Raw genomic sequence first — 57,671 nt, 5'->3', positions numbered from 1 at the left:
TGGCCTATCACTTAGATCCTGATTGAATTCATAAGTGACAACTCTTCTTCCTCTCAAATCAAACGGTAACGCTTCTGGCTCTCCATAGAACGTGTTTTGAACCAAAATTACCCGCTCCCAACCAAGTTGGGAAACGGCATAGCCTAGTTCAATCAACACATTTGGGTTAGGAGTTTTCTTGCCTTTTCCTTCACCGTTAATTATTGACACATCTGCAACAAAGACATCTGCAACTGCAATTTTAGAAAAGATACTTTCACTAATAGAAGGGCTGCCTGAAATACCTGCTGTATCTCTATCAAGAGCTGGCTCTACTGACTCGCTATCGCTCTTCTTTATCGCATTTAATGCCCTTTTTAAAGAATCCTCGATAAGATTTCTATTACCTTTTGAAGGAAGATCTGATTGCCAAGAGTAAAAAATTGTTCTCTTCATATACTACCTAATATGTAGATGGCGCCTAAGGTTTGTAGAGTGTATATACACATCATTTCATCGTTGAGTACTTGGCAAAAAATTGCAACACACTGATTTGAAATATTTTTACACGATAACAAAAAGTATTCTGGGTAGATAGTGTGCGCGCATAATTTCTGTTCGTTTTGTCCATTGATTGAAAGATGTGATATTTACAATTTTTTTGAGATAGCTGCCGACACAAAAATCAAAATTTATCGAGACACCCATTGTTAAGTTTTGCAATACCGATGACTCTCTTGAGGTTAACGGCCAACACCGAAGTTACAGAATACACTTTCCCCTCGGAGTTGCCGCAGGGCGAATAGACAAATTGCGTGAGTCTTGCCATGGATGGCAAGCTAGCTTTCGCAGGTGCAGGGACGCATCCTTCGGAAGCGATAGCAAATTTGTCAATGAGCACAAGGGGCTTTCAACTCCGTCGGGGACGCCGAGGGATATCCAAAAGGGGAACAGGCGCTTTTCCCCTTTTGGTCGGGTGTGGGGTGAAGCCCCACGACTTTGAGTAGTGTCGTTCAATGAGCCAATCAAGATTAAGTTGAATGCCTTTAGCTCTTGGTGTACATCGCTTAATGATTGAATTAATAGAAGTAAACCCGCAATCATTCGATTGCGTTAACCAATCCCGTTTGTATCGCATAGCTTTCTAGCTTGATATCAAGATTATCCAAGTCTTTATAAAACTCATCATCGAGTTGGTCGAGTCGGGCTTCGGCTACTGGATTATCGGTTGCGGCCAGACGCAGATCTCTATCTGTGGGGACGGGATGGTCGCCAAATACCGCTTGTTTAGCCTGTTGTAATAGGGCTAATGAGTGCAAAGCGCCTATTTGCTCAAGGCCGCGCTCGGCAACAGCATAATGCTCACCCGATGAGTTATCGAAGTACTGGATAAAGCCGCCGTTGTAGACTTCGCCAGAGAGACAATTGACGGCGTAATAGTGCTGCGCTGCTTCACTTAACGTGTGAAAGCCCTGTTTATCGTCGTGCACCCGCACCACTATTTCTCGCCACAGGGCTCTAAAAGGGCAGGTTTTATCTAATTCCCGCTCCTTTTGGTAATAGGCTTTTGCCTGCTCAATATTTTCACGATTGCCATTTTTGCAGGGCATACACAAGCCTGCGTTGCGCTCGGCGGTGCTGGGCATGATTAAGGTTTTGCAGGCTGTGCAGGGGACTTTTTCCGACATTATCTTTCCTTAGATATTCAGGTCAGCAAGAGAAGTAACAGAAAGAATAAATCGAGACACCCATTGTTAAATTTTGCAATACCGATGACTCTCTTGAGGTTAACGGCCAACACCGAAGTTACAGAATACACTTTCCCCTCGGAGTTGCCGCAGTGCGAATAGACAAATTGCGTGAGTCTTGCCATGGTCGTTCCCGTGCATCCTTGCACTTCACAACATTCAGGCATCCTGCCTATCAGATGGCAAGCTAGCTTTCGCAGGTGCAGGGACGCATCCTTCGGAAGCGATAGCAAATTTGGCGATGAGCACAAGGGGCTTTCAACTCCGTTAGGGGCGTCTTGGAGCATCCAAGGGCGAAGACCAAAGGCCGTTTTGAGCGCTAGATAGGGATATCGAGCTGGCTATTTAACATGGACGTTTTTGATAGGACGAGCAGTCCTCCTTGGTCGACTCTTTATTCAAGATCAGGGGGTGAAGCCCCACGACTTTAATTCGATTAGTTGTACTTTATATTCATCGCAATCAAGGGTTCGCGTGAGGCCTTTTCGGCTCGTAGGCGTGCTAAGTACTTTTCCCATAATTCCACTTGGTGAGTGGCGAGATCGTAAAGCACTTGCCATGAGAACAGCCCCGTATCGTGGCCATCGTCGAAGACGATTTTAACTGCGTAGTTACCTACGGGTTCGATGCGGGTGATATTCACATTTTTCTTGTGGGTGACCAGCTTAGGGTTACCGTGACCATGAACTTCGGCGGAGGGGGAATAGACGCGTAACATCTCACAGGTGAGTTGATACTGCTCGCCGTTATCGAAGCTGATTTCTAAAATGCGCGATTTACGCTTGAGCTTAAGATCGGTGACATTGGGTGTGCTAGTGGTCATAGTGGGTGCCAAGAAAATACGGGGAATGGACAAGCTGTAACATAACAATTTGTGGCTAAGGTTACAAAGTGTCAGCCTTAGCCACAATCACAATTTTGCACGAATGTTCGAGATCTTGGATACCGAACATTGCCGGCTTTCGCTAATAGATCTTGTTACAGGATAAAGCGGCTTAAGTCTTCGTCTTGAACCAGATTATCTAAGTGAGCACTCACATAATCGGCATCAATCACAAATGAGCTGCCTGACTTGTCAGAAGCCTCATAGGAGATATCTTCCATCAGCTTTTCCATCACGGTATGTAGACGACGGGCACCAATGTTTTCGGTGCGCTCGTTCACCTGCCATGCCGCCTTGGCAATGCTCTCAATGCCTGACTCGGTAAACTCAATGGTCACGCCTTCGGTGGCCATCAGCGCTATATATTGCTCAGTCAGTGAAGCATGTGGCTCGGTTAAAATACGTTTAAAATCATCGGCTGTAAGCGCATCTAATTCAACGCGGATCGGCAAACGGCCTTGTAGCTCAGGAATTAAATCTGAAGGTTTTGACATCTGGAATGCGCCCGAGGCGATAAACAGAATATGGTCGGTTTTCACCATGCCGTGTTTGGTGGTTACCGTGCAGCCTTCGACTAAAGGTAATAGGTCGCGCTGTACCCCTTCGCGGGAAACGTCAGGGCCTGAGGTTTCGCCACGCTTACAGATTTTGTCGATTTCGTCGAGGAACACGATACCGTTCTGCTCAACCAATTCAATGGCTTGCTCTTTTAAATCTTCTTGATTTACCAGCTTGGCCGCTTCTTCTTCGATCAACAGCTTAAAGGCTTCTTTGATCTTCATTTTGCGGCGTTTGGCCGGTGCTTGGCCCATATTTTTAAACAGGCTTTGCAGTTGGTTGGTCATTTCTTCCATGCCCGGTGGCGACATGATTTCAATACCAATTTGCGGCTGCGCCACGTCGATATCGATTTCTTTGTCGTCTAATTGGCCTTCACGCAGCTTTTTACGGAAGATTTGACGGGTATTGGAGCTGGTATCTGTGTCGGTGTTGTCCCAGTCATTTTTAGGCTTGGGCAGCAGCGCATCGAGAATGCGCTCTTCAGCGTGTTCTTCGGCGCGTTGGCGGCATTTGCCCATTTGTTGTTCGCGGGTCAGCTTGATGGCGATGTCGGTTAAATCACGGATGATTTGCTCGACTTCTTTACCCACGTAACCCACTTCGGTGAACTTAGTGGCTTCAACCTTGATAAATGGTGCGTTGGCGAGCTTTGCCAAACGGCGGGCGATTTCGGTTTTACCCACGCCAGTTGGGCCAATCATCAGAATGTTTTTTGGGGTAACTTCTTGACGGAAATCGGCATCCAATTGCATACGACGCCAGCGGTTACGTAGGGCGACGGCGACGGAACGTTTGGCCTTTTTCTGGCCGATAATATGGGCATCCAGCTCGTGGACAATCTCACGGGGGGTCATTTCAGACATAATATTCCTCACGCCCTGTTAGTAATTAAGTTCTTCAATCGTTTTGAATTGATTGGTGAATACGCAGATATCGCCAGCAATCGTCAGTGATTTTTCAGCAATTTCCAGCGCCGATAATTCAGTATTTTGCAGCAGTGCCAGCGCCGCAGCTTGGGCATAGTTACCGCCCGAGCCAATCGCGACTAAATCATGTTCTGGCTGCACTACATCGCCATTACCTGTGATGATAAGTGAGGCTTCGGCATCGGCGACCACTAGCATGGCCTCGAGTTTGCGCAGCATACGGTCGGTACGCCAATCTTTGGCCAGTTCAACGGCCGAGCGTAATAGGTGACCTTGGTGCATTTCGAGTTTGGACTCAAAACGCTCAAATAGGGTAAAGGCGTCGGCGGTGCCGCCTGCAAAACCTGCCAATACTTTGTTGTGATACAAGCGACGCACTTTTTTGGCGTTACCTTTCATCACGGTATTGCCAAGGGAGACTTGGCCATCGCCGGCGATGACAACTTGGTTATTACGGCGTACTGATACAATCGTGGTCACTTTTGAATCCTCTTCTCTTGCCCGCAATCAAAATCCTGCGGTGGATGATGGACTAAATATGGGGATGGATAGTCAGAATTCAAGTTATGGCAGAAAAAGCCAATGGGGTTTGCGTGTTTGCGCGCCTTTTGCAACAAAATAACGGCATACGGGGAAGTGGCGGCCACCTTCAGTCTTGCCACTACTCAAGCGGCGGCGGATACGCAAAGACTGCCGTTGGGCTATTTCGGCAGTCTCGCCTAGGCGATCACGAGGTTTTTAATAGGCTGATGGCTGCGGGAATACTATCGATACCACATTCCTGTAGGGTCTGATTGATGCCCTCGGCAAATTTCGCTTTATGCTGGCGCACAACGCTATAAAGCTGAAAACAAAGCACTATGTCACTTTCTGTCAGTCCATTATTTTTAAATGCCATGGCAGATAAGTAACAGCGGATCATAAAGCAATCTATCACCAGCAGGCGAAATGCCATCCAAGGCTGCTGCGAATGACTCATGGGGAAATGCTCATGGTAAAGCGAATATAAAATATAACGGTCAAATAAATCCTGATAATTGCTCAACGCGGGTAAGGCTTTTTCTTCCCACGCTTTATTTAAATGGTCAATTTGATATTGATTACCCTCATTACATAACAAACCAATTGCGTCATTAAGCGAGGTAAAGCGAGGTTTTAAACTCCTTGAGTGGAGTTTGCATAATTGATCGTGTATCGAAACAAAAGCATGGGTTTGGGGTTGTGGTGTGTAGGGTATTTTTTGATATTGTGCAGCGATTTCCTTGGTTTGAGCCAGCAAGATTAATTGTTCAAAACGCTGATCTATCTGTGCAATAGGCAGGGCATTTTGCCTCACTTGGTCACTGACTTTTACCAATAATCCTATGGCCATGAGTGCCTGTTGCCAATCCACGCCCATATTTATTAATAGATCCAAACTGTAATCGTAGGTTTTTTCTAACCATGCAGGATTGGCCGCAGTTGGACGCTTTGCGCCACCGCTCTTTGCCTCAAATTGAAATGCATTGGCGTCAAATAGCACCAGACGAGCAGCTTCAGGGCATGATAGAGATAAACTTTCATATTTGGTGGTTGCGATAACATTGTTAATACGGGGGTAGGTTTTACAGGTGTGACTTAAAGCTGTTTCCCCCGCCGCGGCATGGATGGCACACAACTGCTGTTCGTTTACAAATGGGCAGGTGCCATTGGCGTTAAGTTTGATTTGCGCCCACTGGTTAGCATCGGTTTTGGTTTCAATAAATGCCTCTTTGGCAAGCGAGGCTAGTTTGGGATGGTTAAGGGTATTTTTATAGCTCTTTTTGTCAAAAATGATGGTCCAGTCATGGCAGCAACTGTCTTCACATGCGGCACCTATACAATTGAATTGTGAAGCGTAGCCTGGTGTAACAATGAGATTATTCATTGGCCTTTATTCATCTGAGTGTTCCATAAACAAAAAGGTAACAAATCTATAGGATTAATACCAATCACATTAAATATCTAATCAGTTCAGAGCCCCACAGGCATTTCAATCCAAGGTGGATTGACGCAGAAATGGTTATTCCCTTTTAAGTCAATGCAACACCGGAGTGGGATGCCTTTGAGGCTCCCAAAGGGCGGCTGATGTTCACTGTATGGCAACACGCTTTATACTGCGTTTAAGGCTTAGGCAGTGCACCACTATGCCTTCAAGCCTTCGCCTTGTCTAAAGCGCGTTGAATTCCCGCTGAATGAACAGATATTTAATACGATTGGTATAAGGCCAATCTTTGGTGAGTGTGACTGCCGCATCTGATAGGTGACCTTGGGTACCCGCTAGCAATCAAATGGTGCGCTATAAAACGAAGCCGCTCTCGGCATCCGTAGCCAGAATTCACATTATTGCGCAAAAAGCCACGGGGAGTTGAGGGTTGAGCTCCCAGTGGCTAATGCGGATGCGTTTTGGGTTAAGGCGCTGATAAAGTAGAGCGACCGACAACGGTGCGGCCATCGAGGGGATAGTATTTTAGCTCCCAATTCTCGCTGCCAAGGCGGCGATCATCCGACACATAGTTAAAGTAACAATAAGTGTCAGGGTCGGTTATTGCGCCACCGCTAAACCAATAGACGATATCGACATTGGGTGTGGTTTGCCAATCAAAATGGTTAGCTAGCACAGTGTCTTGATTATCTAATAAGGATTGCCACAATTCACCGCAGTAAGCACCTTGTAATTGCGTGCCTTGGTTGCTGCTTTGGGCTGTATCTTTTCCGAGGGGAAAGCCAGTCGTGGTGGAGTCGACTGTACCATCGCCATAGCAGGCGAGATCTTGGGTATAACCCGAGTGTCCGCCAGCAAGCCAACAACTGTGATACAGCTTTACGCCAGAGGTAAAAGCAGCAAAGGCGGCCTTGGCTCTGGCATCGTGGGCGTCTTGGCTGAGATTCATAAAGCGCGGCGCTGCTACTACGGCCAAAATCCCTAAGATGATAATTACCACCACCAGTTCGATTAAGGTAAATCCTTTAGATGTCTGTAAACGGCTCATATTACTGACCTGTTGCTAAGATAGTCGTATTCTAACTTAACTTTGAAGAATGATCATTGAGCTATTGATAGCGTTTAAAATTACAACTTTATTTTTACATTTGTCACCTGCTGAATGAGTTCATGTCTTAGAACATTGGGTGATAAATGCGCGGGGATGAATGGCTTAAATAAAAAATCCCCGAGAACACTGGCCGAACTCGGGGGAAGGTTCAAAGCAGTGGATCTTTAATGCCTACGGGACATAAAGGAGAGAACCTGCGCTGAGTGTGGCAGTGAATGGCGTTAGACACAAAGCTTATGATGCAAACTGCGACAGCTTGTCGCAGGTGCTCAGTTGATTGCAGTTGGTTAATCGATTGCAGGCAACAGATAAGCTGAGTGTCTATGCCTTGAATCGGTTAACTGGCTTTCAATCGTTTCATCTTTTGAGGTTTATAGGATTACTCAGGTAAGAGTGTATTTAGGTGGGCTAAGTGCTGGACTAATTCAGCCATATTGTTCACTTCGAGCTTTTTCATGATCTTAGCGCGGTGCACTTCAATGGTTCTTAAGGATAAATACATGGCTTCGGAGATCTGCTTGTTGGTCATCCCCTGAACCACATGGGCCAATACTTGCTGTTCGCGCTCGGTCAGTTGGGCAAATTTATGCTGCAGGCTCTGTTGCTCAAAGCTGGCTTGGCTTTCTTTATGCGCTTTTTCAATCGCTTGTACAAGGGCTTTGCCTGATACCGGTTTTTGAAAAAAGTCGCATGCGCCCTTACGAAAGGCGCTTAATGCCATGGGCAAATCACCGTGCCCCGTGAGAAAAATCACACCCAATGGACTTTGGGTTTCCAGCAGTTTTTGCTGCACTTCTTGGCCGGTGATCTCCGGCATTCGGCTATCCAAGATCACACATCCAGCCTGTCTTAACGGGCATTGCGCTAAGAAATCCCGTCCGCTGCTGAAGGTTTGTACTTGGTAACCAAATTGCCTGAGCATAAACCCAAGGGAGTCGAGGATCGCTTCATCATCATCGACTAAATACAATGGCAGCTTTGTAGACATGGTTTCCCTTCAGTGGTTAGTTGCTCTATTAGCTTAAGTATGCTGGGTTACAGGCTCAATTTTAAGCCTAGGTCTTGGGAGGTGTATCACTAAATTAGCCAAATCCCATAGGGCGAATGCCAGAGTTTGGCGCCATTCACAGCATCATTTTTGCCTAACGCATACAGTATGCCTAAAACAAAGGCATATAAGACAGGGCGATGGCAATGGGAACTTGGTGTAGGGCGCTGGTGGTGAGTTGCATCTTGAGTCTAATAGGGCTCAATTTGTCCTATGCCGATGAAGGACTTCCCGTCAACGAATTTAAAGTAGGGGTGCTGGCAAATCACGGGGTGTTGCAGGCAAAACAGCGCTGGCAACCTATGATGGATTACTTGAGTGAAAATGTTCCTAACAGCAACTTTGAAGTCGTGCCTGTGGATTTTAATGGCATGCGCAGCCAGTTACTCAGCAATGAGTTGCAATTTATTGTGACTAACCCCGGGCAATATCTGCATTTGAGTAATAATTTCCCCCTCTCTTGGCTTGCGACCATGAAAAGCCGTAAACATCAAGGCAGTACTTTTACCATTGGTGCCACCATTATTGTGCGCGCCGATAGTCCTATCCGCAGCTTGCAGGATTTACGCGGTAAGAATGTGGTTGCTAGCGATCCGCAGGCGCTCGGCGGCTATCAGGCTGCGATGGGATTACTGCATAAAATGGGCTATTTGCCAGAGCAATTCTTTGGCCAAGTGCGTTTTTTAGGATTCCCCCTCGCGCCGCTGATCTATCAAGTGCGAGATGGCAGTGCCGATGCTGCTATTGCGCCTTTTTGTACCCTAGAGGAAATGATTGAAACAGGGCTTATCAATAAGGCGGACTATCGGGTAATCCACCCAACTAACCCGCCTGGATATGATTGTGAGGTCAGTACGCAGCTCTACCCCAATTGGTCATTTGCGGCGGCAGATACGGTTTCACCACGGCTCACCATGCAAATCACCCGTGCCTTGTTTGATCTTCCCGCAGACCATGTGGCAGCGATTACCGCCGATACCTTAGGCTGGACTGCGCCGGTGAGTCAGCTAAAGGTGATTGAATTATTTAAGGAATTACAGCTGCAAGGTGCATCACCGCCGTTATATCAAACCGTGTATAAATGGATGGAGAAAAACAAAGAGTGGGGCGGGGTATTACTGCTGATCTTTATTGTGTCGACCATCTATCACTTATGGCTCGAATATAAATTTCGCCAAAAGAGTGAGTTTTTAGTCAGCACTGAGCGGCAATTAAAAGACAAAGCATTGCAGTTAGAGCGTTTACAAAGTGCGGCGATCCTTGGGGAAATTGGCGCAGGACTGGCCCATGAATTAAATCAACCGATTGCGGCGATAACCCAATACAGTGAGGGCGCCATGATACAGCTGGAAAGACTGGGGCAGGATAATCCTGAACTCTATGATATTTTGGGCAAAATCAATGCGCAGTCGATTCGAGCTGGCGCGGTTGTACACCGTATCCGTGGTTTGCTTAAGCGCCGTCAGGCTAAGGCTGAGCCGTTGAATGTGACGCTAGTCGTCAAAGAAGCTTTAGCCTTATTGCGCCGCGAGCTAGATCGCGCAGGGGTACAAGTCACTGTAGAAGTTGAAGGTCATCCCTATGAATTGATGGGCGATAGCGTTGGTCTAAGCCAAATGTGGGTCAACCTAATGAAAAACAGCCTCGATGCGCTTGAGGCCTGCAAGGATAATCATGCGCGTAAGTTACAGCTTGAGATCCATTATCTAGCGAAGGAAATCAAAGTATTGGTGATTGATAACGGCGAAGGTTTACAGGGGCAAGCTAGCGAATTAATGGCCTCGTTTGCCTCCACCAAAGATGCTGGACTGGGGTTAGGCTTAGCGATTTGTAAAGATGTGGTTAGCCGTCACCATGGCAGTATTGAGATTGAAAACTGTAAGCAATCGACGCAAGCCCCATTGCCTTGGCAGCAAGGCTGTGTGGTGACTGTGATATTGCCTCGGGGCTAGGATGGATAGCCGAAACACATTTAAACTCGCATCTTGAGTCGCTCGACTGAAATGCCGGTTCAAGCCGCTTTTTATCTGGCCCTGTTATCCCTTAAGGCGCTGGATATTCTTGGCTAAATTGCTGCAGTTTTTGCGCTAAAAACTCAATGGTGCGGCGAATTTTATGGCTCGGATAGTCGGTTTGCAGATAAACCAATTGCAGTGGCACTGCTGGGGCGATTTTATCGGCTAATACTAGCCTGAGTCTGCCTTCGGTAACATCCTGCGCTACATCGAGCCAGCTTTTATAGGCGATGCCACGGCCATCTAGCGCCCAGTCGCGGATCACGGCGCCATCATTGCAGAAGCGTTTTCCTCTCACTTCAATTTCTACGGCTTCACCATTATGGCTGAATTTCCACTTCTGCCATGGTTCGCCGCCACGGTTGAGGATCAACACTGAGTGCTGACTCAGCTCGTTCAGTGTTAGCGGCTCACCATATTGCGCAAGATACGCGGGAGAGGCAACGAGCACCCTTGGTGTCATCGACAGTTGGCGCCGCTTTAGATTGGAATCTTCAAGCTGGCCATAGCGCAGGGCTAAATGGATATTTTGATCAATTAAATCCGTCATATGGTCGCCAAAGTACAGCTGAACCGACAGTTCTGGCGCGCTATCCATTAATTCGTCTAACCAATAGCGGATCCGACAGCGGCCAATATCCGAGGGCAGGGCGATGCGTACTTCGCCTTTAAGCTCGCCCCTATGCTCGGCCAAATTGGCGGAAGCGGTTTCGAGTAACGCAAGGGCTGGCTTGGCGGCATCGAGAAATATTCTGCCTTCTTCTGTGAGCTGCAACCGCCTCGTGGAGCGCGCAAATAGCTGGCATCCTAACTTTTTTTCAAGCCGTTGCAAGGCTGCGCTCGCGGCGGCGGGCGTCATGCCGACTTCTTTACTGGCGGCGGAGAGGCTTTCTAGCGCAGCGATACGCAGGGCAAGTTGCAGATCGTTTATATGGTACATATCAAATTATTTTTGAAAATGATTTAAATAATAGGCTAATTATCAATATAGATTAACTAATGCACAATTGCACTCAGATATTCAATCATCATTTATGGTTCGGAGTGCATATGAGTTTATTTACAGCCTATGAGTCAGCGGCACTGACATTACAAAATCGTATCGTGATGGCGCCGATGACTCGAGCGCGTACCACGCAACCGGGTAATATTCCGAATGATTTAATGGCGCAATATTACGCCCAACGTGCGTCGGCAGGGCTTATCATCACCGAAGCGACCCAAATTTCCGACGACAGCCAAGGCTATTCTTTCACTCCCGGCGTTTATACCGAGGCGCAAATTGATGGCTGGAAAAAGGTCACTGCGGCGGTGCATGAAGCGGGTGGCAAAATCTTTAATCAAATCTGGCATGTGGGCCGGGTTTCTCATTCGATTTTTCAGCAAGGTAATGCGCCTATTGCACCTTCAGCGATTGCTCCTGTTGGTACTAAGGTATGGATCGTTGATGAGCAGCATCCCGAAGGACAGATGGTGGATTGCCCTGAGCCGAGGGAAATGACCCAAGCCGATATTGATCGCGTGGTGGCCGACTTTGCCAACGCAGGAGCAAATGCCGTTGCCGCAGGTTTTGATGGCATCGAAATCCATGGTGGTAATGGTTATCTCATCGACCAATTCCTGCGGACTAATTCTAACCATAGAACCGACGCCTATGGCGGCTCGCCCGAGAAGCGTATTCGGTTTTTATTGGAAGTCGTTGAAGCGGTAAGTGCCCAGATTGGCGCCGATAAAGTGGGCGTTCGCCTTGCACCCTATGTGACTTTTAAGGATATGGCTTGTCCTGAAATTGTGGAGACGATTCTGTTAGCCGCCAAACACTTATCGGCTTTTGGAGTAGCGTATTTGCACTTATCTGAGGCTGATTGGGATGATGCGCCACAGGTGCCTGAGTCCTTCAGAGTTGAGTTACGCAAAGTGTTTAAAGGCAGCATTATTGTGGCGGGTCGTTACGATGTTGAGCGCGCTACTGAGGTGATTGAAAAAGGCTATGCCGACTTAGTGGCCTTTGGTCGTGCTTTTATCGCCAACCCTGATCTGCCCTATCGATTAGCGAATCAATTGCCCTTATCGCCCTTTGATAAGGGGCCATTATTTGGCGGCAGCGCTGCGGGCTACACCGATTACCCAAGCTACCAAGCGGCACTGCGCGCCGTCATCCGCTCCAGCGATGATGAGGTGGCATAATGCAACATCGTACTTATTGCGCCGTTGCGCCTTGGATAAAAGTCGGTTTATGGAGCTCAGGATTACTCGGCTTAGCCATTATAGGCTTCGCGCTTGCGAGTCTAAGTATGACGGCGTTTGCTGCTCAAGGTGGTTCAACCCAAGCCAGTGTTGATGTGAAAACAGCCTTAAGCCCTAAGGTAACTGCAATGGAGCTGATCAGCGATGGTTCGCCCCAAGCTGAATCTATTGCCCACGCCGCTTTGCTATACGCTAGTTTTTGGGATACCGGTGACCCTAGATTTGCCCACTGGGCATTAGCGACCAGTTTTATCGATCGCACTCTGCCCGAAGGCCGAGCTCAAGGGATTAGCGGACCGCTCGACGCTTCTAAACACTTTAGGGCGGCGGTGCCTGATCTCTCGGTAACCGTTGAGCATTTACTGGTGGTCGGTGACCGTGCGGTTGTGCGCCTCCGCTTTAATGGCCACTTTATGGGAGTCTTTGGGGAACAGCGTGGACAAGGGCAAAAAATTGATTTTCGGGCGGTAGATATGTACCGCGTACGTGATGGTTTTATCACTGACAACTGGCATCTTGAGGATTATCAAACGCTATTTAGCCAGCTTGCCGCTAAAGCTGTGACCACAGGAGCCAAGTCATGAATCAACGTCGACAATTTTTAAAGACCAGTTTACAGGCGAGTGGTGCTTTGATTGCAGGGGTAGGGCTAAGCCAGTCAGCATTTTCAATGGGCGTTTCGGGCTTAGTGGCACTCGATGATAAGACACAAACTTCGGTAGGAGGCAGTATGAATAAGCGTTTTTGGCCGAATGGCGAGCAATTGGTGATCTCGATATCCATGCAGTTTGAAGCTGGCGCGCAGGATAAAAACGCTGAAGGCCCATTTCCACCAATGGAGAAAGGCTACCCAGATACCATTACTCCCAGTTGGTATGACTACGGGATGAATGAGGGAATACCGCGTTTGCTGCGTATATGGCGTAAGCACCATATTCAGGTGACATCCCATATGGTGGGCCGTGCTGCCGAATTACATCCACAACTTGCCAAACAAGTCGCAGATGAAGGCCATGAGATTGCTGGCCATGGACAGACATGGACGCCGCAATACAGCATGTCGCCAGCGCAGGAGCGTGATTCTTATATTGAGAGTATCAACACCTTAGAGAAGATCACCGGCCAGCGCCCCATTGGGTTTAATGCGTTTTGGATGCGCCACAGCACCCAAACTTTAAATATCCTGCAGGACTTAGGCTTTATCTATCATATTGATGACTTATCGCGGGATGAACCTTCGATCACGCCGGTGCAAGGTAAGCCATTTGCCGTGGTGCCTTATACCTTGCGTAACAATGATATAGGTCGCTTTGGTGGTAACACTGCGATGACAGCCGCCGACTTTTTACAGGAGCTTAAAGATGAATTCGATATGCTCTATCAAGAAGGTGCCTCTCAGCGGCGGATGATGTCTATCAGTGTGCACGACAGAATTGGTGGTACGCCAGGTCTTGCCAATGCCTTAGATAAGTTTATTCAATACGCGAAAGAACACTCAAAAGTGGGTTTTATGCGTAAGGATGCAATTGCTAAATGGGCGCTGGCGCAAAAGGATACGCCAACCAATCCAGCGAGAACATTTTAAGGGATAAAAACACAGCGCATGGATGCGCTGTGTTTTTTTACTCTCTTGGATATCGTTGCGCTTAACGCATGGCGAGCATGGCCCAAGTGCGGCGCCCCTGCTCAAGAAGAATCCCTACGGCTAATCCTGCTGCGGCGTTAATCGCAAGGCAGGTCACGGCGGTAGATAAGATCACAAAGATACAGAAGGGCTTGCCGTCGATCAGGCGTTTTGACCACGCTAATTGTAAACCGCCGATGGACAGCAAACTGCCGAGTATTGCTACAGGAATAAGCCCGAGCAACCATGCCATTTGGCTATCCCAAAACAGGGCGATGACAAGACAAGTGCCGCCAAAAATCAGTGGCGCAAGATGAGTTCGTGCGCCAAAGTGATACTGTACCGCCAACCCTCCCGCACCGTGACACATGGCCGCTGCACCAAAAGGCGCGAGTAACAAATTGGCCAGCCCAGAGCTAATGGCCAAGTTTTTAGGCGTGAGTTTAGCGGCGTCTTCGGGGAATTTTTCCTGCGCCATGGCTGAAGTTGCTATTACCGCATTGGTTAAGGTGAGGGCGAGTTGTGGCAACACTAGTAAAATCGCCGCCGAGCTCCACTCATTAAGACTCGGCCAAGCCAAATGCAAAGATGCACTCAAGGCGGGAATGCTCAGGCTGGTGGCCATGTCGGTTTGGCTGTTGGCTTGCCACAACATGCCAGCTGCGATAACCAGTGGCATGGCAAGGTAGCGTAACGGTAAGAATTTACTCGCAAATAGCAAGGCAAACGCGCTGAGTCCGAGCAACCAAAAGTCGCTCATCATCTTGGCGCCCATCCACATCAATTGCAGACCAATCGCTAATTGAATCCCCACACTGACGGCTTGGGATAATTGCTTGGCAAGCCAAGTGATGGCACCACTAAACGCTAACATTAACAGTATGATACCCATCAGCATGGCGCTGGCTTGGAGCATCCCTGGCGTTAAGCCTTGGGCGATCACAAGGGCGGCGATGACCTTCATGGGCTGAACGGGAATAGGGCGGCGATAAAATAAGGCGCTAAAGATGGCGAATGCGCCAAAGCCTAAAAATATCCCTTGGGGCGAAAATTGGTTTAGGGCAATTAAGCCCAAGACTAACGGTAAAAAAGTGCCTAAGTCAGCAAAGGCGCCACTGGTTTCACCGAGTACACGGTTTAATGGTTGAGTCGTAAAATGGGTTGGGGTTTTGCCCGCGGTCATAGAGATTGCCACAATTGAACATATACTCACTAGGCAAAATAAATGCCAGATTTTTAAGGGTTTAAGGGGGCTGTAGGGAGCGATTTTCTGCATTATTTTTAAGAGGGTAGACATTTTGGCTACCCAGCGCATGGTGCCTTGGCCTAAATGTCGGTGATGGACTTTTAGCGCAATAGACCCTAGGGTCTATTGCGCTAAAGTTATGCTCTGCTAAGGGATTGAATGTTAGGTACTCTCGCCCCCTGATTACATTTGGTTGTGCATGTCGTTGAGTGCTGAATGTAATAGGTCATCGTCATTCGGATTCGTGTGAAGTTCTGTTACATCAAATAGGTCGAAATGACGATCTTTATGTTGCTCCTTGTCATTATCTAATAATGGGTTTTCAAAATGGTTCACCTCAGGGATAGCGTGCATCGGTGCATCAATATCATTGAAGTGATCGCTTGAGGATAGCGATGGCAATAACTCCACTGGCATAGAAGGAGATAGGTTCACTGTCGTTGGGCTAAGTCCTAACATTTGCAGGTAGTGATCAACCGGTGAAGCTTGGGCTGCAAAGTGTGCATCCGTTGTCGTGAGAGGATTGCCATGACGAGAAGATAACGACAGCTCGCTGAGGTCCCCTATATCTCCCTTGGCGGTATTCAAAAGGAGAGGGCGGTCGTTATTACCTGTTACGGCATCATCACTGGCGTTTACTCCGACCACGCTCATGAACTGCATGCCATCTTCGTTTTGTATAACCTCATTGAGGTTCTCTATTTGAATAGGCTCACCGTCTTGCTCATCACTGGCTGCGGGAGCGGGAGCGGGATAGGCGATGGCGGGGCTTAATGATAGCTCACCGAGGGAATACTCTCCCACCCAACCATTGAAGCCGCTGCCAGCGACATTGATATGTAGGTTGTGGATATCACCCGCGTCGTGCAGCCAAACATGGGTGCTGCTCATGCCGCTGTCGTTGTTGACTATGATGCTGTGCCCTTGGGCGTGCCAGAGCATCAGATCAGCCATGGGCACGCTAGCCGCCCACTCGGCACCGAGCGGCCCATAGGTCTGCACCACATGACCTGCAGCATCGACGATCTGCACATGTGAGCCGCTAATGGCCAGTTCCACATTCGCCATGGGCGCGCGATCGCCGTGCTCCAGCGCATCGGCAATGGCCTGGTACTGGTAGCCTCCGGCGCGCACGGCCGCTAGGATATTGGCGTAAGCATCGTGCCCCTGCACCACCACAGCCTGCTGCACCGGTGGCTGATAGATCGGCGGCTGTTGTACTGCCACTGGACCGCTGATCTGCACATCAATGTTGTGAGTCGTGCCGTCCAGACTGTGCACGCTCAATTGGTCCGTCAGACTGGAATGCGGCAGCAATTGCTGCACAAACGAATCGCTGCTATTGAGCTGATACAGCCAATGACCCTGGGCATCAATCGACAGACTACCGAAACTGCCCGCAACCTGAGTGGCCTGGAAGCCCGCCTGACCAGCATCGGCATCGCTGACCTGCAGCTGACCGTCGACCTGCGCTTGCCCCCCGACTTGCACATGGCCGGTATCGACACCGCTGATCACGGCGGCATCGTTGCGGCCGGTGAGCTGCAGGGTCAGGGTCTGGGTGGCCTGCTGGCCGGCGGCATCGGTCACCACGATGGGAATACGGATATCGCGGTGTTCACCTTCAGCCAGAGACTGGTAGTCGGCATGGCCGGGATCAAAGCTGTAGCTACCATCCGCCTGCAGGCTGAAGCCCGCCACTTGGGCCGAGGTGCTGAAGTGCAGGACATCGCCGGCATCCGGGTCGCTGGCCTGCAGATGGCCGATCAGCGGTGCGCTGTCCTCGCTGGCTGATGCGCTCTGCGCGGCCAGCACCGGCGCATCGTTGACCGGTGTGATGGCCAGGTGCAGGCTGGCGCTCAGGGGCTGGGCGCCGCCGCCCAATTGCAGGGTGAGAGGCACGGACGCGGCCGCGACATTGGCCGCCGGCGTGAAGGTCCAGCTGCCATCGGGGTTGTGGCTGAAGTGGCCGAAAGCCGGGTCCACCTGCACATCGGTCAGCGTGTAGCTCTCGCCCAATGGCAGCTGCGGGCCGGACAGGGCCAGCAGCCGGGCCGCGCTGAAGGTCTGCGCGGTGTCTTCGGTCACGCTCAGGCGCTCGAAGCCCAGGCGCAGCACCTGCTCACCAGCGGCGGCGCTGGCATGGCCGGCGGCATCCACCGCATGGGCGCTGAGCTGAATCTGCAAGGCGCCGGTGAAATCCTGGGGTGCCCTCACGACCAGAGCGGGCAGGTCCCAGCCCTGGGTGTTGATCACCTGTCCAGCCGTGGCCACCGTGGCACTGTGCACGCCATCGCTCAGGGTAAAGCCCACCGGCAAGCCCTTCACATCCAGACTCAGTTGCTCGCCCGGCTGTGGATCGGCCAACCGGTAGTTGCGATCCACATGCAGGGGCAGGTCTTGGTTGACCGTACTGAGCCGCTGGCTGACCAGCTCCAGGTTGTCGAGGATGACGCGGTGGTTGCCGTCCGTCGCCTGAGTGCGTAACTCCAGCCGCGAATCGGTGCCGGTGGCAATCAGATCATAGCTGTGGTGGCTCAGGCCCCAGGCCTTGTCCGGCGCGGTGATGGTGTCGATGACCTGGCCTTCCCACAGCACCTCGACGGTGGCGCCGGCGTAGTTGTTGCGCCCGCCCAGGTCGAAGGCGAAGTGCAGGCTCTCGCCAGGCGCGGTGCTGACGACGCGGTACAAGTTGTCCGGATGCCCGGCCGTCGCCACCAGCTCGACGATCTGGTTGCTGCTGCCGCTGGCGCCGCCGTAGAGGCGCTCCGCGCCCAGCTCCACGCCGCCGCTGCGGTCGCTCTGCCAGTCCCAGCGGCCTGGGTTGACGAACTCGTAACCGGCCGCCGCCACGGCCTGGCTGTCAAAGCTGGTGTGCACATCGGCCATGCCGATCACCTCCACCGCGCCACCGCCGAACAGGTGCACATTGAGCTGGTGGGCCGTGCCGTCCGCACTGTGGACCGTGACGCTGTCCATGAGCTGCTGTCCGGCCGACAGTCCCTGCAGCGAGGACTGGTGACCATCGGCCTGGTAGTGCCAGCTGCCCTGCTCGTCGATCGAGAAATGCCCGTAGCGCCCCTGCAGATGGCCCACGGCCTTGAAGTGCGCCTGGCCGCCGTCGGCATCCAGCACCGTCAGATGGCCCTGGGTCTGCAACTGCGCATCGCCATCGGCCAGCACGCTGCCGCTGTCGGCGCCGCCGAGCTGGGCGGCCGCGTTGGCCTGCGCAGCGCCACCCGGCTGAGGGAGGCCGGCAATCGGCAGGCTGCCAATCGGGTGGTCGGACGGTTTGTAGCGATAGGCCCCCTGGAAGTTCAGCTTCATCTCGTCATAGGCGTCGTGGAAGTAGTAGCTGGCGCTGCCACCCACCTGCCCCTGCAACACCAGCATGGCCCCCGGATGCGCCTTGAGCTGATCGGCCAGCTCATTCATCGGCACGTAATAACCCCAGAAATTGCTGTAACGGTCAAAGGTGTGCAGCACATGGCCGCTGGCATCGACCACGGTGGGCTTGCCGTTGAACACATTCATGACCACGTCGGTCAAGCTATCCGAGTCTCCCGCCGCCACACGTTCGGCGATGAAATGGTAACCGCGAACATCCATACCACTCTGGGCCTGCAGATTGCGGGCAATCTCGGGCCAGAGGTCGGGCTTCTCGTCCGCACCGTGGACCGTGATGTTGATGCTGTGCGCCGTGCCATCCACGCTCTTGACAACGAAGGTCTCCAGCGCCGACTGGCCCTTGTTCAGCGCATTCAGCGCCGCGCTGTTGTTGTCGGCGGTGTAGGTCCACTGGCCATCGGCCTCCAGCGACAGCTGACCGTACTGGCCCGCCACCTGGTGCACCGCACTGAAGGCGGACTGCCCGGCATTGGGGTCCTGGACGCTGAGCTTGCCATGGGTCTGGATCATCCCGGCACCGGTGACATGGGAATCCTCGGTGACGCTGCCGGTATCGACCCCGGCAATGACCGCATTCTCCGCCGTGCCGAAGATGCTCAGATTGATGCGGTGCTCGGTACCGTCCACGCTGCGCACGGTGACGGTTTCGCCCAGCTCGGCCGGCAGCGGGGCAGTGTGCCAGCTCAGCGCCAGGTGCCGGGCGCTGCCCGCCGGGTCGGCCAGGTCGCCCGCCGCGCTCTGCGGCAAGGCATGCAGATCAGCGGCATCACCACGGTTGTGCACGAACACCTGCACATCGCTCTGCATGCCCTGCAGATGCAGCTCATAGCCCTTGCCCTGGTGCAGCCAGCTGAGCAACTCATCCACGCCGATGGTCGAGCGGCCTTGGCCATCCATCCCGAAGACCACCGGCTGGGTACCGGTCGGGCCGCTGAGCACGATGGCCGCACCCTGGATGCTCAGGTCGAGCACACCGGCCAACGCGCCAGCCTGCCCCTGTGCCAGGGCTTCTGCCACGGCCTTGAAGCCGGCTTCATTGGATTGCGCCAGGGTCAGCGCCAGCGCCTGCGAGACATCGGCCGTCTCGCCGGGCGTGCCGCCGGGCTGCAACGCCTGGATGTCGGCACGGCTGTTGTCCACCGTATAGGTCCAGTGGCCGTCCGCCGCCAGGCTGAAATGACCGTACTGGGTGGCGATGTCGTTCTGCGCCACGAAGGCTGCCTGGCCAGCGTCGGCATCCGTCACCGTGAGCTGGCCCTTGGCCACAATGGTGCCGGCCGCCGTGACGTGATGGTCCTCGACCACGGTGCCGCTGTCGGTTCCGGCAATCACCGCGCCGTCGTTCTGTCCGTGGATGGTGATGTTCACCTCATGCGTTGTGCCGTCTGCGCTGTGCACGGTGATGATGTCAGTCAGGGTCTGGCCATCGACGAGCAACTGAACCTCAGGCCGGCTGTTGTCGAGCTGGTAGACCCAGTCGCCGTTGGCATCGATGCTGAAGCGGCCGTAATGCGTGGCCGTGCCGGTCTGCGGCTGCATGGCGGACTGGCCGGCGTCGGCGTCCTTGACCTCGATGAAGCCGGTCACCAGCTGGCCGCTGTCTTCCACCACATGGCCGCCGTCGAAGAGCTCGGGCGCCACGGCCGGCGGCATGGCCACCGCACCCTGAACAGCCGCGCCACCACTGGCGGCGGCCACTTCGTGCATTACCGGGTAAAGCGCCGAGGCTTTTTCATCCGGATGCAGCAGCAGGCTGGTGTAGGGATAGTGCCCCGAGAGACCGCCGGGGTTGTACCGGTTATGGGCCGAGACCATCACCGCCGGGGCCGTATTGTCGGTGAACACCACCTCATAGCCCGCGCCCTTGGCGTGCCAGTTGATGAGGTCCATGATTGGGACCTCGGTGCCAATCGAGCGCGGCAGGTACTGGTGCTCGACATGCCCGTCCGGGCCAATCAGCGCCACGCCGGCATTCTTGATGCTCACCATGGCTTGGTCGAAAGGAGCCGGGTCCCGGCCATTGAGGATCATGTCCGACAAGTACTGCAGATACGGGTCAGAGTTCGACAGAGCGTGGCCGATCATCTCGAACATATCGTCCGAGCGCACCGGGCCGGCATGGGGCACAAAGGCCGGGGCGTCGTCCTGGCCCTGGATGGTCACGGTGATGGTGTGCGCCGTGCCATCCGCGCTGTGCACGGTGAAACTGTCCGTCAGGTGCTCGCCGGTCTTGAGTTTCTGGATCGCGTCCGACGAGTTGTCCGCCGTGTAGAGCCAGTTGCCCAGTTGATCGATGGTGTAGCGGCCATAGGTGGTGCCCACCGCGTTTTCCGGATTGAACTTGGCCTCTCCGGCATCTTGGTCGCTGATGGTTAGCGCCCCCTGAAACTCCAGACGGCCATTCGTGACCTGGTAATCCTCCATCACCGAGCCGTAATCCCGGCCCGCAATCACCGCGCCATTGTTGGTCCCGGTCAGGGCGATGCTCAGGTGCGCCGTGCTGCTGCCGCCAGCGGCGTCGGTCACCGTGACCGGGATCACAACCTGCTCGGTCTGCCCCGGTACCACATGCTGGTAGGCTGCGTGACCCGGGTCGAAGCTGTAGCTGCCATCAGCATTCAGTGTGAAGCCATCCACCGCCTGGGCGAGGCTGTAGTGCAGCGTATCGCCGGTATCCACATCAGTGGCGCTCAGCTGGCCGTGCAGCACGGCGCCGCCCTCGGTCGCCGCCGCAGTGGCGTCGCCCAGCACCGGCGCGTCATTGACCGGGGTGATGCTCAGTTGCAGCGTGCTGCTGATGGGCTGGCTGCCGCCGCTGACCGTCAGCGTGAACGGCACCTGGTCGGCATTGACATTGGCCGCCGGCGTGAAGGTCCAGCTGCCGTCGGCGTTGTGGCTGAACTGGCCGAAGACCGCATCCACCTGCACATCGCTGAGGCTCAAATGTTCGCCTGCGCCCGGCACGACGCCAGACAGCGCCAGCAGCTTGGACTCATCCAGCGTCAGCGGCGTGTCTTCGCTTGTCGCAAGACGCTCAAAACTCAGCCGCAGCGGCAGCTCGGCCGAGGTGGCTGCCTGGTGGTTGCTGCCCTCCTCGCTGCGGCCGCTGATGCTCAGATCCAGGGTGCCGGAGAAGTCTTTGGGCGACTGGATGCGCAGGGCGTCCTGCTGCCAACCCGTCGTATCGATCACCTGATCGGCGGCCGTCACGGTGACGCTGTGCGTGCCATCGCCCAGGGTGAAGCCGACCGGCAGGCCCTTGATCAGGTAGCTCAGGCTTTCGCTGCCATCGAGGTCGACAAGATGGAAATAGTCGTCCAGCTTCAGGTGCAGCTCATGGTTGACCAGCGCCAGCTGCGGCGGCGGGCCGATCTGCAGGTTGTCGATGAGCGAGCGGCCATCGCCCGAGCCGGTGGCCCGCAGCTCCAGGCGCGAATTGGCGCCGGTGGCAACCAGATCGTAGTCATGGTGCACCATCGCATAGCCGCTGGCCGGCGTGATGGTGTCGATCACCTTGCCTTCCCACACCACCTCCAGCGCCGCGGCCGAACTGCCCACGCGGGCCGATAGATCAAAGCCGAAGCGCAGACGCTGACCGGCGGTGCTCGGGATGTCCCGATAAATATTGCTAGCGCCGTTGGCGATGAGTTCGACGATCTGGTTGCTGCTGGCGCCGCCGTAGAGCTTGTCCTGCCCCACCTCGATGCCCTTGCCGTAACTGGTGTGCCAGCCCAGGCCGGCGCCATCGACAAAGGCCCAGCCGTCCGAGCCCACGGTTTGATGATTGAAATCGGTCGTGCTCAAGCCATCCGCCAAAACCGGCGCGTCGGCGACAGCGCTGATCCGCAGCGGCAAGGCGACCTGCTGCGACTGGGCGCCACCGGCCACCGTGAGATTCAGCGCCACCTGATCGGCCGAGACATTGGCCGCCGGCGTGAAGGTCCAGCTGCCATCGGCATTGTGGGTGACCTGACCGAAGGCCGGGTCCACCTGCACATCGCTCAGCGCATAGGTCTGTCCGGCAGGCGAACGGAGTCCGGCCAATTGCAGCAATTCAGCTTCGCTGAAGGTTCGCGGCGTGTCTTCTGCGGTCTCAAGATGCTCGAAGGTCAGGCGTACCGACTGGTCCGCCGACAGCGCGGTCTCGTGCGTGGCGGCCTCTTCGGCGATCGCGCTGACCTTGAAATCGAGCTGGCCCTCGAAGTCCCTGGGCGCCTGCAGGGTCAGGGTATCCAGCTGCCAGCCCTTGGTATCGATCACCTGCCCGGCGGTCGCGACGGTGACACTGTGGGTGCCATCGCTGAGCATGGCGCCCACCGGCAAGCCCTTGATCAGATAGCTGATGGTCTCGCTGCCGTCGGTATCGACGAGCTGGAAGGCCAGTCCGAGATCCAGAGACACCGCATGGTTGACCAGACCCACTACCGGCGGCGGACTGATCGCGATGTTGTCGATGATCGCGTGGCCATCGCCACCGGTGGCGCGCAGTTCGATGCGCGAGTTGGCACCGGTGGCGACCAGGTCATAGTCATGGTGCACCAGGCCGAAGGCGCTGCCCGGCTTGATGGTGTCGATCACCTGGCCTTCCCACACCACCTCCAGTGCCGCGACCGTATTGCCCGCGCGGGCCGAGAGATCAAAGCCGAAGCGCAAGGCCTGGCCGGCCGTGGTGGGCAGGACGCGATAGAGGTTGCTGCCGCCGCCAGCAACGAGTTCGACGATCTGGTTGCTGCTGGCGCCGCCGTAGAGCTTGTCCTGCCCCACCTCGATGCCCTTGGCATAGTCGGTGTGCCAGCCCATGCCGGCGCCGTCGACAAACCCCCAGCCGTCCGAGCCCACGGCCTGATGATCGAAATCGGTGTTGAAGTTCAACCCGCCGACCGGCGCATCCGCCACCGGTGTGATGACCAGGGACAGGGCGGCCGTGATCGGCTGAGCGCCACCGGTGACGGTGAGGGTGAGGGGCACCTGATCGGCCGACACATTGGCCGCCGGGGTGAAGGTCCAGCTGCCGTCGCTGTTGTGGCTGAAGTGGCCCAGGGCCGCATCCACCTGCACATCGCTGAGGCTCAACGGCTGACCGGGTGCTGCCACCAGACCGGCCAGCGCCAGCAGCTTGCCGGCGCTGAAGGTCTTTGGCGTGTCTTCGGCCACCGTCAGCACATCGGCCGACTCGAAGTTCAGCCGCATCGGCAGCAGCGGCGCATCGGCGGTCTGCTGGTTGCCCGACTCCTCGCTGCGGGCCGTGACCTGGATGTCCACCGCGCCCGCGTAGTCCTGCGGCGCCTGCACCCGCAGCGCGTCCTGCAGCCAGCCGCGGGTGTCGATCTCCTGATCGGCCTGCGCGACCGTGACGCTGTGCGTGCCGTCGCTCAGCGTGAAGCCCACCGGCAGGCCCTTGATCAGGTAGTGCAGACTCTCGCTGCCGTCGGTATCCGTGAGAACGAACTCCTTCCCGAGGTGGAGCTGTGCGTCGTGGTTGCTGATGGCCTCACGTTCCGCGCGGACGTCGACAAAGGTCAGGCCGATATTGTCGAGCTTGACGCCGGTGGTGTAGTTGACATTGTCGGCGGGCCTGAACTCCAGCCGCGAGCCTGGGCCGGAGGCGACCAGATCAAGCACGTGGTGAGACCGCCCATGAAGTTGATGAGATGTACCCAGCGTGGCAATCACCTTGCCTTCCCACACCACCTCCAGATTGCTTAAGGGACGTCCATTGGCCAACATCAAATCGAAAGTCACCTGCAGACGCTGGCCGGCAAAGGTGTCGAGGTCTTGGTGCAGGACGCCCGTGTTCTGGCCATGAATCAGAACCACGCCTTGTCCCCCGGCATCGCTCCCTTCCAGGCGGATCTGCGCGCCTGCATTCGTGCGCCAGCCTCCGGTTCCGCCAGCACTGTCGAAGTTGGTGATCAGCGGCTTGCCCGCCAGTCGGTCCGGTGCATCCGCCACCGGCGTGATGTCGAGCTGGGCATGCGCTTCCCGGCTGACCGTGCCATCCGTCACGCTGAACTGCAGGTCCACATCCTGGCCGCTGAAGTTGGCCGCCGGGGTGAAGGTGTAACCGTGCGCCGCATCGCCCGAGAACGTGCCATGCGCGCTGGTCAGCGAACCCGCCACGATATGCAGCTGGGCCCCGTCGTCCACATCGCTGGCGCCGACCAGGCGCAGCAGATCGGCCTCGCTGAACACGCGCGGCGTGTCCTCGTTGATGGTGCCCAGGTCGGCAGCCGTAGCTGACGTGCCATGGGTTACCTGCGGGCCGTCATTGCTGCCAGTGAGCGTGATCGTGAGATTTTGCGTGCTGGTGGCGCCCGCGCTATCGGTCACCGTAATCGGGATGATGAGGTCCTGCGTCTGCCCCGCCGCCAGATGCTGGTAGCTGGCGTGGGACGGATCAAAGCTATAGCTGCCGTCGGCGTTGAGCGTGAAACCGTCCACGGCGTTAGCGAGGCTGAAGGTCAGCGTGTCGCTCGTGTCCACATCGGTCGCAACCATCTGGCCGGTGAGCAGCATGCCGTCTTCGGTAACCGCTTGGGTTTGTGCGGTCAGTACCGGGGCATCATCCATACCCTGAATCGCGACGCTCAGGGTGTGGGTGGTGCCATCCACACTGGTCACGACCAAGGTATCCATCAGACGCGGATCGCCTGGTCTCAGGCTCTGGATGGCGCTCTGACTGTTATCAGCCTCGTAGTGCCACTGGCCGTCTGCATTGATGCTGAAATGCCCGAACCCGCCAGAACCCAGCACATCGGTTTGTGCGATGAAGTGAGCCTCGCCGGCATCGGGATCTGTGATGGTCAGTACGCCGTCGACGGCAAGCCGATTGCCCGGCTGGACTCTGACATCCTCTTGCAACTCCCTGAAATCATGCCCCGTGATCACAGCACCATCATTGCTACCCGTGACGGTGATGGTCAGGTTCTGCGTGCTGCTCGCTCCGACGCTGTCAGTGACAGTGATCGGAATGAGCACATCCTGCGTTTGTCCCGCCGTCAGATGCTGATAAGCCGCATTGCCCGGATCGAAGCTGTAGCTGCCGTCGGCGTTCAGCGTGAAGCCATCGACCGCATTGGTCAGGCTGAAGCTGAGCGTGTCGCCCGCGTCCACATCGGTGGCGACCATTCGGCCGCTGAGCCTCGCGCCATCTTCGGTGACGGCTTGAGTCTGAGCTGTCAGTACCGGAGCATCGTTGCTGCCGGCAATGGTCACCCTCACCGTGTGTGCGCTGCCATCGGCGCTGTAGACCGTGAAGCGCTCGGTGAGGCTGTCACCGCTCTGGAGCTGCTGAACTGCCGCTTGCGTATTGTCGACTGTGTAAATCCACTGACCCGCCGCATTGATGCTGAAGTGGCCCAGGCCACGGCTGCCGGCTACGGCATTTTGCGCGGTGAAGTGGGCTTCGCCATCGTCGATGTCGCTGACTTGGAGCTGGCCGCTGGCTTGTAGCAAGCCGTTCTGCAGGCCACTGTCTTCGGTGAGGGCGGCCCGGTCCGCGCCCGAGATCACAGCGGCGTCGTTGCGCCCCGTCAGTGTGATGGAGATGGTGTGGTGCACCACGGCGCCGGCGTCGTCGGTGACCGTGACGGGGATGTCTAGGTGCATGACCTGGCCTTGGCGCAGATCCTGGTGGGCCGAGTCGCTGGGGTCGAAGCGGTAGCTACCATCGCTGTCCAGCGTGAAGCCGGCCACGGGGTGGTCGAGCTGGAAGTGTGCTTTGTCGCCACGGTCGCGGTCCGTGACGCGCAGTTGACCGTGCAGCAACGCGCCATCTTCGATGGCCGTTTGCGCGGTGGATGTAACCACCGGGGCATCGTTGCTGCCGTGCACAATGACACGCACGGCGTGCGAGGTGCCGTCCAGGCTGTGAACGACGAAGTGCTCGACCGCTTGTGCGCCCTCGCGCAGGGCTTGCACGCGGTCGCTGCTGTTGTCGACCGCGTAGGTCCACGCGCCGTCTGCGTCGATGCTAAAGCGGCCGAAGTGCCCGACCACGTCGGTTTGTACGACGAAAGCCGATTGGGATGCGTCGACGTCGGTGACGCCCAGATGGCCCTGGGCACGCAGCTGGCCGTTGACCGGGTTCAGGTCCTCGACCACGTCGCCGTGGTCCTTGCCCTGAATGATGGCGCCGTCGTTGGTACCGGTGACGGTGATCAGCAGGTCACGGGTGTGCTGCGCGCCGAACTGATCACGCACCGTGACGGGGATGTACAGGGTCTCTGCTACCCCGGCCCCCAGGTTCTGATAGGCCGAAGCCTTCGGATCGAAGCTGTAGCTGCCATCAGATGCCAAGGTGAAGCCGGCGATGTGGGCGGTGGTACTGAATTGCAGGCGATCGTGAATGTCAGTGTCGCTGGCGCGCATCTGACCGGTGAGCATGGCGCCATCTTCGGTGACCGAACGGGTCTGGGCCTGGATGACCGGCGTGTCGTTGCTGCCCTGCAGTGTCACGAGCACGGTGTGTTGGGTGCCATCGTCGCTGGTGACGTGGAAGCGTTCGACCAGGCTGTCATTGCGACCCAGCTGCTGCACCGCGTCCTGGCTGTTGTCGGCTGTGTAGGTCCAGGCGCCGTTGGCATCAATGCTGAAACTGCCGTAGTGGCCCGCAACGTGGCTCATGGCGGTGAACTGGTGATGGCCGGCGTCCGCATCGTTCAGGGTCAGTTGTCCGCTGGTTTGCAGCTGGCCGGCAATGACGTTCTGGTCCTCGGTAACGCGGCCGGTATCCACGCCGGCGATCACGGCGCCATCGTCGCGACCCTGAATGCTGACCGTGATGGTGTGGCTGCTGCCATCCACGCTTTTTGCGACCATGCTGTCGCTCAGGCTTTGGCCTTTGGTGAGAGCCTGAACATCGGTGTCGCTGTTGTTCAGGTCGTAAGTCCAAGTGCCATCGGCCGCCAGGCTGAAAACGCCGTAGTGGCCAGGCACGCGTGCCTGAGCGTTGAAGCTGGCTTGCCCGTCATCGACGTCACTGACCAGCAGTTGACCGCTGGCGCGCAGCGCCCCGTCTTCTGCCACCACGCCGGCGTCCGTACCGGTAATGACGGCGGCATCGTTCGTGCCCGTGACCGTAACCGTGAGGTTCTGCGTGCTGGCCGTACCGGAGCTGTCAGTGACGGTAATCGGAATGACCACATCCTGAGTCTGCCCCGCCGCCAGGTGCTGGTAGCTGGCATGACTCGGATCAAAGCTATAGCTGCCGTCAGTGTTCAGCGTGAAGCCATCCACAGCGTTGGCGAGGCTAAAGGTGCGCGTGTCGCCGGTGTCCACATCAGTGGCGACCATCTGGCCAGTGAGCTGGCTGCCGTCCTCGGTGATGGCCTGGGCTTGCGCAGTCAGTACCGGGGCATCGTTGCTGCCGTTAATCGTGACAGTAATGGTGTGCTGTGAACCATCGGGACTTCTTACCTGCAGCAGGTCCGTCAGCGTCGAACCGCTGGACAGCGCCTGGATGTCCGAATGGCTATTGAAAGCCTGATAAACCCAATGCCCCTGCTCGTCGATGCTGAAGCGACCGTATTGAGTGAGCGTATCGGTCTGTGGGACGAACACAGCCTGACCAGGATCGTGATCCTGGATGGTCAGCGTACCGCGCGCCTCGAGCTTGTCGGCTGGCGTGACGCCAACGTCCTCGGTGACGCTGCCGGTGTCCTGACCGGCAATGAGAGCAGGACTGTCGGTAGGCGCTATATCGAGTTGTATGGTGACGTCAGTGGTGACGGTCGAGTCGGCTGGCGAGTTCAGGCTCACCGCCTGTACAGCCGAACTGGATGTCGCGATGTTGCCACCGGGGCCGGTTGTGGTGACTTCCAGCACCAGCAGGGCGCCCACATGAGAGCCCATGGGCAACTGCGCCGTCAGCCCGGTTTGATCCCAATGGGTGATATCAACCCGGTCATCCGGCCCGCTGACCGTATGCTGGTGACCATGACCGTCGCTGAGCTCGGTGCCGGCCACGAAGCCCTTCAAGACCGCTGCCGTCACTTTGTCGTCGGCATCCTGTGGCGGGCCGAATTGCGGCTGCAAATGCAGCAAGGCCCCCGGATTGGGATTGGCAATACGGGTGTCGACCTGGGTCGTGGGCGTCGTCACCGGCCCGGAGGTCGCCATGGTGTGGTGACCGGTCATATCCACTACCCGCGGACCTTGCGCCTGCACATCCAGAATCAGATCGCTACCCGTGGCCAGATCCCGCAAGGCATGCTGGGTCATTTCGGCGGCCGTTACGCCACCCGTGGCCATGGTGGTGCTGAACAGCTGGCCATGCCAGGCATCACCAGCCTGGAAGCCGCCCCCCAGACTGTCCTGGTCATTACCAAAGGCCATCACGCCACCACCGGTCAGCGACGCGCCCTTGGGAAGATTGTCCAGATGCTTGAGAACCTGTCCGTCACGCAGCACATCAAAGGTGCCGGCGGCACCGTTCCAGACAAAGCCGTAACGATGGCTGCCGGTGTCGTGGCTGATGTCAACGCCGGTGTCGTAGTTTTGCCCGCCAATATGGAATTGCAGATTCTCGGGACGCCAGATGTACATGGCATTGAGGTCGCCGGGTATCGCATAGCTGACCAGGGTCGGACCGTTGTGTCCTTGCACGGCAACCTGGGAGCCGCCCACCACCGTCATCTCGATGGCAAAGTCGTGCAGGTCGCCGGCGTGCTGGATACCGCCTACGGTGTAGATGGCAGGCGCGCCCGTGTCACCAAACTGGATGACATGCTGCTCAGCCTGCACCGACAGCGTCGGGGTTGCCACGTCCGTGACTGGCGAGATATCCAGTCGTGCATAAGCCGTGACGGTGGCATGACCGTCACTGACGGTAAGCGTCAGCGGGATGTCATCGTGGTGCGCATTGGCCGCCGGCGTGAACAGCCAGTCGCCGTTGGCCTGCTTGGAAAATGCCCCGTAAGTGGCGTCGACCGCGACAGCACGGATGTCGAGCGAGTCCCCGTCCAGGTCGGTGGCACCGACCAGGCGCAGCAGATCGGCCTGGGTGTAGGTGTGCGGCGTGTCCTCAAGCGTGCCAGACAGATCTGCGGCGTGAGCAGCGTCAGCCGCAACAACCGACGGACCATCATTGGCGCCCGTCACGGTGATTTGCAGGCTCTGCGTGCTGCTGGCGCCAGCGCTGTCAGTGACCGTGATCGGAATCAAAAGATCCTGCGTCAGGCCAGCAGCCAGGTGCTGGTACGCAGCATCGCCCGGATCGAAGCTGTAACTGCCATCAGCATTCAGCGTGAAGCCGTCAACGGCATTGGCGATGCTGAAAGTTTGTGTGTCACCGCTATCAATATCAGTGGCAATCATTTTGCCACTGAGTAATGCGCCATCCTCTGTCACGCTTTGTGCTTGCGCGGCGATTACCGGCGCGTCATTGGAACCCGTGATCGTGATGGTAATCGTATGCGCGGTACCGTCGGCACTGTGCACGGTGAAGCGCTCGGTGGCCTGCTGGCCCGCCTTGAGCTGCTGGATCGCGCCTTGCGTGTTATCGGCCTGATACATCCACTGGCCGTCACTGTGAAATAGCAAGTTGCCGTAGTGACCAGTGGATGTGCCAGCCTGAAACACCGCTTCTCCCGCGTCTGCATCCGCCACTGTCAGCGTGCCGGCGGCCTGTAGCTGGCGACCGCCACCGCTGACGCGATCTTCGGTCAGTGTGCCCACGTCGGTGCCGGCAATCACTGCTCCGTCGTTGCTGCCATTGATCTTGATGACGAGGTCTTGGGTGCTGGTGGCGCCGGCAGCGTCGGTCACGGTGACCGGGATGGTCAGGGTTTGGGTCTGGCCGGCGCGCAGCTGCTGATAGCTGGCATGAGCAGGATCAAAACTCCAGCTGCCATCGGCATGGACAGTGAGGCCGTCGACCGGCTGCGCAATGCTGTACGTGAGACTGTCGCCCGAGTCTGGATCGGTGGCAGTGAAGTGACCGGTGGCCTGAGCGCTGTCTTCGGTGACGCGCACCGAGGCGATTGGATTTAGCGTGGGCGCGTCGTTGGTGTTGCTCACCACTAGGTCGAAGGTACTGCTGACCCAAGCGCCGCTGCCGTCAGTCGCGGTAACTGTGATGTGCTGTGTGCCGACATCGCCATTGGTGGGTGTGCCCGAGAACGTGCCGGTGGCCGCATCAAAGTTCAACCAGGCGGGCAAACTGCCACTGGTGAGCGTCAGCGTGTCGCCTGTGTCGATATCGGCGAAAGTGCCCGCAGGAATGCCGAAGCTGAAGGCGGCATCTTCGGTGGCCGTTGTAGTGGTCAGAGCATGCGCCACTGCGGGGGCATCGTTGGTACCGGTAATCGTGATGACGATACTGTGCGCTGTGCCGTCCTTGGACGTGACGGTGAAGCTCTCGGTCGCCTGCTCACCGGCTTTGAGTGCCTGCACGGCCGGGTTGGCATTGTCAGCCTGGTACATCCACTGGCCGTCACTGTGCAGCACCAACTCACCGAATTGGCCGGTGGATGTGCCCGCCTGAAACACGGCTTCGCCCGCATCCACATCGGTGACGCTGAGCGTGCCGGTGGCTTGCAGGTAGTGGCTGCCGCCCGCGGCCTGGTCTTCCGTTACGGCACCTACATCAGTGCCGGCAATCACCGCGCCATCGTTCGTGCCATTGACCTTGATCACGAGGTCTTGCGTGCTAGTCGCACCGGCGCTGTCGGTGACCGTCACGGGGATGGTCAGGACCTGGGTCTGGCCTGCAGTCAGGTGCTGGTAGCTCGCATGAGCAGGCTCAAAACTCCAGCTGCCATCGGAATTGACGGTAAGGCCGTTCACCGGCTGCGCAATGCTGTAGGTGAGCGTGTCGCCGGTGTCCGGATCGGTGGCGGTGAACTGACCCGTAGCCTGTGCGCTGTCTTCGGTCACGCGCACCGAGGCAATCGCATTCAGCGTCGGTGCGTCGTTGGTATTGGCAACATTCAGCGCAAACGTGGTGCTGACTTGGGCGCCGCTGCCGTCAGTCGCGGTGACCGTTATGTGCTGAGTGCCGACATCACCGTTGGCTGGTGTGCCACTGAAGGTGCCGGTAGCCGCATCGAAGTGCAGCCACGCTGGCAAGCTGCCAGTGCTCAAGATCAATGTATCGCCGGTATCTATATCGGCAAAGGTGCCCGCAGGAATGCTGAATCTGAAGGCAGTATCTTCCGTCGCAGTCGTTGTGACCAAACTGTGAGCCACTACTGGTGCATCGTTGCTGCCCGTTATTGTCACTGTTAGTGTGTGGTTTGTGCCGTCTGCACTCGATATTGTTAGGCTATCAGTGAGGCGATCACCGGTATTGAGCTGCTGAATAGCTGTTAGTGTGTTATCTACTGTGTAGGTCCAGTTACCGGTAGCGTCTATGCTGAAATGTCCGTAGCCTGCACTGCCTGTGACATCGGTTAGTGCCGTGAACTGGGCTTGGTCAGCATCGGGGTCGGTAATGGTGAGTGCGCCATGCGCCTGTAATTGCCCATGCTGGGCAGACTGATCCTCGATAAGTGTTGCGGTGGCGGTTCCACCGATAATCGCTTTATCATCAGCACCTTTGATCAGAATGGCGATCTTTTGGCTTGTTCCATCCAATGCCTGTACAAACAGGGTTTCAGTTAAAGATTCACCATGCTTGAGAGCTTGTATGCTGGGATTGTTGTTGTCTGCTGTGTAGGTCCAATGGCCATGGGTGTTGATGGATAATATGCCGAATTGACCTTGGAGCTGTTCGGCTGCAAATCCTGCTCGCCCTGTATCGGGATTGCTTACCCAGAGTTGACCGTCTGTATGGAGTAGTCCTTGAGAAAGGCGTTTGTCTTCAAACACCCTCATTACTGATGTGCCCATAATCACAGAGTGATCATCGGTACCATGAATGGTGATTGAGATGGTTTGCCGTGTGCCATCTTGGGTTTGTACCACAAGGGTATCAGTGATGGATTCTCCGGTTTTGAGTGCTTGAATTGCCGTCTGCGAGTTATCTGCGGTGTAGGTCCAGTGGCCGAATTCATCAATGATGAGGGTACCAAACTGACCATATTGCTCTGTAGCTGTAAATAAGTGTGGTCCGTGGTCGTTATCTGTGATGGTAAGGTTGCCATCGGCCCTAAGCATGCCTTGATATGTGTCACTATCTTCAGTGAGTGAGGCTGAGGTTGTGCCTGAAATTTCGGCCTTATCATCGGTTCCGTTAATGGTGACTGTGATGTTTTGCGCGGTACCATCGGCGCTGTGGATGGTAAAAGTATCAGTAAGATGCTCACCCGATTTAAGGCTTTGAACGGTGGCCAGTGAGTTATCGGCGCTGTAGATCCAATGGCCGTTTACATCGATCGTAAGATAGCCAAATTGTCCTTGTAATGAATCTGCCGAAAAATGGGCTTGATCCCTATCTGGATCTTGGATGCTTAATTGACCTGATACCGTTAATTGGCCATTGAGAGCCTGAGTATCTTCCGTCACTAAACCAGTCATATCACCTTGAATGATGGCGGTATTATCAGCCCCATTCACTTGAATGCTGACTTGTTGGCTAACAGGATGGCCTGATTGATCTGTTGCGGTGACGGTAAAGGTTTCCGTCACCTGTTGGCCAGAGACTAGAGCAAGCGTGGCGGTTGCATGGGTGTTCAGTTGGTATTGCCATTGGCCCGTGAGTGGATTGATGCTCAGTTGGCCATATTGACCTTGTCCATCAAGCACTGCCCAAGAAGCAGCATCGTTATGATCTGGATCGATACTGTGAAGCTGCCCTGTAACAGCAGGCAAGGAGTCCGCCGCATTAATGCTGGCGAGGTGAGATCCTAAAATATGGGGCAGATCGTTACTGCCTTCGACATCGATGATGATGGCAGTGTTTACTTGTTCGCCATTGGGGCTGCTGACGGTAATCGTAAATTGTTCGGTTTGATGCTCACCTTCGGCTAATGCATCAGTGTTAAGTGCATTGTTATCGAGTTGGTAATGCCATTCGCCCGTTGTTGGATCGATATCAAGGCGACCAAATTGACCTTGATGTTCTGCGACCGTCCATTGGAGTGGGGTTACTGTTCCCCCATGGGCGTGCAGTTTGCCAGAGATGCTCGCGACTGGGGCATCTTCTTTAATAGATTGATGAGTGGCTTGTTCGTCAATGCTGAGTGGGGTGCGCTGTTCAGTGCTAATGATTGGGGGGCGCACAATTTGAATTAATGTGGTTCTTGCCATTGATACCGTTAATACTGCCGGTTCAATCTGCTGCTTAACGTGTCCAATTTCAGGGAGTTGGCTGAGGGTAACAAGGGGCAATTGTGTGTCGTCAAAGTGTGGACCTTGCCCTAAATGGGTTGATTCACTCGAACCATAATCTTGGAACTTAGGGGCATTTTGGGTTTGCGTTTCATCCGCTTGCTGTGGCATCTCTGACAAGGTTTTTTCCGAGTCTGTGCTAGAGCTAGCTGACTGGGCTGTTACATGTACATGGCGGTTATCAATGTCTACGGTAGCGGATTGCGAATCAGGCTTTTGCTCTGTCGATTCTTCGGTATTAACAAGCTGCGTTGCTGTGTGCGAGGGTAAGCGCCAAGACTTGCTTGCCACAATATCTGGGCTTGCAGTGCTTTGGACTTCACCCTGTCTAAATTCCTTTACCTTGAGCTTGGCGACATCTTTATCGAGTTTTTTAGCGGCAATTTCAGACTTTTTGGCGAGTTTTGCTGAAATGCGACTTTTACGTTTTGCGGTTGAGAGCGTTAATGGTTTTTTTTGGCTCATAGTTCGTGCTCCCTAGCGTTCACCAAAGGCTTCAGTCACATTGGTAAATACGGGTTTCCACAGGTATTGGAAGACGGTTTTATCCCCTGTGACAATATCCGCTTCGCCAGTCATGCCGGGGATCAGTTCCAGCTTATCGGGTTGATCGCCAAAGTAGGGCTTATCAATCGAGATTTGTACTTTATAAAAGACGCCTCCTTTTTCATCAGCATCAGTGCTTGGGGAGATGCGTTTGACGATACCATCAAGTGCCCCATAGCGACTGTAATCAAAGGCATCAATTTTTATACGCGCTTTTTGTCCCACACTGACAAAGCCAATGTCCCGAGGGGAGAGTTTGGCCTCAAGTAGGGCTGTTGGCGTGGTGGGAACAATCACCGCAACTGTGCCTCCAGGTTGAATCACACTCCCTGATGAGGTGTTTGGAATGGACTGAATAATGCCATCAACAGGGGAGGTGATGGTGTTTTGTTGCACCTGCGAATCGGAGGATTTTAAACGTGCGGTAATCCCTAATAATTCAGCTTCTGCATCTGTGCGAGCTTCACCAACCTCTTTTAGCAATGTGGCTTGTTTTTGCTCCAACTGCCGTTGAAGATTTTCAATATCCCGTGCCAATACTTGTTGTTTACCTTCCATACTTTTTAGTTCACGTATGTAGGAGTCCAATTTTTGTTGCGATTCCAGCATAGTGAGCTTAGAGACTGCCTGCGATTCTTTGATCGACTCCATCATATTGATGGTTTGTTGGGCTGAATTGATTTGATGTTTCAGTGGTGGAATTTCTTGATCAAGACTTGCCAACTCGGCTTTCGATTTCGCGATTTCCGCGAGGGAAGATTGAATGATGGCTTGTTTTTCGTTATTCATCCGTTCGAGATCACTAATATGCCCTTTCACAAGATTGGGATGACTTTCAAGGTAGCTAGCAAAGTTGGCCTCTCTGGATTCGATAAAAGCACTGTAACGCTCAATTTTGAGCACCAGATTAGCTTGTTTACTTTCCAGTTCTTCAGCGGCAGCTTGGCTATCGATGGCGATAAAGTTGGCGAGCACATCGCCTTTTTTCACTAAATCTCCCTCAGAGACCAAGATAGAAGCTAAGGTTCCCCCTGAAAAACTCTGAATCACTTGTTGATGTCCAAGGGGGATAACTTGACCTTTCGCTTTGGCAATTTCTTCAATATTAGTGAACAGTGACCACACAAACATAATGAACACTGAACCGGCAATAAAGTAGGTGATTTGTTTGATGATGCGTTTTTCTGCAGGAGCTTCAATGGCTTGAGTGAACTCGTGTTCTGGCAAAGAACGATGGTTAAGTTGACGATCATTCATTGTGTGTGGTCTCCATGCTAGCCATTGATTGGTGTTCATCGCCTGCTACGGGTTTGTTTGGGATAGGGCCTGCATAAACCACAGAGCCTTTATCTAAGATAACGACCTTATCCGCGTGTTGGATCAGTTCTTGATCATGGCTAGTAAATAAAATAGTGGTTTTGCCCTTTAACTTGGTTAAGGTTTCGATAAAGGTTTTTTTCGCAAAAGGATTACGGTTGGCGATGGGTTCATCCATGACAAGCAAAGGCGATTTTTTTAATAGGGCACGAGCTAGGCTGATATAGCCACTGCCTACCACCGAAAACATATTGGCTCCCTGTGCGGATAAACTGCGATGTAAATCGCCACCGAGCACTTCTTTTAACGCGTCTCCACCTGCCTCATACAGTGCTTGGCACAACTCCTCATCAGTGGCATCGGGTTTAGCCAGACGTAAGTTATCTGCTAACGATCCCGGCAGTAGTTCGGTGTGGGTCGGGCTGAATGCGGCCCATTGGCGTAAGGCTTCTGGGTCAAACTGTTTCAGGTTTTTGCCATCTAAAGTGACAAAGCCTGCTTGGGTATCAATCACGCCTATGGCTGTCAGCAATAAGGTGCTTTTACCACTGCCATTAGGGCCGATAATGGCGACGGTTTCTCCTGCTTCAACATCAAATGTGACACCAGAGAGTGCTGGTTCAGCTTCTGCGCTGTAACGAAGGGTGACATGCTTAAAGTTGAGTGCAGGCGCTTTATTTAAGTTAGGCCCATCGAGGCGGAGTTGATTAAATTCGGTCGTCACCTCCATAAAACGATCAAACTGAGTGACAGTACTGGTTATCATGTTAATTTTTGGCGCCGAAGAAAAGGCTAATTGGGCGGGGCCTGTGATGCGCCAAATCAACATTCCACAGGCGATTAAAGCGCCGGGTGAAATACTTTGATTTAACACTAAAAAAATGCCACAAAACACGGTAACTAAGGCCGTCATTAGCCCCATGGCATGGGCAACTGCAGCATTAAGCCCATTACGTTTGGCATATAAAAATTGTTGACGGCAGTGCTCGCGGCAACGACGGATAAAATCTGCGTACCAGCCTTCGGTTTCCCCTGCGGTTTTCAGCTCTAATACATTCTTGGCTAGTTCATTGAGGCTGTTTTGGTAGTCATTGCTGATGGTTGGGCTGGCGGCTTGGGTATAACGGTTTAGGGCTTTCATCACTAGGTAAAACAGAATCAGCATACAAAGTGGTACTAATACCAGCCAACCACTGAGAACTGTGATGGCAATAAGCGCCACGATCGTAAAGGGCAAATCAATCAGCCCACCTCCGCTAGGGCCTGACAATAATCCTCTCACCTTTTCGGCGTTACGCAGTCGTGCCAAATGATTTGATAATCCAACTCGGGATAACATCATCAACGGCATACTGAGGAGTTGATTAAAGGATACGGCTGACAGATCCCGCGCCAATTTATTGCTTGCGCTGGCCAGCACTTTGGCTCGCAGCAATCGGCTAGAAATAAAAATGCTTAAAGCAAGCAAAGCACCAATTGCGATCCCAGGTAAAATGTCGGGGGCTTGTCCTCCTATGACTCTGTCGTATACCGCCATGGTAAAAAGCGGTATCGCTAATCCGGTTAAGCTGGCGACGAGGCTTAATAAAAAAACGGGTTTGAACCACTTTTTTTGCTGCTTAAATTGGCTGGCAAAGCGACTCCTTTTTTGATTGGTAGAAGGCAGGCCATTAATAATAAATACTTTTCCATCAGAAGGGAGTGTGAGTGGCTGCCATTGTTGGTGTGGGCCTAAATACTCATAGGTATGCTGGTTGCGGCGTCCTATCTGCGGCTCTCCCTCTTCAGGTAGGATCAGGAAAGGATAGATTGTATGGCTGAGCATCTCGGGATCAAGTGAGCGTAAATCGGCCACAACATGATGTTTTTTAAATAAGACATACGCATCTAAATAACTCGCATTATCCACTAATGCGCTGCGTTCAATATTCTTGGCTTGGGCATTAAGTCCGAGTTGATTAAATAGTGTGACTAATAGGGATTTTAAGTTTGGGACAGACTGCGCTTGGTTATGCATTGTTAAAGCTCCCCATTTGACGACATAGTTGCATCCCCTTGTGATGAAATATGGATGCGATAGTCACTGATCGCTGCAATTTCCGTAAAATAGGAGGCCACAATCAGAGTGATGTGGTTTTTGAGTTCGAGTAACAAAGCGAGTAAGCGTTGCTGAGAGTCTGCATCGAGGGAGACCATAGGTTCGTCGAGTAAGAGTATCGAAGGGGATTGGGCAAGCGCTCTGACAATGGCGATGAGCTTGATTGCCCCCTTATTAAGCATTTGGCTGTCATTATTACCCACTAAGGTTTGATAACCCGCAGGTAGCTGCGCAATCGTGGCAGATAAGCCCAGTTTGTCTGCGAGAACCATGGCATAGGCTTCCCGCTCATGGCGAAACAGAGTCAGATTATCCAAAATGGAGCCCGCAAATAACGTAGCCCATGGCGACACATAGCTAATGGATTGGCGATACTCCAGCGGGTCATGTTCAGTTAATGGGATAGAATCAATCTTGATGGCACCTTCAGTCACCTGATGATAGCCGCCCACGGTACTTAACAATAAACTGGCATGTGTGAGTGGATTTGAGGTTACAGTGACAAGGCTGCCCGCGGGTATTGTCAGGTTAATGTGCTTAAGCTTTGCCCCCGTTTGTTGTGCTGATACCTGTTCAAATTGAATGGGGCCTGAAGGTAATTTTTGGTGGTAAACCTGAGAACCATTCAAGGACTCTGGAGGGGAGGCTATGATTTCGTTAACATCTTGCATCGCAGACTGAGCGGTAACAAACTTCGCTTTTAAACTGCCAATTGCACTTAAGGGCGCCACGGCTCTGCCAGCAAGGATTGAACATGCCGCTAATCCCCCCGTTGTTAGATCGCCATTTAAGACTTCAAAACAGCCAATCAGCACCAAAGCCAGTGTGGTAGCCTGCGAAGCCCCTTGGATCCATTCTTGTAACTGGGATGATAGCCAATCAACCTCATTTTGCTGCGCTAACCTTTGGTAGTTGATTTTTTTGTAGGCAGAAGTAATTCGCGATTCCAAGGCTAGGGATTTTGCCGTCGTTAAGCCTGACAGCACTAAAATGAGTAAGCGGGTTCGTTCATCGTCACTGATGGCGAGTTCTCGGGTGGCAACGGAGAGTTTTTTGCCCATTTGCCACACGCCAATGCCCGCGACACACCAAACCAGTATTGGGATAAAGACTAATGGCCCGCCAATATAGGCTACTAAGGCTAAAAATATGATAACAAATGGAAAATCCATTAAGGCGACCGCAGCTTGCCCTGAGTAAATCTCCCGCATGGTGGCAATGCTGGTGATACCGTGGAGTATTTTTCCTGAGCCTAATTGCTCAACGTGGTGGTAATCCGCCTTCATGAGTCGGTCGACAAATTGAGTGGTGGTTTGTAGCTCATAGTTTGAAGCATTAAGGGCAAGCAACCAACTGCGCGTATAGCGCAGCAGCAGTTCCAGAAGTATTGCTATCCCAACGCCAATCGCTAACACACTGGCGGTGCCATAGGCCTCATTGGGTAAAATCCGGTCATAGATTTGTAGCATAGTGAATGGTAATGCCAGTGACAGCACATTAATGAGGGTAGATGAAAGCAAAAGCTCGTTAAATGATTTGTGTTGTGCCAATAGACGTAAAGACTCGATCATGTTTCGTACACCTTAAATAGCATTGCATTCATCACGAAAATCAAAAAGCGTATTAACATCTTAATTAACACTATCACTAACAATTTGTAGTGTACAACACCAAGCAAATGAATTTTATTGCTTATTTAGTTTAACTTTTAATGTTTTTACTCTGTCTTGGTGTTAACGTTATGTTTATTTTGTGTTAGTTGCTGTTCTGGTGTTTTCAGTGTTGTAAGGCAGCTTAATCATTATTTGGGGCGATAGTTAGGTATGAGTAAATCATGGGCAAAATAAAGTACGTCATCATTTTTCTCGTCGTGTTTGCACTCGGATTGGCGCTGGTGAAGGGCGTGGATCGCATCATTGCTAATAGCGTTATCGCGCGTGATTCTGAGATGCTTGCAAGTAAATTTCAGATGTATATTACTGAGTCAGCAGAACAAATACTTGAAATGCCGCGCTTAGACCCAGGTGTGACTTGTACCGCAGAATTAGAAAGCCTATTGAAACAGAAAACCTTTGATTCCAGCTTTGTCCGCTGGCTGGCGATTTATAAAGATAACAAAGTGCTCTGTCAGTCTGGCGTAATACCCCATGATTTAACGGCATTGAAAGCCCATAAGGTGAGAGAGAATTTAAGTATTGCGGTGGCAAGCCATAATACTCAGACAAGTCACGAATTGTTTTTAATGCGTCACATGGAGGGGATTGATTACATTGCCAGTATCACTCCCCTTAGGCCGAGGTATTTTGTTCCGGTGGATTGCGAGCGATGTCTTGAGTACAAGGTGAGCTTAGATTCAGATCCTTATATTGAGTTTGGATTTGATAATTTTGCTGATGAACCTGTGGTTTACCATGTTGTTAAAGAACAAAATCCCTACTACCATGCGACCTTTGAGCTATCGGGGAATCGTGTTTTCCTTGAACAATATTCACAGCTAGGTTGGCGGGTCAGTGTAGCAACCGGGATTGTCTTTGGTTTGTTGGCGTGTTTAGTGTATTGGCGCTGGAACAACCATCAAATTTCCCTTGATAGTCAAATAAAGCGGGGCATTCAGCGGGGGGAGTTTATTCCCTATTATCAGCCTATTGTCGATAGTAGTACGGGAATGCCTGTGGGGGCAGAAGTACTGGTGCGCTGGCTTCGGCATGATAATCGGATGATCCCACCCAATCAGTTTATTCCCTTTGCTGAAGCGAGGGGACACATTCTTCCCATGACGACGAGTATGTTGAACAAGGTCATTAATGATATTCAACTGCTAGGGGGACAATGCCCGCCGTTATTTTTTAGTATCAACATTGTGCCTGCTCATCTTGAAAATGATGATTTTTATCATCAATTACAAGAAATTGTCGAATCAGGAATGCTGGGGCACCACAGGTTATCCTTAGAAATCACCGAGCGACTCCCGATTAAGGATATGACGTTAGCTCGCCAGACACTCGATAAAATTTATGCGCTGGGTATTGATCTTAAGTTGGATGATGCAGGTACGGGTTATGGCTGTTTTAGCTATGTTCAGCATCTAGGGATCAGTACATTGAAGATAGATAAGATGTTTGTCGATACCATTGGTCAATCCCATAATTTTAATGGCAAAACCTTAGATGCCATTATTTCGTTTGCAAACGAGTCTAAGTTGCATGTTATTGCGGAAGGGGTGGAAACGGTTGAACAGCAAGGGTATTTAGGTGAATTAGGGGTTAAACTTATCCAAGGTTACTATTACTCTAAGCCATTGGCTACGGAAGATTTTTTCAAATTTACTCTTGCTTCAGGTTTGTAAGTTATCGCCATCTGGTGCGTAAGTTTTTCTTGCTATCATCGCAAAATACACGTTGAGGTTAACTCATTTTGTAGATTGCATTTCCCAATTTGTTAACCTGAATTGAGGTTAGGTTGTGAGATAAAAAAGAGAGCTTAGCCAGCGGATACTAAGCTCTCAAAGGTTTGCAGGGGAGCGATACTCGCCTTGACCTCGATTAGGCTTCAGGCGAGTCAATAGGGTTATTGCTTATGTTTAGGGCCTTGCTTGTTTTTCATTGGGTCGCCTTGATAGCCCAAGGCTTGCCAATCGAGGCGAGTGCCTTTGTTGTGACAATCATTACAGTTAAGGGCTTGCTCTTTAGGTGACACCATGTGGTTGATCCGCCACCACATTTCTGTGGCTGCAAAGTCATATTCACCGCTGTATTTGATGCCTTTTTCCAACATAGTTGGGTTAGCTTCCATACCCAGTTTCGCCGCTAAATTCCAATCAAACTCGCTCCAATATCCGCCTTTGCCATAGGTTTTTGGCGTGATAAAAATGTTGAGCTTTTTATCGTAAATTTGCTTACCAGTATGGACCTTAAAGGGATAAATTTTGGCTTTGGCATCGTTAATGTCGCCCATGGGGTAGGTCAGTTTAGTGACGACATTCGGGTCCATTTTGTCCCCAGCCATATAAGCGTTAGCCGTGCCGTTGTACCAAGCGTACTGGGGCTTAACCATTTTTTCCCATACAAAGTCACCCTTTTTCTTCTGATAGGTGTGTTTACCATATTGATCTACGGTTTCAGGCTTATCATCCCCTGCGGTTGACCAATCCCAGTGCATCTTGGTGGGTTCATTCTTAGCGAAGAAGGGAATATGGCAGGTTTGGCAAGCCACGGTGGCGGTATGGGTATTGAGCTTTTTGTTGCTGTGCGGCGCGCTATCGTGGCAGTTTTCACAACCAATATGGTCGATACCGCCTGGTGATACGCCCATCGCATTACCTGATATTTGATGTTTTTCAGTGGTATGGCAGTTTTGGCATTGAAAGTTATTGCCGTCACTATCCATGTGTACATCGGTTGCTTTATCGGGATAGGCCATTGAAGAGTCGAGATCGCCGTGCTTGACCGCATCACCACCGCCGCCGTAGAAGTGGCAGCTACCGCAGTTATCCCGCACAGGCGCTCCGACATTTTGGGCTATCTTCGCTAGATCGAGCTTAGCCATTGGTTCGCCTGCGCCCGCAGGATCTTTTACATAGGTGCCAGTAGTGTCGTGACAAATTAGGCAGTCAACTTTAGTTTTATCTTTAAAGTCAAAGGTATTGTCCTTCCAGCCATAGCCAGCGTGACAGCTAGTACAGCGAGGCTCGTTGCTGGATATGGCGACACAGAAGTTATTAATACTATTTTTCTTACCCCGAACCACGGTTCTATCGGGTAGCTTTTGTTCTAACTCCCATGTCCAGTGGGAGGTTTTCATCATATCTGTGGCTTGTTCTTCGTGGCAGGTTAAGCACTGAGTTGTCACCTCTGAACCTGTGGTGAAGGGCCCTTTGAGCACGTCTTTATGAGGATTGGCGGCTTGCGCTTGCAGTGCCATACCCGCTAAGGCGATCAAGAGAAGTTGTTTCATTTTTGGTACTCCTGCCCCCGGCTATGCCAGGGGCTGAATGGCGTCTAGGTTAGAAGTTAATGGTGAGTGAGGCGTTAACATCAAAGGCCTTATCCACTACCGGCAGCATTGAGTAGGCTGAGCCCGCTAACACATCATCAATTTTTTGAGGGGCGCCCACTGGCGTACCGCTGCCTGTGTATTCATAGTCGTAGTAGAGTCCGGCCAGCTTGATAAACATTTTTGGATTGATATCAAAGATGTAATAAGCTTCGCCGACGTGTCCACGGGTGGCTAACTTGCTGCCGATAGGGTCATCTTGGGCTTGGGTAAAGGGCGTCCAATATTCGGAACCATAGTTATATTCCAAACCGAATTTGCCGTAGGGGGCGGGAATTTGAATGCCCACATAGATGCCATAGCCGTCTTTGGTATCGATATCATCGCTGGTCTTAGGCACCATAATAATTTCAGTGCCAGTGCTATTTAACTCTGCTTCAAATATGGCATCGGATAACATGCCGCCAAACATACCGGCATTGCCATTAGGCTCGGCGCGAGTCCAACCTAGTGAGGCAAACCATTTGATATCGTTAGCTTCTTCACGCGCAAACCCAATGCCGCCGAGGTACATGTCGCCGATAACTCCGCTGGGTTGCACTCGGGTGACAAAGTTAAAATTGTCGAACTTTTGCAAATCTTGGTACATGTTGGGAGCAAAAATCCCCGCCAGTTGGGTGGGGAAAGCCATAGTGCCCTTAAAGCCGTCGTTGACGTCTTTGGCACCAAACAGGGTAAATTGCAGGAAGTTAGTGCCGTCATTGATGGTATCGATATTAAAGCCGCCGAGGTGAGTATCTTTGGTGACGATATCGCCAAACATTTCGCCATTACCCCATTGGGATTCAAAGCCTTGGCCATAACAGAAGCGAACCACTTGCCCCTCAATGCCAGTGATTTCGCTTAGGTTGTAGCCTAAGGTGGCACCGTCAAAGTTAAAGTTGACTAAATGGCCTGAAGGTGTGCCGCCGCGCAGTTCGTTTTCGCGGTAGTGGCTTGGTGGGCCGTAGGTGGATGGGCGGCGGCCAATAGAGAGGTAAAACTCTGAGCCATTGATATTTTTCCAGTCGAAATAGGCGCGCTCGACCCGCAACCAGTCACCGCTGGTGTTGCCGCTGCTGGTGCCATCCATAGTGAATGACCGCCAAGAATCAAATACTTGTACGCCGGTGGAGTCGCCCCAGTTTTTATACATGCTCAGGCGACCAGCAAAGCTGACGTTATCCCATACCTTGGCTTTTAGATTTAATCGTAGGCGAGTGGTGTAAAAAATATCGTTATCTATGTCCTGTACGCTTTTGGGTGCGAGTACATAGGGCATCACGCCCTGCAACATGCCATTTTGGAAGGCGGCTGCAAGGTCTGGGTTGGCTTGCATCATTTTTCCGAGTGGCGAGTTAGGATCGTTTGGCATCCCAAAGACGCCGGACATGGCCTTGGCACCAAAGTCATTGAAATTGACATTAATCGCAGGGTTCCAAACCACATCTCGGTAATGCAGCGAGTGGGCTTTGGTTCTAAAGTCACCCGTAATTTCAAGGCGATCTAATGACGTGTGTCGCTCGGTTTTATCGACACGACTATTGAGTTCATCGAGTTGTTCAGTGATATCGGTAAGCTGTTGTTTAAGCTCAGCCATTTTTTGGGTGTCTGCTTGGGTATCATTGGCTGCGGCAAAGGCTTGGCCTGACATAAATAGCGCATTGGCAACCAGTATCGAAATGAGTGTACGCATAGGGTTCTCCCTGAGTATTCCGTTGGCACCGATTCAAGACCCTGTGCCAAATTTACCCAACAGGAGTCCCTGAGGTGTGCTCCCCATGTTGCTCTTATTGGGCTTTGATTTTTATATCAATGGGTTAACCTACAGTTGCAGGCCTGTGGTTATCCCTTTGCTTTAGGCTTGGCAGCGATTAACCGCAGGTTTGCGGCTGCTCAGAGTCGGCGGCATGGTCATACAGGAATTGTTGTATGTCCTTGAGGTCTTGCTCGGTGAGGCCGTTGAATGCCTCGGGTTTGAGTTTGTGCTTATCTTTATCGAAGAAACGGTCCCATTGGCTCATGGTTTTGCTCATTGGGGTTAGCTCGCCACCTTCGCCTGCTTGGCTGTGGCAGGCTTTACATTCTTTTTTATAAAGGTGTTTACCTTTTTTAGGATTCCCACCTTCAGCAGCATAGGCTTGGGTAGCTAAGCAGCCCATTAGCGCGGCTGCAATTGCGATCTTAGTTGAAGTTTTCATCATCTCATCCTTTCTTAGGTGTCATCTGAATGACTTTGTTGATGGAATGTAGCTGTTGCTTCCATCTTGTGAATAAATTTATCAAAGGTCGTGAATTGTTTATTTGAGGTGTGTCACTTTCATTAAAAAAGTCTAATTGATAAAAAATTCATTGATAAAAATCTAATTGAATAGATGTGATGGTGAGTTTGGTAAAATTAATCTAATTAAAAACAATTAGTTATTTTTAGGTTGAAATTGACTTTTTACGGAAGGTAGCCGCTGGTGGGAGGGAAAGTGCTAATAATGGACAGTGATCGAGCTAACATTTTGTAGAATTGGCTATATCTAAAGTAGTAGTTCGTAATCATTTCTCGAGATGAATGCGCATTTTTACTCTGCTATTTCGAGCACATTTTGACTGTGGTGTTTCGAATAAATGTTGGGGTCCAAGCCGACGCTTGTTTGAGCCATAAGGGGGCTTTTTGTAGATACTGCGCGCCATCAAAAGCACGCAGCGTCTACATCAGCAGCATCTACATCAGAGTATCGCCCGTCTGTTCCTTGCGTTTACTGACTTAAGGTTGTTGGCGAGTGGGAGCCAATACAATCTCACGTACACAAACATTTTGTGGTTGTTGCCAAGCAAATAATGTGGCTGCAGCAACGTTTTCGGGAGTAATCACGCCACCCATTTGTTCTTTCCAATCATGATAACCGGCTTTGATGGCCTCATCCGTGGTATGGCTTAGGAGCTCTGTTTCAACTGCGCCAGGGGCGATAGTGATTAGGCGCACGTCATCCATGGCTACTTCTTCACGAATGTTTTCGGTTAAGGCATGCACGGCAAATTTAGTGGCGCAGTAAGCCGCATGATTGGGAAAGGTTTTACGACCTGCCACCGAGCTGATATTGATAATGGTGCCGTTTTTGCGCGCCTTCATGCCAGCTAATACAGCGTGAATACCATTGAGTACGCCCATTACATTGATATTGAGCATGCGGCTCCACTCGTTAGGATCTTGAGTATCAATTTGCCCAAGTAGCATGACGCCAGCATTATTGATAAGGCAACCCACTGGGCCAAACTGCGCTTCTGCTTGGCTAATTGCTGCCTTGATAGCGCTTGCATTGGTTACATCAACGCTGATGGATAAACTGTTTGGTAAAGCAAGGGCTTGCATTGCTTCTGCGCGGCGTGCTAGTAGCAACAGCGGATGTCCTGCTGCACTAAAACTTTTGGCGATAGCTGCGCCAATGCCGGATGAGGCGCCCGTGATAACAACGAGGGATTTATTAGCGTTGGTCATTTGAGTTTCCTATCTTTATTTATGGATAATAAGATTAATTAATAAATATCTAGCTTGTGTATCAGTATAGGTGGGGATTTTTAGGCTGGAAAATACTTATTCCCACTGGATGTGATAGGATTTGCCTATGATATATGCTCGGCAGACAAGGTGAAGGCAGATGGTAGATTTACGCTTATTGCGCTTTTTTATCGCAATTTATGAGGAAAACAATATTACCGCGGCGGCAACACGTTGTTATGTCAGCCAACCTTCTCTTTCCGCTGGGCTCAAGCAGTTAGAGGAAGAACTAGGCGGCCCCCTATTTGAGCGCAGTAAAAAGGGCGTAAAGGCCTTAGACAGTGCACACTATCTTTATCCTCTGGCGGTAAAGTTGGTGGAGGAGGCGAGCAAATTACCCGCGCTGTTTATGGCGAAAGCGAGTCGGCAAAAGTTGCGCTTAGCCGTGATGCCCGATTTGAGTCAACGCCGCCTAGCTGGGCTATTAACACAAATTAATCAGGCAATTAGCCATTTAGATTTAGAGTTGGTGGACTATCAAAGCCCTGCGGATTGTCGGTTAACTTTAGATAGCTTACGCCATGAGGATGAGGTGTTTTTTCCGCTCTGGGAGGAGGATTATGTGCTGTGCGTGCCGACTGAGCATCCGCTGGCACAGGCAAACCGTATTCGCCCTGAAGAGTTAAGCCAGTATGACTTTATTGAATGTCCGCCCTGTGAAGCGCACCAGCAAACCATAGGGTTATTGGCATGCAGTAATTTGTCACTGAATCTGGTTGCAAAGGCTGATTCTAAATCTTTGGTGATGTCATTGGTGCTGGCGGGATTTGGCGTGAGTTTCCTCCCCGATGGATTAATCGAGGATGAGCCTCGGCTTAAACAGATTAAATTTGATGGTCCTAGGATGTTCCGCCGTATTGGGTTGTGTTATCCCTCCCATCAAACCGTGGCGCCAACCTTAGCCAAATTGTTGCGGTATTTAACTCAAGCAACCGCATAAATACTGCTCTTAATCATAGGATTTGGCTAAGTAAAAAGGCCAAATCCTATGTGACTAAGATTCAAACTGACTAAGATTCCAACTTACTGATGAGTTTCTAGGTAAGGTGCTAACAGGGCTTCAATGCGCTCGATTTCGCTTTGGGCATGCAAAAGCTCGGATTCCGTTAAGCGCGATTGAGCTTGCTGTTGATACAAGAGTTGATCGCTATTCATCCCGTACTTGCCAAAGTTGCGCAGCAGTATGCTCGACCAAATAAAGGCTTGTACGGGTTTATCCATCAATTCATGACGATAGATTTCTACCAAGGCTTGCATCGCATTCTGATTGCCCAAGTCGGCGGATTTACGGTACCAAGTTTCGGCGGTTTGCAGCCCTTCACGACTAGGATTTTCTTCACCGTGGAAGAGCGCCGCTTGACTGAAGTGGTAATAGCTTAGTTGCTCATCAGGAATAGGATATTGGTGCAGATAGTTATTACAGAGGTTCTGTGCCTCACGGATCTCTAGAGTACCCAAGCGTTTACTGAGTCTATCATATGCCGCTTGATAGTCCTGATCATGACTCATGGCGGCCAACTGATAATACATTAAGGCTTTTATTGGCTGACGTGAGACTCCCAATCCTTCCTCGTAGATCTTACCTAGACCAAACAAAGCTTCTGTATGCCATAGGGGAGCATTTGCTTCAAACTCTGCTTTTGCCTGTAGATAGTCTTGATCGTTTTGTGGGTCGAGTAGCTTCAGCTCTGCCAGCGCTAATTTTGCATAATCATTGCCTGCAGCGCAGGATTTTTCTAACCAGTGGCGGGCCTTGTCATAGTCGATTGCAAAATCTTCACCATAGAGGAAACGTTTACCTAGGTAATACTGGCGAAAATGATCTTCAGCGGCATATTCGCTGAGTAAGGTTTCTGCACGAACAAGATCCTTAGGGCCGCCTTGGCCTGCGGCCAGCATATGGCCTAAGTTATCTTTTGCAAGTTCATCACCAGCAGCGACGGCTTTTTCAAAGTATTCCCGCGCTTTAACATAGTCAGAGGTGACGCGCTCATCATGCAAGTAGAGCGTACCTAAGTGGTAATAGGCATCTTGGTTTCCTTGGGCGATGGCTTTTTCAAACCAGTAAATGGCTTGGCTTGCATCGGGATCGAGAAAGGGTTGTCTGAGATACAAATAGGCGAGCTCATATTGAAACTCGACTTGCCCCGCTTCTGCACTGGTTTTGAGCTGTTCTACCTGTTCGCGTAACTGCTCGGGCGTCTGCGCCTCAGTGGCGACCAAGCTAGTCAGGGTGAGCATGGGTAAATATTGCGGATCGATCTCGGCGGCTTTTCGATACCAATCATTAGACGCTTTGATATCGGCCGGAACCTGTGGGAAACGACCCGAATACAGTTCGGCCATGGCAATGGCAGCCACGGCGAAGCCTTTATCGACGGCTTGCTGAATATAGTCTAGGCCTGAATTGACTTCGCCTTGATTGATTAATGTCAGTCCGTGATTGAGTAACGCTGAGGGTTCTCCTGCGGCAAGCGCTTCGGCTTGAATCTTCTTTTTTTGGTACTTTGCGAAAAAAACAAAGAGTACGATAAAGGCTATAATGATAAGTATCAACAACATAGTATTCCGTCACTATCGATATTTCTGGCAGTACAGTAAACGTGGAACAGATTAAAATTGCAAGTTTACAGTTAGCAATAGACCCGCTAAGTCCAATACCCGCCATAAACAAGTGCTGCTATTAAAGACGTATTCGCAATGCATTGTGAAGCGTATCATGTAATGGCTTGGATTAAATGAGCTGATTACGAGACTCAGGTATGCTATTGCCCGTATTTAAAATGGAGCTAAGTGTTTATGAGAAAGCTGTTGTTGTGCCTGTCCTTCCTTTTCACTCCCATGATGGCGTTGGCTGCAAGTTATGTGGCGGGTGACGCGATAAATCCTATTTCATTGCAAGATCAAAATGACAAGGCGGTCAGTGTTACCGACCAAACCAAAGTGGTGCTCTTTAGCCGCAGTATGAAAGGCGGTGATATCATCAAAGAAACCCTCACTCCTTTAGCGGGTGATAAGTTTCCTGCGCAATTAGTTTATGTGGCTGATATCAGCGGTATGCCGTCGCTGATTGCTAAGTTTGTTGCCGTGCCGCAAATGCAAGAATTACCCTTTGCGATTGGGTTAGACAGGGAAGGGGAAGTGAGCCGTTTGCTGCCGGATTCTAAAGATATGGCAACTATGATTTTATTGAATAATATGAATATTCAGGATATTGCCTACTTCGACTCCAGTGAAGCCCTAGGCCAAGCCCTAGCTAAATTAAATCAGTCACAGCATTAATATCGCTGCAGTAAATCCGATTTGAGGGGGAGTTTCCCCCTCGTTCATTCTCCGACTTATTCCTGCATACTGTGCAGATGATGATTTCCCCTTCGCTATCTTTTAAGACTCATCCTATCGCTCTTGCCCGATAATCTATCCCTGCATAAGGCTGGATAGCCCTCTTTACCAATTCATTGTTGGGCGTTAATAAACGTCAAGATCCTTTGTTGGACTCTTATGCATAATTATCTGTTTTAAAAATAGTTTTTTCCAGCTTATTCGAACTTAACAATTGATGGAATAAAAAGTTAGTTATTAAGCATAAAAATTCGTTGCGTTAACTAAAAAAATATCGTTTACTGCGCACGTTTTTACGACACATAGCGACTTTTTACCATCTGACCCAAAGGAGACTCTGGCCCAATGAGCCAATTTCAATCTATTGATGTTGCTGATTATTATGATGCTCAAACCTTCAAGCGTATCGAAGAGTTTGCCAAGGATAAAGCGACTCCGTTCGTAGTGATTGATACCAGTATCATTGCGAAACAATACGATGACATGGTTAATAGTTTTCCTTATGCCGATGTTTATTATGCAGTTAAGGCAAACCCTGCGGCGGAGATCCTCACGTTACTCAAAGACAAAGGGTCAAACTTTGATATTGCCTCGATTTATGAGTTAGATATGGTCATGAATGTCGGGGTTACAGCTGACCGAGTGAGCTATGGCAATACCATTAAAAAGCGCCAAGATGTGCGGGCTTTTTATGAACGTGGCGTGCGTATGTATGCATCAGATTCTGAAGCCGATCTGCGAATGATCGCTGAGGAAGCACCGGGTTCTCGTATCTATGTGCGTATTTTGACTGAAGGTACAGACACTGCTGATTGGCCGTTATCGCGCAAATTTGGTTGCCAAAACGAGATGGCCTACGAGTTATTAGTGTTGGCGAATGAATTAGGCTTAGAACCTTATGGAATTTCGTTCCATGTCGGTTCACAGCAGCGTGATATCGGTGCGTGGGACTCTGCGATAGGTAAAGTAAAGAGCATCTTCGACCGTTTACGTGATGAGCATAATATCGTCCTGAAGATGATCAACATGGGTGGCGGCTTCCCTGCTAACTATATTGATAAAACCAATCAATTGGGTGTGTATGCTGAGCAAATCACTCACTTCCTGAAGGAAGATTTTGGTGATGACTTGCCACAAATTATTTTGGAGCCGGGCCGTTCGCTAATCTCTAACGCTGGAGTGTTGGTGTCTGAAGTGGTGCTAATCAGTAAAAAATCTTACACCGCATTAGAGCGTTGGGTGTTTACCGATGTGGGTAAATTCTCTGGGTTAATCGAAACCATGGATGAGGCGATTAAATTCCCTATCTACACCCATAAACAAGGTGAGTTGGAGAAATGTGTTATCGCAGGCCCTACTTGTGATAGCGCCGATATCATGTATGAGCACTATAGTTATGGTTTACCCAATAACTTAGCCATTGGTGATCGCATGTACTGGTTAACCGCCGGCGCGTATACCACGACCTACTCGGCAGTGTGTTTTAATGGTTTTCCACCACTGAAAGATTACTATCTGTAATTGGCTTAATGGCAACAAAAAGGGCGCTTAGGCGCCCTTAGTTTTTCCCGTGACAAAAACTTAGCTATGGGATTTGAGAATTTGATAGATCTCTTCTTTTAAATGGAGCTTTTTGCTCTTAAGTTCTTTTACTGCTGGATTGAAATCACTGCCAACTCGTTTTTCCAGTTGTTTGATTTCCTCATCTAATTGATTATGCTCGTTGAATTTACGTTGAAAATGAGCATCTTGAGTCTTTAACGTGCTAATCAGCTCTCGATATTCTGGAAACATTGGCGTACTCCTTGTCGTCTTTTATCGTGCTTTGGTCTCGTCTTAACCCTAACCCTGAGCACGACTATGAAACGTGATCTAGATCAATATTTGTCCTTCTGCAGATTAATACTAAAGCGTGATTTCTTAAAAATCTTAATAAATCAATGGCATATATCTTTTGTATTGTTGGCCGTGGCGACAGAGTCAGATCTGACTCACACTTTATTCCTCAAAATTGATACAAGCCGACAGAAGTGTCACAGATTTGCTATCTTTGTGATCAAGCTGTAATAGGTTTGGTAATTACATTACGGATGAACAATTCTTCTTGCCGATAATTCTGTGATCAAGTTAACCTTCACCGCTTCGATACTAGGTTAAAGTCGATTATATAAGAATTTTACTATCAAAAATGAAAGGGGTTTTCACGATGGCTGATGTATTTCATTTAGGTTTGACCAAAGCGATGCTCGATGGTGCCACGTTGGCGATTGTGCCTGGCGATCCAGAGCGTGTTAAACGCATTGCCGAGTTAATGGATAATGCAACATTCCTTGCAAGCCACCGCGAGTACACAAGCTATTTAGCTTATGCTGACGGTAAGCCAGTGGTAATTTGTTCCACTGGTATTGGTGGCCCATCAACATCGATTGCTGTCGAAGAGTTAGCGCAATTGGGCGTAAATACCTTCTTACGTGTTGGTACTACTGGTGCGATTCAACCCCATGTGAATGTGGGTGATGTGATTGTGACTCAAGCATCAGTGCGTTTAGATGGAGCGAGCTTACACTTTGCACCAATGGAGTTCCCTGCAGTAGCTAACTTCGAATGTACCACAGCAATGGTTGCAGCGTGCCGTGATGCGGGCGTTGAGCCTCACATCGGTGTGACAGCTTCTTCTGATACTTTCTATCCCGGTCAAGAGCGTTATGACACTGTCACTGGGCGTGTGACGCGTCGTTTTGCTGGCTCCATGAAAGAGTGGCAAGAAATGGGTGTGCTGAACTATGAAATGGAATCAGCGACCCTATTTACTATGTGTGCGACTCAAGGTTGGCGTGCTGCCTGTGTTGCGGGTGTGATTGTGAACCGTACACAACAAGAGATTCCTGATGAAGCGACAATGAAGAAAACCGAAGTTAGTGCGGTTTCTATCGTGGTTGCGGCGGCTAAGAAATTACTCTCCTAATTTAGCTTTGATATCACTCCCCTGCAAAGCGAGTGGCTCGATAATAAAAAAGGTGCCTTTTGCACCTTTTTTATTATATTTCAATTTGTTACGTGTAAGTCTTTACTTAAAAGTGATACTGCGCAATCACTGAGTATGTGTCTTGGTCGACACCTTTTACGCCATACTTATTGGTCCATAAATCGTACTCAATACCTACCAGCAGCTTATTAGCCTTATGATCACCAAATAGGCTCTTACCTAAATCGTATTTTAGCTGAGGGTTGAAGTGGAAGTTTTCTTCATAGCCGTCATTGTCGCTGGCAAATACCCAATCGATAAAACCATCGAGGATAATATTGGCTGAACCCACTGGAATATCGATTCTAAAGACAGGGCTAAACTGCCAGCCATCACTGATATTGCCTGAACTCATTCCATTACGGCGATAAGTGTTGAAGTTCAGATAGCTAAAATAAGGAACCGCGACATCGACACCTAAGCCATAGAGTAAGCTATGCACAGGACCTTCACCTTCTTCATAGGTGAGTGCTAATGAAAGATCGGTAATGGGGCCGAAGGCAATCTTCTCGCCAAGGATTTTGCTGGCACTAAAGCGCGGTGAAATTTCGCCGTAGGTGGTGCTATCCATGCCTGTGTGGTCGCCTTTGAAATAAATAAAATCTTGGAAAGCAAACCAATCACCGTATTTCCATGCACCAGCGGTTTCGAGTGTGACTGTGGCTTGTTTGTCCGATGGAGCCAAGTCGTAGTCTTCGCCATAAAGGGCAGTTGCACTGAAATCCCACCACTGTACTAAGTCACCAGCAAATGCTTGAGGTGAAAGCATTAATGCTAGACATAGGCATGTCTTTTTCATTGTTATTTCCTGTTGTAGGGGTAGAGGCTAAATAAGGTTGTACTCAGTTCCTGCTCGGTAAACAGTACGGCAAAGCGACTCAGGATTAGTGGCTTGAATCGGCTCCGACAGAGAGCGAGGTAAAAAGTGCGGGCAATATATGCAAAAATTTACAATTATTCAAAGTTTTTATCGAATGTTGTTGTGAAAATCACATAATCATATTGTGGTTTTGTGCGTGTTTAATTTATTGATTTTGTATGATTATTTTTAAATGCATGCTTTGTCTTTGATATTTTTTGCTAACTTTTTGAATTGATTATGCTTAATTTTGGAACATAAAAGGCCCACTTTTTACCATCACGCTACCCAGACTCTTAGCAAGCTTTGGTGATTACTCTTGCCGTTGTTTTATAATCAGCGTATAACAATTGACATATTATGTCGCATATCTATTGTTCTGCTGTTATAGTGCGGTAATGGATGCTCTCATTTCAGGGGGGAATATGGAGTTTTCGAATCTGATTTTAGTCTGGTCTATTATCGGGATTGTCTTGATGCTAGCCGAGCTCGTGGTGCCAGGCGGTATTGTTGTACTTCTCGGTGCGGCCTGTTTAGTGGTGGCTGGTGCCTTAGGCATTGGACTTGTAGAAGGGCTGGTGCAGAGCCTGACACTGTGGTTCATTTCTGCCATTGTCTTATTGCTTGCCTTTCGGCAAGTGACACAAAAACTTGTCGGTGGTGATTCCCATGTGGATAACACCGATGAAGAACTTGATATCTACAATAAAATCGCCCGCGTTAAGCAAACCATAGGTCCAGGACAAACGACAGGAAGAGTCGAGTTCCAAGGGAGCGAATGGCCCGCACTGGGGGATGGTAGTATCATTGCGGTGGGCACTGAGGTCAGGATTATCTGCCGTGAAAACATTGCCCTTGTGGTTGAGCCTGTTGATCAGGCGGCGTCTTAAAACTAAAGGATGAGTCTATGTTTGTATTTACCTTAGTCATTTTATTTGTCTTGTTTATTCTCTATAAGTTGATGCTGATAGTGCCAATGCGTGAAGTTCACGTTATTGAGCGATTAGGGAAATTTCGTACAGTATTACAACCGGGATTTCATTTCTTAATTCCCTTTTTTGACCGCGTCGCCTACCGCCACGATACCCGTGAGCAAGTGCTCGACGTGCCGCCGCAAAGCTGTATCTCTAAGGATAACACTCAGCTTGAAGTCGACGGTCTAGTGTATCTCAAGGTGATGGACGGCAAATTAGCGAGCTACGGTATTGAAAATTATCGTAAAGCGGCTGTAAATCTGGCGCAGACCACTATGCGTTCTGAAATCGGTAAACTCACATTGAGCGAAACCTTTTCTGAGCGTGACCGCTTAAATGAATCCATAGTGCGTGAGATTGATAAGGCTTCTGAGCCTTGGGGGATCAAAGTATTACGTTATGAGATCCGCAATATCACGCCATCTCGCCATGTGATCCATACCCTTGAAAAACAAATGGAAGCCGAGCGTCGTAAGCGCGCCGAAATCACCTTAGCCAATGCCGAAAAGGCCGCGATGATCAATATGTCAGAGGGCGAGCGCCAAGAGGCGATTAATATTTCTGAAGGCCAAAAACAGAAGCGCATTAACGAAGCTAAAGGTACGGGGCAAGAGATCGCCATTATTGCTAAGGCGAAGTCCGAAGGCATGGCGATGATTTCCCAAGCGTTAGCGGTGAATGGTGGTAACGACGCGATGAACATGCTGTTAAAAGAGCAGTTTATTGCTCAGCTCGGTAAGATCCTTAACGATTCGCAAGTGTCGGTTGTCCCCGCGGAAATGGCAAAACTCGAAGGTTTCTTCGAAGGAATGGAGCAAGTCACTCAAACCGTGAGTGGCCATAATGCAATGAGCAAAGGAGCACGCTAATGGACAATTTACCATTGAATACCGATGTTGCAGTTATGGTTATTTGGGGGCTGATTTTTGCCATCTTCGTCATTAAGTTGTTCCAATCGATTCGTTTAGTACCGACAAAATCGGCTTATATTGTTGAGCGTTTAGGTAAGTACCACTCGACTCTAGATGCGGGTTTCCACACCTTAATTCCTTTTGTCGATAAAGTGGCTTATATCCATGACTTAAAAGAGGAAACGATCGACGTGCCACCGCAAGAATGCTTCTCAAGTGACGAAGTGAATGTGGAAGTCGATGGGGTAATTTATATCTCAGTTACCGATCCTGTTAAGGCAAGTTATGGTATTACTGACTATCGCTATGCGGCGATTCAACTTGCGCAGACCACAACGCGTTCAGTGATCGGTACCTTAGATCTCGACCGTACCTTCGAAGAGAGGGATGTGATTTCAGCTAAAGTGGTTGAAGTGCTCGATCAAGCGGGTGCCATGTGGGGGATCCGCGTGCACCGCTATGAGATTAAAAACATCACCCCGCCAGAGACAGTCAAAAATGCCATGGAAATGCAAGTGAATGCCGAGCGTGAGCGCCGTGCATTACTGGCAAAGAGTGAGGGTGATAAGCAGAGTAAGATCAATCGCTCTGAAGGGATTAAAGCCGAAACCATCAACCGTTCTGAGGGTGAAATGCAGCGCCGAATCAACGAGGCCGAAGGTAAAGCGGAGGAGATCTTAACGCTATCGCGAGCAACGGCGGAGTCTATTGAGCGTTTAGCTAGCGTGATTGCCGCGCCCGGCGGCCATAATGCATTACGTATGCAACTCGGTGAGCAATACTTTAAACAACTTGATGGGTTAAGCCAAAAAACTAGCCGTATTGTGTTACCTGGTAATATGGTTGATTTTGACTACTGGATGAATAGCATCGGCTTAAAAGAAGAACGCTGAAATCAGCGAGTGAGTCTCATCGCATCACCAGTTGATAAACCTAAGGCCAAATAGTGATATTTGGCCTTATTTTTTACGGTTTAGCATGGTTACTTACAAGGAGAAAGCTGTTAAGGCAATTGCTGGCGTGATGATAGATAACGCTTGAGCGGTAATACAGATGCTTAAATCATGGCGCATCAAGCTGACATTAATCGGCTATAAATGGTAGGCAATCAGCGAATGGGCATAATCGCGGCGAATGATGATTCATTCGCCGCGATTCGTAACCTACTTTAGATAGGTGGATTCTTATCCTGAGACGAGGTTACTTGGGTATTGGCAACAATTGACAGCCATTTATCCCAGCGTTTTGCAAGACATGGCGTTTACGCTCGGCATCACGCTTGCGCTCGTAAGGACCTAAAATCACCTTGTACCACGTACCTGAGGTGCCTTCAATCTGTCTTACCTGCGCTTCTAATCCTTGGAAGGCAATCACAGCTTTCATCTGATTCGCCTGCGACTCTTGGCGGAACGAGGCACACTGTAATTGATATTGCTGGGGTGCTCGGGTTGCTACAACGTCGGGAATATCCACTTCGACGTGCTTGTTTTCAAGCTCATCCAGATAGGTCCATTCTTCCTTCGGTTTTGGCGGCAAGGCATTAGGATCTTTCTTCGGCACTTCAACTACAGGTTGTTCTTCTACCTGAGCGACGACGGCGACCTCTTGGCGTTCAGTCTCTTTCACCTTAGGTGTAAGGAGCGCTGCAGGTTCTTTTGGCTTCACCTCTTTTTCGGTTTTGACCTCAACAGGCGCTTCCTGCTTAGCTGTGTCTTTAATACTCCACAGAAAATACCCAAAACTGCCTACTGCGACAAAGGCAAACAGGATCAGAGGAATAGGAAGCTTACGGCTAGGCGCGGCCTTTTTAGCCGCAGGCTTCGCTCGTGTCGCGCGAATGGGGCGCGGTTTTACGCCCGATTGCGGTCTTCTGTTGGCATAGTCACGATTGCTCATGGCTTACATCCGTTCTAGGGTTTCGATACCTAGTAGATTTAGGCCTTTTTGCAGAGTGCTCGCCGTCAGTTGTGACAGCAGTAAACGACTGTG

35 protein-coding genes (2 of these 35 cut by a window edge) are annotated in these 57,671 nt (G+C 51.4%); 12 read left to right on the top strand and 23 right to left on the bottom strand.

Translation table 11 applies throughout. From position 1 onward, the window contains the following. The 8 genes from H9J30_RS13410 to H9J30_RS13375 form a co-directional block, all read right to left on the bottom strand. A protein-coding gene (locus H9J30_RS13410; protein WP_052183994.1) for a TIR domain-containing protein crosses the window boundary here: on the bottom strand, positions 1-435 show its start. The gene continues 816 nt to the left of window position 1, outside the view; the window shows 435 of its 1,251 coding nt (coding positions 1-435); it begins with the start codon at positions 433-435; the stop codon falls past the left edge of the window. Positions 436-1,079: 644 nt separating this feature from the next. Next, on the bottom strand, positions 1,080-1,667 hold the full coding sequence (locus tag H9J30_RS13405; protein ID WP_240131460.1) for a DMP19 family protein: 588 nt from the start codon (positions 1,665-1,667) through the stop codon (positions 1,080-1,082). 496 nt (positions 1,668-2,163) lie between these two features. Beyond that, on the bottom strand, positions 2,164-2,550 hold the full coding sequence (locus tag H9J30_RS13400) for a gamma-butyrobetaine hydroxylase family protein (protein WP_011073858.1): 387 nt from the start codon (positions 2,548-2,550) through the stop codon (positions 2,164-2,166). A 155-nt stretch (positions 2,551-2,705) separates the two neighbouring features. Further along, the gene (gene hslU, locus H9J30_RS13395) at positions 2,706-4,034 is read right to left on the bottom strand and encodes an ATP-dependent protease ATPase subunit HslU (protein WP_240131459.1); all 1,329 of its coding nucleotides are present in this window, start codon (positions 4,032-4,034) and stop codon (positions 2,706-2,708) included. Positions 4,035-4,052: 18 nt separating this feature from the next. After that, on the bottom strand, positions 4,053-4,577 hold the full coding sequence (hslV, locus tag H9J30_RS13390; RefSeq protein WP_011073856.1) for an ATP-dependent protease subunit HslV: 525 nt from the start codon (positions 4,575-4,577) through the stop codon (positions 4,053-4,055). A 247-nt stretch (positions 4,578-4,824) separates the two neighbouring features. Further along, the gene (gene fliB, locus H9J30_RS13385; RefSeq protein ID WP_240131458.1) at positions 4,825-6,003 is read right to left on the bottom strand and encodes a flagellin lysine-N-methylase; all 1,179 of its coding nucleotides are present in this window, start codon (positions 6,001-6,003) and stop codon (positions 4,825-4,827) included. A gap of 523 nt (positions 6,004-6,526) precedes the next feature. Continuing rightward, a complete protein-coding gene (locus tag H9J30_RS13380) occupies positions 6,527-7,108 on the bottom strand; it encodes a type II secretion system protein (protein WP_240131457.1) in 582 nt (193 codons plus the stop codon). A gap of 442 nt (positions 7,109-7,550) precedes the next feature. Beyond that, positions 7,551-8,159 carry a response regulator transcription factor gene (locus H9J30_RS13375; protein ID WP_240131456.1) on the bottom strand — a complete coding sequence of 203 codons (609 nt, stop codon included), beginning with the start codon at positions 8,157-8,159 and terminating at the stop codon, positions 7,551-7,553. A 200-nt stretch (positions 8,160-8,359) separates the two neighbouring features. Here H9J30_RS13375 and H9J30_RS13370 point away from each other — a divergent pair, with 200 nt between their 5' ends. Then, on the top strand, positions 8,360-10,171 hold the full coding sequence (locus H9J30_RS13370; protein ID WP_240131455.1) for a sensor histidine kinase: 1,812 nt from the start codon (positions 8,360-8,362) through the stop codon (positions 10,169-10,171). Between the two features lie 91 nt (positions 10,172-10,262). Here H9J30_RS13370 and H9J30_RS13365 read toward each other — a convergent pair whose 3' ends face one another. After that, positions 10,263-11,174: a LysR family transcriptional regulator gene (locus H9J30_RS13365; RefSeq protein WP_240131454.1), complete on the bottom strand. Its 912-nt coding sequence runs from the start codon at positions 11,172-11,174 to the stop codon at positions 10,263-10,265. A 110-nt stretch (positions 11,175-11,284) separates the two neighbouring features. On the opposite strand from H9J30_RS13365, the gene H9J30_RS13360 reads away from it, so the two are divergent. From H9J30_RS13360 to H9J30_RS13350, 3 genes are read left to right on the top strand one after another with little or no spacing between them, the layout of a single operon-like run. Then, complete coding sequence (locus H9J30_RS13360) at positions 11,285-12,421, top strand: alkene reductase (RefSeq protein WP_240131453.1); 1,137 nt, start codon at positions 11,285-11,287, stop codon at positions 12,419-12,421. Further along, a complete protein-coding gene (locus H9J30_RS13355; protein WP_240131452.1) occupies positions 12,421-13,065 on the top strand; it encodes an ester cyclase in 645 nt (214 codons plus the stop codon). The genes H9J30_RS13360 and H9J30_RS13355 overlap by 1 nt, the downstream gene beginning before the upstream one ends. Then, on the top strand, positions 13,062-14,066 hold the full coding sequence (locus H9J30_RS13350; protein ID WP_240131451.1) for a polysaccharide deacetylase family protein: 1,005 nt from the start codon (positions 13,062-13,064) through the stop codon (positions 14,064-14,066). The genes H9J30_RS13355 and H9J30_RS13350 overlap by 4 nt, the downstream gene beginning before the upstream one ends. 61 nt (positions 14,067-14,127) lie before the next feature. Here H9J30_RS13350 and H9J30_RS13345 read toward each other — a convergent pair whose 3' ends face one another. The 5 genes from H9J30_RS13345 to H9J30_RS13325 all read right to left on the bottom strand — a co-directional run bounded on the left by H9J30_RS13345 (position 14,128) and on the right by H9J30_RS13325 (position 39,561). Next, positions 14,128-15,288, bottom strand: a complete 1,161-nt coding sequence (locus H9J30_RS13345) for a putative sulfate/molybdate transporter (RefSeq protein WP_240131492.1) — start codon at positions 15,286-15,288, stop codon at positions 14,128-14,130. Between the two features lie 246 nt (positions 15,289-15,534). After that, the gene (locus tag H9J30_RS13340; RefSeq protein ID WP_240131450.1) at positions 15,535-34,494 is read right to left on the bottom strand and encodes a VCBS domain-containing protein; all 18,960 of its coding nucleotides are present in this window, start codon (positions 34,492-34,494) and stop codon (positions 15,535-15,537) included. Positions 34,495-34,506: 12 nt separating this feature from the next. Then, positions 34,507-35,832, bottom strand: a complete 1,326-nt coding sequence (locus H9J30_RS13335) for an HlyD family type I secretion periplasmic adaptor subunit (protein WP_240131449.1) — start codon at positions 35,830-35,832, stop codon at positions 34,507-34,509. Then, positions 35,825-37,909 (bottom strand): peptidase domain-containing ABC transporter, encoded by a 2,085-nt coding sequence (locus H9J30_RS13330; protein WP_240131448.1) that lies wholly within the window; start codon positions 37,907-37,909, stop codon positions 35,825-35,827. Before H9J30_RS13330 ends, H9J30_RS13335 begins: the two co-directional genes overlap by 8 nt. Before the next feature lie 2 nt (positions 37,910-37,911). Further along, positions 37,912-39,561, bottom strand: coding sequence for an ABC transporter transmembrane domain-containing protein (locus H9J30_RS13325; protein ID WP_240131447.1), 1,650 nt, complete (start codon positions 39,559-39,561; stop codon positions 37,912-37,914). 263 nt (positions 39,562-39,824) lie between these two features. Here H9J30_RS13325 and H9J30_RS13320 point away from each other — a divergent pair, with 263 nt between their 5' ends. Then, the gene (locus tag H9J30_RS13320) at positions 39,825-41,336 is read left to right on the top strand and encodes an EAL domain-containing protein (RefSeq protein ID WP_240131446.1); all 1,512 of its coding nucleotides are present in this window, start codon (positions 39,825-39,827) and stop codon (positions 41,334-41,336) included. Positions 41,337-41,557: 221 nt separating this feature from the next. On the opposite strand, the gene H9J30_RS13315 is transcribed toward H9J30_RS13320, so the two are convergent. The 4 genes from H9J30_RS13315 to H9J30_RS13300 form a co-directional block, all read right to left on the bottom strand. Continuing rightward, positions 41,558-42,943, bottom strand: coding sequence for a tetrathionate reductase family octaheme c-type cytochrome (locus H9J30_RS13315; protein ID WP_240131445.1), 1,386 nt, complete (start codon positions 42,941-42,943; stop codon positions 41,558-41,560). Positions 42,944-42,992: 49 nt separating this feature from the next. Then, entirely contained in the window at positions 42,993-44,717 is a 1,725-nt protein-coding gene (locus H9J30_RS13310; RefSeq protein WP_240131444.1) for a DUF3373 domain-containing protein, read from the bottom strand. A gap of 178 nt (positions 44,718-44,895) precedes the next feature. Then, entirely contained in the window at positions 44,896-45,225 is a 330-nt protein-coding gene (locus tag H9J30_RS13305) for a c-type cytochrome (protein WP_011073839.1), read from the bottom strand. Positions 45,226-45,779: 554 nt separating this feature from the next. Then, a complete protein-coding gene (locus H9J30_RS13300) occupies positions 45,780-46,511 on the bottom strand; it encodes an SDR family oxidoreductase (RefSeq protein WP_240131443.1) in 732 nt (243 codons plus the stop codon). A 160-nt stretch (positions 46,512-46,671) separates the two neighbouring features. On the opposite strand from H9J30_RS13300, the gene H9J30_RS13295 reads away from it, so the two are divergent. Further along, on the top strand, positions 46,672-47,511 hold the full coding sequence (locus H9J30_RS13295; protein WP_240131442.1) for a LysR family transcriptional regulator: 840 nt from the start codon (positions 46,672-46,674) through the stop codon (positions 47,509-47,511). 83 nt (positions 47,512-47,594) lie between these two features. Here the strand turns inward: H9J30_RS13295 and H9J30_RS13290 are convergent, their stop codons facing one another. Beyond that, positions 47,595-49,133: a tetratricopeptide repeat protein gene (locus H9J30_RS13290; protein WP_240131441.1), complete on the bottom strand. Its 1,539-nt coding sequence runs from the start codon at positions 49,131-49,133 to the stop codon at positions 47,595-47,597. 237 nt (positions 49,134-49,370) lie between these two features. Between H9J30_RS13290 and H9J30_RS13285 the strand changes: the two genes are divergently transcribed. Continuing rightward, positions 49,371-49,853, top strand: coding sequence for a hypothetical protein (locus H9J30_RS13285; protein ID WP_240131440.1), 483 nt, complete (start codon positions 49,371-49,373; stop codon positions 49,851-49,853). A gap of 405 nt (positions 49,854-50,258) precedes the next feature. Then, on the top strand, positions 50,259-51,434 hold the full coding sequence (locus H9J30_RS13280) for a type III PLP-dependent enzyme (protein WP_047536065.1): 1,176 nt from the start codon (positions 50,259-50,261) through the stop codon (positions 51,432-51,434). A 60-nt stretch (positions 51,435-51,494) separates the two neighbouring features. Here the strand turns inward: H9J30_RS13280 and H9J30_RS13275 are convergent, their stop codons facing one another. Beyond that, positions 51,495-51,707, bottom strand: a complete 213-nt coding sequence (locus tag H9J30_RS13275) for an HP1242/YdcH family protein (RefSeq protein ID WP_240131439.1) — start codon at positions 51,705-51,707, stop codon at positions 51,495-51,497. 412 nt (positions 51,708-52,119) lie between these two features. Here H9J30_RS13275 and udp point away from each other — a divergent pair, with 412 nt between their 5' ends. Next, the gene (gene udp / locus H9J30_RS13270) at positions 52,120-52,878 is read left to right on the top strand and encodes a uridine phosphorylase (protein ID WP_345796033.1); all 759 of its coding nucleotides are present in this window, start codon (positions 52,120-52,122) and stop codon (positions 52,876-52,878) included. Positions 52,879-52,984: 106 nt separating this feature from the next. Here udp and H9J30_RS13265 read toward each other — a convergent pair whose 3' ends face one another. Further along, positions 52,985-53,737: an outer membrane protein OmpK gene (locus H9J30_RS13265; protein WP_240131437.1), complete on the bottom strand. Its 753-nt coding sequence runs from the start codon at positions 53,735-53,737 to the stop codon at positions 52,985-52,987. A gap of 485 nt (positions 53,738-54,222) precedes the next feature. Between H9J30_RS13265 and H9J30_RS13260 the strand changes: the two genes are divergently transcribed. From H9J30_RS13260 to H9J30_RS13250, 3 genes are read left to right on the top strand one after another with little or no spacing between them, the layout of a single operon-like run. Next, complete coding sequence (locus tag H9J30_RS13260; protein WP_240131436.1) at positions 54,223-54,687, top strand: NfeD family protein; 465 nt, start codon at positions 54,223-54,225, stop codon at positions 54,685-54,687. Positions 54,688-54,704: 17 nt separating this feature from the next. After that, a complete protein-coding gene (locus H9J30_RS13255; protein ID WP_240131435.1) occupies positions 54,705-55,640 on the top strand; it encodes an SPFH domain-containing protein in 936 nt (311 codons plus the stop codon). Then, positions 55,640-56,575, top strand: coding sequence for an SPFH domain-containing protein (locus H9J30_RS13250; protein WP_240131434.1), 936 nt, complete (start codon positions 55,640-55,642; stop codon positions 56,573-56,575). The genes H9J30_RS13255 and H9J30_RS13250 overlap by 1 nt, the downstream gene beginning before the upstream one ends. Positions 56,576-56,882: 307 nt before the next feature. Here H9J30_RS13250 and H9J30_RS13245 read toward each other — a convergent pair whose 3' ends face one another. After that, positions 56,883-57,578: an SPOR domain-containing protein gene (locus H9J30_RS13245; protein ID WP_240131433.1), complete on the bottom strand. Its 696-nt coding sequence runs from the start codon at positions 57,576-57,578 to the stop codon at positions 56,883-56,885. Between the two features lie 3 nt (positions 57,579-57,581). Beyond that, positions 57,582-57,671: the end of an arginine--tRNA ligase gene (argS, locus tag H9J30_RS13240; protein WP_240131432.1), read on the bottom strand. Its footprint extends 1,656 nt past the window's final position; 90 of the gene's 1,746 nt are visible here — the last part of the coding sequence; its start codon lies beyond the right edge, outside the window — the gene reads right to left on this strand; the stop codon is at positions 57,582-57,584.

It is taken from the genome of Shewanella cutis (assembly GCF_022410515.1).
Classification (GTDB): domain Bacteria; phylum Pseudomonadota; class Gammaproteobacteria; order Enterobacterales; family Shewanellaceae; genus Shewanella; species Shewanella cutis.
Note: the sequence above shows the minus strand (reverse complement) of the source record. Positions and strands in the feature narration are given on the sequence as shown.

Bases quoted from the DNA above. Each gene is read 5' to 3' on its own strand.
- H9J30_RS13405 (WP_240131460.1), bottom strand. From the start codon at position 1,667: ATGTCGGAAAAAGTCCCCTGCACAGCCTGCAAAACCTTAATCATGCCC.
- H9J30_RS13400 (WP_011073858.1), bottom strand. From the start codon at position 2,550: ATGACCACTAGCACACCCAATGTCACCGATCTTAAGCTCAAGCGTAAA.
- hslU (WP_240131459.1), bottom strand. From the start codon at position 4,034: ATGTCTGAAATGACCCCCCGTGAGATTGTCCACGAGCTGGATGCCCAT.
- fliB (WP_240131458.1), bottom strand. From the start codon at position 6,003: ATGAATAATCTCATTGTTACACCAGGCTACGCTTCACAATTCAATTGT.
- H9J30_RS13380 (WP_240131457.1), bottom strand. From the start codon at position 7,108: ATGAGCCGTTTACAGACATCTAAAGGATTTACCTTAATCGAACTGGTG.
- H9J30_RS13375 (WP_240131456.1), bottom strand. From the start codon at position 8,159: ATGTCTACAAAGCTGCCATTGTATTTAGTCGATGATGATGAAGCGATC.
- H9J30_RS13370 (WP_240131455.1), top strand. From the start codon at position 8,360: ATGGCAATGGGAACTTGGTGTAGGGCGCTGGTGGTGAGTTGCATCTTG.
- H9J30_RS13365 (WP_240131454.1), bottom strand. From the start codon at position 11,174: ATGTACCATATAAACGATCTGCAACTTGCCCTGCGTATCGCTGCGCTA.
- H9J30_RS13360 (WP_240131453.1), top strand. From the start codon at position 11,285: ATGAGTTTATTTACAGCCTATGAGTCAGCGGCACTGACATTACAAAAT.
- H9J30_RS13355 (WP_240131452.1), top strand. From the start codon at position 12,421: ATGCAACATCGTACTTATTGCGCCGTTGCGCCTTGGATAAAAGTCGGT.
- H9J30_RS13350 (WP_240131451.1), top strand. From the start codon at position 13,062: ATGAATCAACGTCGACAATTTTTAAAGACCAGTTTACAGGCGAGTGGT.
- H9J30_RS13345 (WP_240131492.1), bottom strand. From the start codon at position 15,288: ATGACCGCGGGCAAAACCCCAACCCATTTTACGACTCAACCATTAAAC.
- H9J30_RS13340 (WP_240131450.1), bottom strand. From the start codon at position 34,494: ATGAGCCAAAAAAAACCATTAACGCTCTCAACCGCAAAACGTAAAAGT.
- H9J30_RS13335 (WP_240131449.1), bottom strand. From the start codon at position 35,832: ATGAATGATCGTCAACTTAACCATCGTTCTTTGCCAGAACACGAGTTC.
- H9J30_RS13330 (WP_240131448.1), bottom strand. From the start codon at position 37,909: ATGCATAACCAAGCGCAGTCTGTCCCAAACTTAAAATCCCTATTAGTC.
- H9J30_RS13325 (WP_240131447.1), bottom strand. From the start codon at position 39,561: ATGATCGAGTCTTTACGTCTATTGGCACAACACAAATCATTTAACGAG.
- H9J30_RS13320 (WP_240131446.1), top strand. From the start codon at position 39,825: ATGGGCAAAATAAAGTACGTCATCATTTTTCTCGTCGTGTTTGCACTC.
- H9J30_RS13315 (WP_240131445.1), bottom strand. From the start codon at position 42,943: ATGAAACAACTTCTCTTGATCGCCTTAGCGGGTATGGCACTGCAAGCG.
- H9J30_RS13310 (WP_240131444.1), bottom strand. From the start codon at position 44,717: ATGCGTACACTCATTTCGATACTGGTTGCCAATGCGCTATTTATGTCA.
- H9J30_RS13305 (WP_011073839.1), bottom strand. From the start codon at position 45,225: ATGATGAAAACTTCAACTAAGATCGCAATTGCAGCCGCGCTAATGGGC.
- H9J30_RS13300 (WP_240131443.1), bottom strand. From the start codon at position 46,511: ATGACCAACGCTAATAAATCCCTCGTTGTTATCACGGGCGCCTCATCC.
- H9J30_RS13295 (WP_240131442.1), top strand. From the start codon at position 46,672: ATGGTAGATTTACGCTTATTGCGCTTTTTTATCGCAATTTATGAGGAA.
- H9J30_RS13290 (WP_240131441.1), bottom strand. From the start codon at position 49,133: ATGTTGTTGATACTTATCATTATAGCCTTTATCGTACTCTTTGTTTTT.
- H9J30_RS13285 (WP_240131440.1), top strand. From the start codon at position 49,371: ATGAGAAAGCTGTTGTTGTGCCTGTCCTTCCTTTTCACTCCCATGATG.
- H9J30_RS13280 (WP_047536065.1), top strand. From the start codon at position 50,259: ATGAGCCAATTTCAATCTATTGATGTTGCTGATTATTATGATGCTCAA.
- H9J30_RS13275 (WP_240131439.1), bottom strand. From the start codon at position 51,707: ATGTTTCCAGAATATCGAGAGCTGATTAGCACGTTAAAGACTCAAGAT.
- udp (WP_345796033.1), top strand. From the start codon at position 52,120: ATGGCTGATGTATTTCATTTAGGTTTGACCAAAGCGATGCTCGATGGT.
- H9J30_RS13265 (WP_240131437.1), bottom strand. From the start codon at position 53,737: ATGAAAAAGACATGCCTATGTCTAGCATTAATGCTTTCACCTCAAGCA.
- H9J30_RS13260 (WP_240131436.1), top strand. From the start codon at position 54,223: ATGGAGTTTTCGAATCTGATTTTAGTCTGGTCTATTATCGGGATTGTC.
- H9J30_RS13255 (WP_240131435.1), top strand. From the start codon at position 54,705: ATGTTTGTATTTACCTTAGTCATTTTATTTGTCTTGTTTATTCTCTAT.
- H9J30_RS13250 (WP_240131434.1), top strand. From the start codon at position 55,640: ATGGACAATTTACCATTGAATACCGATGTTGCAGTTATGGTTATTTGG.
- H9J30_RS13245 (WP_240131433.1), bottom strand. From the start codon at position 57,578: ATGAGCAATCGTGACTATGCCAACAGAAGACCGCAATCGGGCGTAAAA.